This is a genomic window from Burkholderia sp. Bp9143 (genome assembly GCF_003853645.1).
Taxonomy (GTDB): domain Bacteria; phylum Pseudomonadota; class Gammaproteobacteria; order Burkholderiales; family Burkholderiaceae; genus Burkholderia.
On record NZ_QTPO01000024.1, the window covers coordinates 1 to 56592 of the forward strand.

The window sequence follows — 56592 nt, forward strand, 5'->3', positions numbered from 1 at the left end:
GTCGTCAGCACGTTCAAGTCGAAACCCGATGGCCACTTCTTGTTCCACTTGAGCGCGTGCTTCTGCGTGTCATTGCAGAAGTTCCAGACGTAGTTCACCGCGCGGCTCTGCTTGTTAAGCAGTCCGTTGAGCGACTTAACCCGGTAGCGGTAGACAAGAATCATGCCGGTGATCCTAACCCGTGGAAGAAGCTGCCTGTCAACAGCGCTCCTTTCCTTCCCGCCATAAATGGCGGAGTTTCTCGGAGCAAATTCTGATGAAACACGACAGCAATGTGACCTCCACCGTCGGCCACCTGATCGACGGCAAGCGCGTCGACGGCGGCAGCCGCGTCCAGCCGGTGTTCGACCCGGCCACCGGCCAATCGGACAAGAGCGTCGCGCTCGCCGACAAGCTGACCGTCGAAGCCGCGATCGCGTCCGCGCAGGCCGCGTTCCCGGCGTGGCGCAACACGCCGCCGCTGAAGCGCGCCCGCGTGATGAGCCGGTTCAAGACGCTGCTCGAGGAGCACGCGGACGAACTGTGCGCGCTGATCACCGCCGAGCACGGCAAGGTGCTCGCCGACGCGATGGGCGAACTGCAGCGAGGGATCGAGAACGTCGAATACGCTTCCTATGTGCCCGAGCTGCTGAAGGGCGAGCACAGCAAGAACGTCGGCCCCGCGATCGATTCGTGGAGCGAGTTCCAGGCGCTTGGCGTCGCCGCCGGCATCACGCCGTTCAACTTCCCGGTGATGGTGCCGCTGTGGATGTGGCCGATGGCCGTCGCGTGCGGCAACACGTTCGTGCTGAAGCCGTCCGAGCGCACGCCGTCGTCGACGCTGCGCATGGCCGAGCTCGCGCTCGAGGCCGGCCTGCCGCCGGGCGTGCTGAACGTCGTGAACGGCGACAAGGAAGCCGTCGACACGATCCTGACCGACCCGCGCGTGAAGGCGGTGAGCTTCGTCGGCTCGACGCCGATCGCCGAATACATCTACTCGACCGGCTGCGCGCACGGCAAGCGCGTGCAAGCGCTCGGCGGCGCGAAGAACTTCGCGGTCGTGATGCCCGACGCCGACATCGGCAACGCGGTGAACGCGCTGATGGGCGCCGCGTACGGCTCGTGCGGCGAGCGCTGCATGGCGATTCCGCTGGTCGTCGCGATCGGCGATGAAACGGGCGACAAGGTGGTCGAAGGCCTGAAGGCCGAGATCGCGAAGATGAAGGTCGGCCCGGGCAACGGCGCCGGCGTCGACATGGGGCCGCTCGTTACGCAGCAGCATTTCGAGAAGGTGGCGAGCTTTGTCGAGGCGGGCGTGGAAGCGGGCGCGACGCTCGCCGTCGACGGCCGCGGCGTGAAGGTCGACGGCCACGATGGCGGCTACTACCTCGGCCCGTGCCTGTTCGACAACGTGAAGCCCGGCATGCCGATCTATCAGCACGAGATCTTCGGGCCGGTGCTCGGCGTGATTCGCCTGAAGTCGCTCGACGAGGCGATGGCGCTGATCGACGCGCACGAATACGGCAACGGCACGTGCCTGTTCACGCGCGACGGCGAAGCGGCGCGCTACTTCAGCGACAACATCCAGATCGGCATGGTCGGCATCAACGTGCCGCTGCCGGTGCCGGTCGCGTACCACTCGTTCGGCGGCTGGAAGCGCTCGCTGTTCGGCGACCTGCACGCGTACGGCCCGGATGCGGTGCGCTTCTACACGAAGCGCAAGACGATCACGCAGCGCTGGCCGTCGGCCGGCGTGCGCGAAGGGACGGTGTTCAGCTTCCCGTCGAACCGCTGACGCGTTTGCGTCGGCCGCACGCGACGCCTGCCGCGCGGCGGGTGTCGCCACGCAGCCGGTGTGGAGACGTACGGACCCGCCCCGATCGTGATCGGGGCGGGTTTTTTTACGCGTGCAACGGCCGTGCCGACCCGCAACGCGTGGAAGCAGCGCTTACGGTGCGACGACGTGCCATACGCTCTTGAAGTTGTCGCCGTTGCGGTCGCCCTGTTTCATGTCCTTCGAGAAGAAGTACAGCGGCTTGCCCTTGTACGCCCATTGCGGGCTGCCATCGTCGCGCTTGACGAGCGTATAGGGGCCGACCGGGACGTCGGTCGCGCTGGCCTTGTACGGTGGCCAGAGGGATTCGCATTGGCCCGTGCATGCGCTGCTGCCGGCGTTGGGCTTGTCCTTGTCGAATGTGTAGACGGTCATCCCGTTCGCGGCGACGAGCGCGCCGTTTTCGACTTTGGTGATCGAGCCTTGCGCCGAGGCTGAAACGGATGCCATGGCGAGCACGGCGGAACTGACGAGCAGCACGGCTTTCATGGTTACCTCCTTGTAGTCCGGTGGGCGGCGCGATCGCATGCACGGCCGGGCGTGCGCACGATCGCGGGGAATGGTGCCGGAACGCGGCGCCGTGGCCGCCGGTGCGAGCGACGGGGAGTCGAATGACGGCGGAACGGACGCGCTTCATTCACCATAGGCGGTTTTTGGCAGGGCTGCGAGAAGAATCGGGGGCGCATCGGCGGCGCGTAGGTTGCGCGCAACGAAGCGGCGGTTGCGCGCGTGCAGCGGGATTCGGCATCCGTCCCCGTACGGTGTGCGCCTTGCCGTTGCGTTCGGGTGCCGTTGCCGGGCCGTCAGCGCAACACCGGCGCCGACGCGAGCGCCGTCAGCACGGCCGGCATCGCGACCGCGGCGGCGATCGTCTGGAACGCGGTGATGCCGGCCATTAGCGGCGCGTCGCCGCCGAGCTGGCGCGCCATGATGTACGACGAGGACGACGTCGGCAGCGCCTGGAACAGCAGCGCGATGGTCAACGCGGCATCGCCCAGCCCGAGCAGGCGGCCGGCCGCAAGCGTGGCGAGCGGCATCGCCATGAACTTGAACGCCGACGCGATGCACATCGGCTGCATCCATCCGCGTGCCGCGTCGAACTGCAGGGCCGCGCCCACGCACAGCAAGCCGAGCGGCATCGATGCGGCGCCGAGCGCGCGCACGGCCGGTTCGACGGCGGCCGGAAACGCGATGCCGGCGGCCTGCATCGCGATCCCCAGCGCGCACCCGACGACGAGCGGATTCGACAGGATCTGGCGCATGAGCGCCCAGGCACCGAGCCGCGTGTCGCCGTAGCGCGCGAACACCAGCACGCACATCAGGTTCGCGGTCGGCACGATTGCCGCGACGCACACGGCCGCGAGCGCGACTCCGTGCGCGCCGAACAGTCCGGCGGCGAGGGCGGTGCCGACATAGTTGTTGAAGCGCACCGCGCCCTGGAACACCGACGTGAACCCGGCACCGTCGACCTGGACGAATCGGCGGACCAGCAGAAGAAGCGCCGCGACGAGCACGGTCGAACCGACCAGCGCCGCCGCGAGCGGCAGAACAGGCAGTGCCTGCAGCCGTGCATTCGCGAGACCGTCCGCGAACAGCGCGGGCAGCAGCACGTAGTAGCAAAGCCGCTCGGCCTGCGGCCAGAACGCATCGCCGATGAAGCCCGTGCGCCGGAGGCCGTGGCCGAACGCGACCAGCAGCGCGACCGGCGCGAGCGCGAGCAGGATCGGGCCGATCATCGGCGCGCCTTCAGGCGAGGCGAGCGGGGCGGCCGGCAGGCGGAGCAGCGGAACGAAGCGGGAATCCATCCGGCGGGCAACATGGCGGCACGCAATCGAAAGAGTGACGATGCCGCCAAGTTAACACGCGGATGCAGCAGGAATAATGGTTAATTATCGGGTGTTCAATGAGAAATTCTCATTGATGACGCGCTGACTTCGGCGGCCAGCGCACGTGCGAAACGCTCGGCCGGACGCGACTGGTGTTCGAGCAGCACGACCGCGCGGCCCATCTGCGGCTGGCCGAACGGCAAGCGCGTGACGGGCGGCAGACGCGCGAGCGTCGAGTCGGGGAGCGCGACGATCGCCGCGCCGAGCCCACGCGCGACCATGCGTGCGATCGTCTCCGCGCTGTCGAGCACCATCTCCTCGCGCACGCGCACGCCGATGCGGCGCAGTTCGGCGGCGATCATCCGGCCGGCCCACGCCTGCGCGTCGAAACGGATGAACGGCAGCGCCTCGAGCAGCGTGCCCGCGTCGCGCTCCGCATAGTCCGGCGGCGCGAGCAGCCAGAAGCGGTCTTCGTACAGCGTGGTCCACGTCAGCTCTGCCGGATGCGGGCGCACCGGGCGCGTCGTGATGGCCGCGTCGAGTTCGCCGGCCGCGACGCGGTTCGCCAGTTCGGCCGACATGCCGGCCGATACGTGCACGCGCAACGAGGGATGCGCAGCGCGCAGCGCGAGCAGCGCATCGGGCAGCGGGCCGGACAGCGCGGTCTGGATCGCGCCGATCCGCAGGCGGCCGACGAGCTTCTTCTCGTCGCTGAGCGCGTCGGGGATCCGGTCGACCATCGCGAGCACCTGCTCGGCCTGCGCGACGAGGATGTTGCCGGCTTCGGTGAGTACCGGCTGGCGGCGCGAACGGTCGAACAGCCGGACGTTGTATTCGCTCTCGAGCGTCTTGATCTGCAGGCTCACGGCGGACTGCGTGAGCCCGATCGCTTCGCCGGCACGCGCGAAGGTCCGGTATCGGGCGATCGCGACCAGCGTTCTGAATGCGCGTAGTGACATGGGCTCGGTGGGGTGGGCGGCCGGGGCCGGCACGCGGATTGCTCGATGATGCCGTGGGCGGTGCATGAACGGCATGCCGATTGCGGCACCGATGACCGCCGAAGCCGACGGACGCGGCCGGCACGCTGGCGGACATCATGCCCGTGCGTGCGGAATCGGGCAACCGCGGCATCGGTGCCCGCGGCGGAACGCGTCGTGTGGCGCATGCGGGGCGGCCGGTGCGGGTTTTCGTGAATGGCATCGAGGCGCGCGTGCGCGCAGTTCTGCCTGCGCGGAGCGGTTGCGTGTCCGCGACCGTCGTCTCGTCGAGGCCGAGGTGTATTTCGGCCGGTACGTGCCGCCCCCGGCGCCCGATGGCGGGTTTGGCGAATCGGCGGGTTGATGCGTGACTGAAGCGTGACGGGCAGCCGCCCGTCACACCCAGAGCCGGTACATCCAGAACGATTCGTCCTCGTCGAAGCGTCGCACGAACTCGGTCGGCGAGAAGCCCGTGATGCGCCGCGTCGCGCGGCTCAGGTGCGCCTGGTCGGCGAACCCCTCGTCCAGCGCGAGCGCGGCCCAGTCGAGCGGCTGCCCGGCGTCCTGCCGGTCCCGCGCGGCGAAGAACACGCCTTCGGTGCGCACCAGCGTCTGCCAGTCACGCAACGAGCGCCCGCTGTACGACTTGATGCGCCGTTCGACCTGACGCGGGCTGTGGGTGTACCGCCATTCGCGCGCTTTCGACGCGAGACGCCCGACCCAGCTGCGCCCGGCATCGCGCAGCGACGACAGCGGCGACACGCTGCCGCGCAGCGCGCGCCAGCGCGGCGCGAGGTATCGGTCGAGCGCGGCCAGCGCGGCCGCGTCGTGCTCGGCATCGGCCAGCGCGTCGAGCAGCGGTCGCCAGCTGTCGTCGAGGCACGCACGCGCATCGACGAAGGTGTCGTGGAGCGCCGGCAGCGCAATGCCGAACAGCGCGCGTGCCGCGTCGGCATGCAGGCAGACGATGCCGCCTTGTCCGCTCGTTGGCGCCCAGCTCGCGACCGGCATCGACTGGCTGCCCGACAGCGTCGCCGATGCACCGAACGGTTGCCACACAGGGCCGTCGCCGGTGCGCCGGATGAGCCCGACGTCGAAGCCGCGATACCACGACAGGCAGACGATTGGCGACGCGGGAAAATGCGTGAGCCGCTGCGCATCGCTTAGCGTGAAGCCGCGCGTGTCGCGGCTGATGATCGCGACGACCGCGCCTTGCAGCGCGGCCGGCGGCGGATACAGCCGCGTGGGCGGCGATCGGCCGTCGCACAGCACGCGCGGCGCACGCGCGAGCGGATCGGGACACGGCGGCAATGTCGGGGACGGACCGAAGGGCATGACGCCGGAGTATAGGGACCGGCGCCGCAGGTGTCGATGTCGTTTGCGTTCAAGACCGGCGGCGTGTCGATCCGGACAATTCGCCGCATGAACACACGATCCTCTTCCCGATGCCCATTCCATGCGGACGCCGCCGGCGCGTCGCCCGCACTTCACCCGCCCGGCGTATGGCCGCCGGGGCCGCCTGCCGGCCTGACGGGGTGGCGGCTGCTGCGCGCGATGTCGCGCGACCTGACCGGCGCGCTCGCGGGCTGGCAGCGCGCGCATGGCGACGTCGTGCATCTGCGCATGTGGCCCGAACATGCGGTGGTCGTCACCGATCCGGCGCTCGTGCGCGAGCTGCTGGTCACGCATCACGATGCGTTCGTGCGCTGGGAGCGCGGCATCCGCGTGTTCTCGCAGGTTCACGGGCACAGCGTGCTGGTCGCCGAGGGCGACGCATGGCGCGACAAGCGGCATGCGCTGCAGCCGAGCTTCATGCCAAAACCGGTGCAGGCATTCGTGCCGTCGATTGCGGCGACCGCCGGCCATGCGCTCGCGCAGTGGCCCGCGCACGATGCGCACTGGCCGATCGAGCGCGCGCTGACGTCGCTGGCGATGGACGTGATCATGCGCACGCTGTTTTCACACGCGATCGGCGCGGACGCACGCGTGGCCGAGGAGGCCGTGCGCACGGTGAGCGCGGCGGCGAACGCCGAGTTCTACCAGCCGGCCAGCGCGCCGGACTGGATGCCGTGGAAGCGCGGCAAGGCGAGGGCGCTGGCGGCGCTGAACGGATTGATCGACCGGCAACTGCATGCACGTCTCGACATGCCGGAGCACGGCTGGCCGGACGACCTGCTGTCGCGCCTGTTGCGGCTGCACCGTGCCGACGCGCGCGCATGGCCGCTGCGGGCCGTCCACGACGAATGCATGACGGCATTCCTGGCCGGTCACGAGACGGCCGCGGCCACGCTGACCTGGTGGGCCTGGAACATGGCCGCGCAGGCCGCGGCGCGCGACGAGGTCGTGCGCGTGCTGGGCGGCCGTGCGCCGAGCGCCGACACGCGCCCCGCATTGCGCTACTTGACGCAGACGCTCGAGGAAACGATGCGCCTGTATCCAGCGGCACCGATCCTGATCAGCCGTCGCGCGTTACGGCCGGTCGCGCTGGGCGCGTGGCAGTTTCCGGGGCGGACGCTGTTCATGCTGCCGATTCGGCTCATGCACCACGACGCGCGATGGTTTCCGAAACCGCAGGCCTTCCGGCCCGAGCGCTTCGCCGACGATGCGCCGGCGATTCCGCGCGGCGCGTACCTGCCGTTCGGCACGGGGCCGCGCGTGTGCCTCGGGCAGCATCTGGCGATGACGGAAATGACGGTGGTGGCGGCGATGATCCTGCAGCGGCACGTGCTGGCGGTGCCGCCGGGTACGACGCCGCCGCGACCGGTGCTGAACGTGACGCTGCGGCCGGAGCAGCCGTTGCATCTGGCGATCGCGCCGACGGAGCTGACGGCCGTTACGGTCTCCGCATGACGGGGCATGAGCGGTCGATTCGACCCGGCCTGCATCGCGCGAGCGACCGCTGTTCGCGCGATGCGGTGTCATCGAATCGTCGGAATGTGAATGCGTGCCGGCAACGGCTTTCGGCACCACTGGCGCGGCATTGCGCAGCACCTATGCTTGAAGGGCCCAGGCCGGGCGGAGCCCAAGGAGGATGATCATGCGCATGCTTCTCAACATACGAATCCCTCACGAGCCGTTCAACACGCTGGTGCGCGACGGCAGCGTCGGCGACGTGATCTCGCGAATACTCGAAGCGGTCAAGCCGGAGGCCGTGTATTTTACGGAGCAGAGCGGCGGGCGCGGCGCGGTCGTGATCGTCAATCTGGATGACCCGTCACAGATCCCGGCGCTCGCGGAGCCGTGGTTCCTGATGTTGAACGCAGACTGCGAGTTCCGTGTGGTGATGCTGCCGGACGATCTCCGGAACGCCGGGCTCGCGCAACTCGGCGCGAAGTGGAAGTAGCGGGAAGCTGTGCATGACCTTGCCCCGCTCGAGAACCGGGCGGGAGGCATGGCGCGGCGTTCGCGTGCCGACTATCGCGCAGACTGCGACGGCTCGACGTTTGCCGCGTGCCTGTCTTTCGGTCGCAACAGCAACAGCAGACCGCTCAGTGCCGCCGCGCCAAGGAAAACGAACAAGCACCGCTCGTTCCACGCGTTCAGGCTGTCGGATGCCGAGCCGCCGGCACTCCCGGCCGCGGCGCCGGCTTCCAGCAGGAGCGTGAAGACGGCTGGCACCGGCGCCTAGCCGAGGTACGCCAGGAATGCGAACTGCAGCCGGCCTCGGGTCAGGATGGACCAGACGTCCTTTCCCATCAGGCAGGCGACCAGCACCACGGGCGGCACGAGCACGATCGATGCGGCGCTGATGGCACACAGAAGCAACCAGCCAACTCCGATGAGCGGAGTGAGCGACATGAATCGGGATTCCTGTTACGGGGCAGTGTTGTTGTCGACGGAACATTCGTGACCGCTTCACCGGATGACCACGGCTCGCGGCGATTCACGCATAGTGCCCGATTCCGCGCCCGTTGCCATCCGTCCCGATCGATGCGCTCACCCCGCCGCATCCTCCCCCAGCGCCTGAATGAATCGCGAAAACAGCTCCGGCTGCGACGAGATCCCGAGCTTCGCGTAAAGATGCCGCCGATGCACCTTCACCGTCTCCGGTGAGATCGCCAACCGCTCCGCGATCGCCTTCGACGAATTGCCGCGCAGCACCATTCTCGCGATCGACATCTCGCGATCGGTCAGCACGCCCGCGCCGAAGCGCGCGAGCGCCTGCTCGACGCGGGCGCCGAGATCGTCGTCGGGCGTCGCGCGCGCGGCGTCGCCCACCAGCCGCCAGTGCTGCCGGATCGTCGCGAGCACCCACGGCATCGCGGCCGTCAGCTTGCCGAGCGGCTCGACGTCGAAGCGCGCGGCCGCGCCGAGCGACAACGACAGTAGCAGGTCGGGATTCGGCCGCAGCAGGATCTGGATTTCGTCGTCGCCGACCGCGTCGCGGAAGTAGCTCAGGAAATACTCGCTCTGCCGGAACAGGTCGGGCGCGACTTCCTCGAGCCGGTAGCAGCCGTCCGCGAGCCCGTCGTGCGCGGCCTGCAGGAACGGATCCAGCAGATATAACCCATTGAGGTAAAGCGGCACCGGCGACGCGCTGTCGGTGCCGCCCGTGTCGTATTCGTCGAGCACGAGCGGCACGCCGTCACGGCCGATCGCGGTTGCGAGCGCGTTGTCGAACGGCACCATTTCGTTGAGCAGCAGCACGAGGAAACGCCAGAAGCGCGGCTGGCCGAGATGATCGATTGCGCGGCCGAGCGCCTGGTGCATCGCGATTTCGGAGAAGAGTCGATCCATACCACCACCGGAGGGCGTAACACGAAGGGGGAATAGCGGTCCTGAATTTGGCTTCCTAGACTGCCACGCAATGAATCGGGCCCGAGTATGGGTGTTCAAAAAAAGGCAGCAAAGGGTCTGTCTACATATGGAACACGCATGCGAATGACCGAAATCGCTCGTAGGGCAAGAAGTGAGGAGCGCCGTTTGGCCGAGCCAAACAAGCGACGAACGACGCCGCCATATGGGCGATTTCGGGCATTCCCGTGGAATGGTTTTTTAGTTTGGGGTTGCCACGAGAACGGCCGCTCGCCGCGTTGCGCTCCTTGCGAATACGTCAGTATTCGCGGCGTCGCGCGCCTCGCGAGCGGCCGTTCTCGTGGCAACGCATGCGTGTTCCATATGTAGACAGACCCTAAGCAACAGGAGAACGAAATGGCGATGATGTCGGAATCGACGGGCACGCTGCAAGCGACGCCTGCCACGGAAGACACGCCGCGCGCGTTGTCGCAGACGCTCAGCGTGCGCGACGCGGTGATGATCACCGTGTCGGGCGTGACGCCCGCAAGCTCGATCTTCGTGATCGCGCCGTTCGCGATCCAGCAGGCCGGCAGCGGCGCGGTGCTGTCGTTCCTGCTCGGCGGCGTGCTCGCGCTTGCATTCGCACTCTGCTACGCGGAACTCAGCGCCGCGCACCGCAGCGCGGGCGGCGAATACGTGATGGCCAAGCGTGTGTTCGGCACGCTGCCGGGTTACCTGACCTTCATCACGGTGCTGTCCGTCAGCGTGTTCATTCCGGCGGTGCTCGCGAGCGGTGCCGCACCATACCTGAACAACGCACTCGGCACGCACTTCAGCAACCAGTCGGTCGCGCTCACGATCGTGCTGCTCAGCTATGTGCTCGGGATGCTGAACATCAAGACGAATGCGTGGATCACCGGCGCGTTTCTCGTCGTCGAGATCGGCGTGCTGATGCTGATCGCGGGGCTCGGCTTCGGCTCCCCGCATCGCGGCACCGACGTGCTGGTCGCGCCGGTCGTCGCGAGCGGCAATGCGCTGGTACCGGCCACGCTCGCGGCGATCGTGCCCGCGATCGGCACGGCGATCTTCTGCTACAACGGCTTCGGCTCCGCCGCGTATCTCGCGGAAGACCTGCGCGGCGGCAACCGCAACGTCGCGAAGGCGGTGATCTATTCGCTGCTGGTGATCCTCGTCGTCGAACTGATTCCGCTGACCGCGATCGTGCTCGGCGCGCCGTCGCTGACGGAGCTGACGAAGAGCGCGGACCCGATCGGCTATGTCGTGCGCTCGCTGAGCAACCCGGCGGTGTCGCGCGTGGTCAGCGGCGGAATCTTCCTGTCGGTGTTCAACGCGATCATCGCGATCGTGATCACGATGGGGCGCCTGCTGTACAGCAGCGGCCGGCATGCGCTCTGGTCGCGCACCTGCAACCGCGCGTTCTCGACGATCCATCCGCGCTTCGAGTCGCCGTGGCTCGCGACGCTCGCACTGGCGGTGCCGTCGTCTGGGCTCGTGTTCGTGTCGAGCCTCGACGAACTGACCGCGTTCACGGTCGACCTGCTGCTGCTGATCTACCTGGTCGTCGGGCTGGCCGCGCTGGCGAGCCGGCTCGTGCGCCGCGACGTCGAGCATCATTACCGGATGCCGCTGTGGCCCGTGACGCCGCTGGTCGCGGTCGCGGGCGCCGCGTACACGCTCTACACGACGCTGGCGACGGCGACGAAGCCGACCGACCTGATCATCATCGGCGGGCTGCTGGTGGCCGCGCTCGTGATGTACGCGACCTGGGCGCGCCACAGCGATGCGTTCCGCTCGCTCTGAACATACCGACACACCGAACCATTGAAAGACTGGAGGAATTGCATCATGCGCACGAGGGATCTCGGCATCCGCATCGGACTCGGCACGCCGGGCCGCTTCAACGCGATCACGGACGTACCGGGCGTGCGGGTCGGACACTGCACGCTGAGCGTCGAGAACGGCGACGCATCGATCCGCACCGGCGTCACGGTCATCGAGCCGCGCGCGGGCGCCGCGCACGATTCGCCGTGCTTCGCGGGCGTTCACGTGCTGAACGGCAACGGCGACGCGACCGGGCTCGAATGGATCCGCGAAGCCGGCCTGCTGACGACGCCGATCGCCTATACGAACACGCACAGCGTCGGCGCGGTGCGCGATGCGCTGGTCGCGAACGAACGCGAAGCGGCGGCCGGCCGCATGTACTGGTGCATGCCGGTCGTGATGGAAACCTACGACGGTCTGCTCAACGACATCTGGGGGCAGCACGTGAGCGCCGCGCACGTGCAGCGCGCGCTGGCCGTCGCGGAGTCGGGGCCGGTCGCCGAAGGCGGCGTGGGCGGCGGCACGGGGATGATCTGCCACGAGTTCAAGGGCGGCATCGGCACCGCGTCGCGGGTGGTCGCGGCCGATGCGGGCGGCTGGACCGTCGGCGCGCTCGTGCAGGCGAACTACGGCGTGCGCGAAATGCTGCGCGTGGCTGGCTACCCGGTCGGCGACGTGCTGCGGCACGTGCATTCGCCGTTTCGCGCGCCCGATGCGCAAGGCGAGGCCGGGATGGGCTCGATCGTCGTCACGATCGCGACCGACGCGCCGCTGCTGCCGCATCAGTGCACGCGCCTCGCGCAGCGTGCGAGCGTCGGGCTGGCCCGTGTCGGCGGTGGCACCGAGGATTCGAGCGGCGACATCTTCCTTGCGTTCGCGACGGGCAACGACGGGCTGCCGGCCGCGAACTACGGCACCAAGGGCGCGCCGACGACGGCCGTGAAGATGGTGAACAACGACCATATCTCCGCGCTGTTCGTCGCGGCGTCGGAAGCGGTGGAGGAAGCGATCGTGAATGCGCTGGTCGCGGGGAGCGACGTCGAGTCGCGCGGCGCGCGGGTCGAAGGGCTGGGGCAGGCGCGCTTGCTGGATGCGTTACGCGAAGTGGGGTGGCGGCCGGGGCGCGGCGCCTGAAACGGCATGCGCCGCTTCAATCGAAGCGGCGTGGCGGGCAGGGTCGGTGCGGCGATCGGCCGGCGCGTCGTGCGCGGGCGCATGCGATGCGTGCGATGCGCGCGCGGCGGGCCCGGCCGTGACGACGCGGCGTCATGCTCAGCTGCCGAAGTAGACGTTGCAGAAGCTGACGGGGCCGACGCATGCGTTCGGGTCTTCCTGCTTCGATTGCGCACGATCGACGCGGCCTGCGGCCTGGACGGTTTCGGCGCGGTTCGCCGGTTGCTGCGCGAGGTCGGCCGGCGCGGGCTGGGCATGCGCGACAGCGGCGGTGAGCGACAGGGCAACGAGGGCGAGGTGCAGCGGCTTCATTTGAGTTTCTCCTGGGTCAGTGCCAGTCTCGCTGGCAGTGAGGAAACTATAGGCTCGCACTGCTTGAAGATTAATCACCGCGGGTGCAGAGCTTATTTCCAATCGGAACAAGGGTGACGTTGCGCGCGCATCGATCGCCGCCGACCGCCATCGACCGTCAATGACGGTGGCGGTTGAACGGCGCGTCCTTGTCCAGCAGCGCGCTGCGGATGAAGTGCAGGCAGCCGACGATGCGCTGCATGCGGTGGCGCGCCTCGGGCACCGCGTACCACGCATGCAGCGCGTGCTGCGCGGCACGGATCGCCAGGTTCACCGATTTCAGCGTGCGCGCGTGGTGAACAGGCGTCGGGTCGTCGAAGAAGCGCGGCAGCTCGTGCAGCACCGCATCGATCGACGCGGTCCAGCGCAGGGTCTGCGGCGGTTTCGATTCGCAGAACCCGTGCAGCTCGTCGCGCAGGTCGATCACCGCATGGCCGACTTCGAGCGTCGACAGCATCCAGCGCAGCGCGTCGCGATGCTGCCGCGTGCGCTTGACGAGCAGCGTGCGCAACTGCGCCATCAGGTCGTGCGTGCTCGACTGGAAGCGCGCCGCGAGGCCGTCGCGCGCGCCTTCGCACGCGAGCGTGACCTGGCGGCGCAGATCGTGCGCGATGCGCGACGTGAGCCACGGCATGTGGGTCGGAAACACCACGGCGAACACGATCGAGCACGCCAGCATCGCGACGACGACGGCGAAACCGTTGTTGATCAGCACCTCGGGCGTATATGAAATCGCGTTGTCGGGGCCCGCGAGCAGGCAGAAGAACACCGCGAAGCCGATCCCGTAGCCGGACAGGCCCGGACGCATCGCGAGAAACGCGCCGAGGCCGAGCACCGGCGCGAGCGCCGCGCACAGCAGCGGAAAGCCGTCGATGTTCGGATAGACGTAGCAGAGGAACACGTAGCCGACGGCCGTCGCGAACGCCGCGCCGACGCCCATCTGCGCGACGAACTTCGGCGCGCGCGGGGACGTCGAGCTCAGCGCGCACGCGATCGCGGTGGCGATCACGGCGAGCGAGCCGCTCGGCCATTCGGACGCGAGCCAGAACGCGCTCATCGCACCGACGGCGACGAGCGTGCGCAGGAACGCGAAGCCGACGAAGAACGAATTGGTCTTCACCGCGTAGTGCGTGACCGAGCGTTCGAACGCGTGATCGTCGCGGTCGAGCGACGCGTTGGTGTCGGCGTAGCCGAGATATTCGCCGATGAAGCGATACATCAGCTCGATCGCGGTATCGAAGTCGAGCAGGCCGCCGGCCGCGTGATCCTCGATCTCGCGGCGCGATGCGCGCGCGGCCTTCGGCAATGCGCCGTGGAAGCGGCGCAGTTCGAGCAGCGCGCCGGTGGTCGACGCGATGCCGCGCTGCCGCTCGTCGCGCAACGCGGTAATCCGCTGCGCGAGCGCATCGATGTGCGGCGCGAGCGCGTCGAGCACGGCGTCCGACCGGTTCGCGCGCAAGCGTTTGACGAGCTGGTGCAGCGCATGCAGGCGGGTGCACGCATTCATGAACTCGCTGTTGAGCCGCGCGAGCCGGCGGCTGCGTGCACGAATGTGCGGATCCTCGAACGAAGCGAATGCGCGGTTGGCCTCGAAGCCGACGATCTCGTCAACGAAATCGGCGAAGCGCCGTTCGAAGTCGCCGCGTGCGAGATCGCCCGACAGCGCGCCGGCCGCGAATGCCGCGAACTTCACATGACGGGCGGTCAGCGAGCGCATCAGCGCTTTCGCGGAACTGAGCGGCAGGATCAGCGCGCTGACCGCGCCGGAGCATGCGATGCCGAGCGCGACTTCCGCGGCGCGCGTGAGCGCGGACTGGAACAGCGTCTGCGGCGTCATCACCGCGGGCAGGCCGATCAGCGCGGCGGTATAGCCGGCGAGCACGAACCCGTACCAGCGGAAGTGGCGGTTGCGCACCGCGAGCGCGATGCAGCCGCCGATCCACAGCGTGATGCCGGCCATGTACAGCTCCGGCTGCTGCGCGAACAGCCCACCGAGCGCGAGCGCGCCGACGAGGCCGGCCGCCGTGCCGAGCACGCGGTAGAAGCTCTTCGCGAACACCATCCCCGACAGCGGCTGCATCAGCACGAACACGGTCGTCATCGCCGTGCGCGGCTGCGACATCTCGAGCCGCATCGCGATGCCCATCGCGAGCAGCGCGGCGAGCACGGTTTTGGCGAGATGCAGCCAGATCAGCCCGTCGCTCGCGGCCCAGTCGCGCGCGGCGCCGCCGAGCGGATCGAGCCAGGTCCTCCATCGTCCGGGTTCGATGGAAGGTCGCTCGATCGCAGGTTGTGGCTTCATGAAGAAAAAGGGGGGGCCGGTGCGGGGCCGGGCAAGGGCCGCGGCGCGTCCGGACGGGTCCGTTCGACTGATGAGGCGCCGATTGTAGGAGTGCGGCGCTCGGGCATTAACGCAGCTACGGGGAAACGATAGTTGCAGGCCGCGTAACAATCTGTCGCGTCCGCTGGAGGAAAATAGCGGCTCCGCTACAGGTGACTCACAGGAATGGATACCCTACAAAACATGCGGGTGTTTACGCGCGTCGTCGAGACGGGCAGTTTCACCGCGGCCGCGCAATCGCTGAATTCGACGACGGGCGCGATGTCGCGCGCGGTGTCGGAGCTCGAGGCGCGCCTGCGCACCCGTCTGATGAATCGCTCGACGCGCCGTCTCGCGCTGACGTCGGCCGGCGAAAGCTATCTGCGGCGCTGCCGCCAGATCCTCGCCGACGTCGATCGCGCCGAGGAAGAGGCGAGCTGCGCGCACGAGCGGCCGGCCGGCGTGCTGCGCATGCACAGCTTCGCGAGCGTCGGCCATCACTACGTGATGCCCGCGCTGACGCGCTATCACACGCAGTATCCGGACGTATCGATCGAGCTGTCGCTGTCGCAGCGCATGCCCGACCTGTTCGACGGCACGAGCGACATGGCGGTCGTCACCGCGTCGTCGCTGCCCGATTCGGAGCTCGTGTCGCACCTGCTCGGCTCGACCTTCAGCATCCTGTGCGCGTCGCCCGAGTACGTGAAGCGCCACGGCGCGCCTTCCCGCCCGCAGGATCTCGGCGCGCACGCGTGCCTGACGCTCTGCACGCCGGCGTTCCCGACCCACGAATGGGTGCTCGAAGGTGCCGAGGGCGTCGAACAGATCCATGTCGCCGGGCCGGTGCAGACCAATACGGCCGAGTCGCTCGCGCTCGCGATTCGCGACGGCATCGGGATCGGCATGCTGCCGCTGTATTCGGCGATCGACGCGCTGCAGGACGGCACGCTCGTGCGCGTGCTGCCCGGGCACATCCTGCAGAAGATGAACGTGTATGCGCTGTATCCGTCGCGCCGCTTCGTCGACGCGAAGGTGCGCACCTGGGTCGAGATGCTGCGTGCGCAGGTGCCGGGGATGATCGCGCGCGACGTCGAGATGCTGAACGCGATCGACCGCGAACCGCAGGCCGCCTGAGGGCGAATACCGGAAGAGGATGGCCGCGTGCCGGACGGCACGCTGTCCGGCCGCATCGTCACGGGCCGGTTCGCGCGGGATTCGCCGCGCCCGCAGGACACGTGTCATGCGGGTGCGGCGTTGCTGCATGCATTCACAGCGCGGGCTTCACCGCGACGCCCGATTCGGTTGCGCCCGCACCGGCCGGGCCATAGGCGGCTTGCGCGGCCTTGTGCTCGGCGAGCCGTTTTGCTGCCAGGCGATCCTGCGCGGCCATGATGTCGTCCGGATAGTTGCCGGCGTCGCCGAGCGACGGGTTGTAGCCGACCGATTCGAGGTCGTAGAGCTCCTGCAGCACCTGCGCGCGCGTGACGGGCGACTTGGCGGACTGAGCGAACGACAGGGCCGGTGCGGCAAGCAGGACGGCAGCGGCGGCGGTAACGACGAGCGATTTCACGATGTTCTCCTGTAGGCGGGGTGTGAGGCCGGTCCGGCGATCGATGCGCGATCCGAACCGTCGATGCCAGTCTATGCAGCGCACGCGGGCACAAAAACCCCGATTCCAGGCAGGCAGCTTTCCAGATGGAACAACATTGCCGCGCGTCGCCCGCATCCTGCGAACCCGTCCATCAAGACAGGTTCACGGCTGTCGGACGACGTGCAGTCCGGTGGAGCGGAACTCAGAACCGCGTGCGCATGCCGATCGTGCCGACGATCTGGTTCGCGGTGCTCGACGCGCCGCCCGACGTGTTGATGAACGCCTGGTAGCCGCGGCCCGACGCGTGCTGATACATCGCTTCCGCATACAGGTCGGTGCGGCGCGACAGCTTGTACACGGCCTGCAGGTCGACCTGGTGCCACTTCGGATCGGTACCGTGCTTGCTGTCCGGGTTCGACACGCTGGCGTCCGTGTACACGTAGGCCGCGCCGAGGCTGACGGCCGGCGTCACCGCATAGCGCACGTTCACGTCGTAGTTGTTGAACGCGACCTGGCCGGTGGAGCCGAACGAGCCCGAGTTGTCGTACTGCGAGCGCGTGTAGACGAAGCCCACCGTCGCCGGACCGAACACGTAGCTGACACCGCCGCCATACGTGCGCATGCGGTCCGCGCCCACCGACCAGCCTCCCTGGCTCACGCTCTTCGCTTCGGCCACGTCGGTCGCGCCCGGGCTCGCGCTCGTCGAGCCCTTCGTGCCGTTCATCTGCAGGTACGCGCCGGCCAGCTTCAGCGGGCCGTTCGTGTAGCTCGCCGCCACGCTGTATGCGCGGTTGCCGGCGAAGTTCGTCGAGTTCGAGAAGCCGTACAGCGCGCCGACCTTGAAGCCCGCGATCGTGTCGCTGGTGTACTTCACCGCGTTGTTGATGCGCACCGAGTGGTTCAGGTTGTCGTTGTCGAACGGATGCGCGAAGCCCGTATCGCCGAAGTCGCCGGACGTCGCGGACAGCGGCGCGACGAAGTCGACCATCGTGTCGTACTGGCGGCCGAGCGTCAGCGTGCCGTAGCCGGCGCGGCTCAGGCCCACATACGCGTGGCGGCCGAACAGCTTGCCGTCCTGGCCGAGCGCGCCGTTGTTCGCGTTGAAGCCGTTCTCCAGGACGAACAGCGCCTTCACGCCGCCGCCGAGATCTTCCGTGCCGCGCAGGCCGAAGCGGCTGCCGTTGATGGTGCCGGTGGTCATGCGCCACAGCGATGCGCCACCCGCGTTGTTGGTGTAAGCGATGCCGGCATCGATCAGGCCGTACAGCGTGACCGAGCTCTGTGCGTGCGCGAGCGGGGCGAAGAGTGCGGCGGCGGATGCGGCGGCAATCAGGGTTTTGTTCGTTTTGTGCATGTAACAGCTCCTGCGTGTGGGACGAGTGACCAAAATTCGCCGCAAGTGTAGGGGCGGGGTCGCGCGATTCCGGCCGCCGGCGCGCGAGCACTCCGTTGCGCGCTGCGCAAGAGTGCGTCACACGGCGTTCACAAATCGGTGCGGAGGCCGGATGGCGGGCGTTTTCGCCGACGGCGCGACGCGAGATGCGAGGGTGTCGCGCATGCCGTGTCGCGCATTGACAACACGCGCGTCGCCGACGCGGGAGTTGATCGCGGCGCCGCGCGCGTGGAGAATGAGCAGACCTATGCCGAGATCCGGAGACACCCGATGACTACGCCTCGCCGTCCTTCCTTGAGTGCCGCGCTGTGCTACCGCGACCCGAAAGCCGCGCTCGCATGGCTCGAACGCGCATTCGGCTTCGAGCGCTCGCTTGTCGTCACCACGCCGGAAGGCGACATCGCGCATGCCGAAATGACATTCGGCGACGGCCTCGTCATGATCGGCGGCGCGTGGGCCGACTTCATCGCGTCGCCGGAAGACACGGGCGACCGGAACACGCAGCACATCCACGTGCATCTTCCCGACGACACAGACATCGACGCGCACTGCGAGCGCGCGCGTGCCGCGGGCGCGGAGATCCTGCAGTCGCCGGCCGACCAGTTCTACGGCGATCGCATGTATCGCGCGCGCGATCCCGGCCGGCATGTGTGGACATTCGGCAAGCACGTGCGCGACGTGACGAACGACGAGATGAGCGCGGCGACCGGCCTGACGATCGAGGCATTCAAATAAGCGCGGCACGCATCGCCGGAGCCGGTTTTCCCCACCACGCGGCGCGCTGGCGCCGCATCACGCCTGGACGCACATGAACCTCTTCAATGCACGCCTGCGCGGCCACGACGGGCTGTTCACGATCGGCATCGACGGCGACAGGATCGCGCGGATCGACGCGCAAACCGCGCCGGTCACCTCGGTTGGCGCTGGCGATGTCGATGCGGGCGGCCGTCTCGCGATTCCGCCGCTCGTCGAACCGCATATCCATCTCGATGCCGTGCTCACGGCCGGCGAGCCGGCCTGGAACATGAGCGGCACGCTGTTCGAGGGCATCGAGCGCTGGTCCGAGCGCAAGGCGACGATCACGCACGCGGACACGAAGGCGCGCGCGCATGCGGCGATCGGCATGCTGCGCGATCACGGCATCCAGCACGTGCGCACCCATGTCGACGTCACCGATCCGACGTTGGCCGCGCTGAAGGCGATGCTCGAAGTGAAGGACGAGGCGCGCGGGCTGATCGACCTGCAGATCGTCGCGTTTCCGCAGGAAGGCATCGAGTCGTTCGACGGTGGCCGCGCGCTGATGGAGCAGGCGATCGAACTCGGCGCGGACGTCGTCGGCGGGATCCCGCATTTCGAGAACACGCGCGAGCAGGGCGTCAGCTCGATTCGCTTCCTGATGGAACTGGCCGAGCGTACCGGCTGCCTCGTGGACGTGCACTGCGACGAGACCGACGATCCGCATTCGCGCTTCCTGGAGGTACTCGCGGAAGAAGCGCGCGTGCGCGGCATGGGCGCGCGCGTGACGGCGAGCCACACGACCGCGATGGGTTCCTACGACAACGCATACTGCTCGAAGCTGTTCCGGCTGCTGAAGCGCGCGGGCCTGAACTTCGTCTCGTGCCCGACCGAGAGCATCCATCTGCAGGGGCGCTTCGACACGTTTCCGAAGCGGCGCGGCGTCACGCGCGTCGCGGAACTCGATCGCGCGGGGCTGAACGTGTGCTTCGGACAGGATTCGATCAAGGATCCGTGGTATCCGCTCGGCAACGGCAACATCCTGCGCGTGCTCGACGCCGGGCTGCACATCTGCCACATGATGGGCTACCAGGACCTGCAGCGCTGCCTCGACTTCGTGACCGATCACAGCGCGACGACGATGCACCTCGGCGACGGCTACGGTATCGCGGTCGGGCGGCCGGCGAACCTGGTCGTGCTCGACGCGGACAGCGACTACGAAGCGGTGCGCCGACAGGTGAAGGCCGTGCTGTCGGTTCGCCACGGGAAGGTGATCATGCGGCGGGAGCCGGAGCGCATCACGTATCCGGAGTGAGAGAGGCGGGTCGGGAGGCGGCATGCATCGTCGAGGGACGGTCATGTGCGGGCTGCCGCCCGACGTGAGATTGATCACCGCGTCCGTCTGCGCCTTGATACGTGGCAAGAATTCGGCGAACACTGCCGGATCCTGCGTCGGCTTGCCGTCCGACGGGTTGCGCGCGAGCAGGTGCAGGATCGCGGCACCGGCCTGAGCAGCCGCGACGGCGGCTGTCTCGATCTGATGCGGCGTCACGGGCAGGTACGGCGACATCGACGTCTCAGCGAATCTACGATCCGGCCAATTCCGGCGAGCGTGTTGCGAAAGTGATAGGTGGATACGTTGAGAAAAACATCAACAATCCGAGCCCGACAGAGCGATGGAGCAATACGTGCGCGGTGAGGATGAGCTACATCCTCGGCGAGGCCGGCATGGTGATTCCCCGTATTCCTGGACAAACGGTATCGGGCGGAGACAATCGGCAATACTTTTTTCGTGTCAGGGACTTGATCCGCTTTCTCGAGCAACGGTGGGGGAAGGCCGAGGGTGTCAAGTATCCGCCTTCGAACGGCGGACCACTCGCGGCCCAACAGGGCGTCATACTGTTCGAGGTGTCGGGGTGGAGCGATGCACAGGGCCACGCCACGCTGTTTAACGGACGTACGTGTTACGACCACTGCTATTTCAACGAACCGGGCGCACGGTATCGTACGGATCGCGCGAATTTTTGGAGCTTGTCATGAAGAGAACCCGGCTCGCAATCATGCTGGCGTGCGTTGCGATTCAACCGGCGATGGTTTCAGGGAGGGAGGCTCACGCCTCGCCGGAGGCTGGCTCACGGACCTATCTCCAGAACTTCAAGGACATGGTGCTCGCGGAGTGCCTGGCTACTGCTTACAAGCAGGCGCCGGGTGTCGGCAAGGATGTCGGTAGCAGCGTCAATGCGTTGCGCGACTGGACCTACTACGACATGGAGCGTGCGCCAGATGTCGTTCATGCGCTGGTGGCGAAGTACCTTGCACGCGATTACCGGAATCCGGTTGTCGAATCGGAAATCAAGGACGTCAAATTCGACTACCTGAAGTGCATGGATCTGTATCACGGCAAGGAACTGGACGCCGCCGCGAAGAAACTCGTCCTGCGCCCGAAGAGCACGTATCGGGCCGAGAACCCGCGCTAGTCCGCACGCGCTGCGGCACCGGCCGGCCGAACATCGCCATCCGCCCCCCGATCGTGCAGAATCGAACTCCCGATTCCCGCCGCTGGATACCGCATGACCGATCCGAACGAACCGTCCGCCTGCAGCATGTATGCGACCTTCGCGCAACGCTACGCGGACATCGCGCCGACCAAGGCGCACAACGCGCTCTACGAACGGCCGGCGACGCTGGCACTGCTCGGCGACGTCGCCGGCCTGACGGTGCTCGATGCCGGCTGCGGGCCCGGCATCTGCAGCGCGCACCTCGCGCGCCACGGCGCGATCGTCCACGCGTTCGACATCACGCCCGAGATGGTCGCGCTCGCCAGAACGCGCTGCGCGGGGCTCTCGGTGGACGTCGCGGAGGGCGATCTCGCGGCGCCGCTCGACTGGCTGCCGGACCACACATTCGACAAGATCCTGTGTTCGCTCGCGTTCGACTACGTGCGCGATCTCGCGCCGACTTTGCGCGAATTCAGGCGCGTCGCACGGCCGGGCGCGACGCTGGTGTTCTCGATGGCGCATCCGATGCGCGACTGGGTGGACGAGCGTACGCGCGGGGAGGGTACGTACTTCGAGACGAGCCGTTTCGGTTTCCACTGGTCGGGTTTCGGCGAACCGAAGCCCTACGTCGAAGCATGGCGCCGGCCGCTTGCCGACATCCTCAACGCGCTCGCCGACACCGGCTGGCTGCTGGACCGGTTCGTCGAACCCACGCCGCTGCCCGAGATGAAGGCCGTGTCGGAACGGCTCCATGCGGAGCTGTCGCTGGCGCCGGCCTTCCTCTGCATCCGCGCGCGCCGCTGACGACGCGCGGCGGACAGTCGGTGCTCAGCGCACCGGCTCGTCGGTGAGCGTGCCGAGAAACGCTTCGATATCCTTGATGTCCTGCGCGGTCATCGCGGGCTTGTCGCCGGGCTTGCGGTCGAACGGCGCATCGGTCACGTCGACGTTCGCGCGGTATTTCGCCGGAATATCGTCGTATTCGCGAACCTTGCCGTCCGTGCCGCGCGAATAGAACTTCTGCGGCGCGATGCTGCGCTCGTTGTAGAACGCCATCACCTGATCGAGCGTATGGAACACGCCGTTGTGGAAGAACACATGGCGCGTCGCCGCGTTGCGCAGCGTCGGCGTGAGGAACATCCCGCAATACTGCGTCTGGTCCTTCAGATCCTCGCGGAACGGCCCGCACACGCCGAGATCGTAGAACGCCGGGTTGCGGTTCTGCGCGAGCGCCATATTGCGCGGCACGCCGAGCGCCTCGTACTGGTAGTCGGTCAACATCGGCGGCAAGCCGTCCTTGCCGGGCTTCGACAGGTGGCAGCCCGCGCAATTCGCCTTGTCCGGATCGTTGAAGAGCCGCAGCCCGCGCAACTCGGCCTGCGTCAAGCGCGCACGGCCTTCGAGCCAGCGGTCGTACTTGCTGTTGTACGGATGGAACGACGGATCCTCGACCTGGTAGCGCGCGATCGCGAACATCGCCTCCGACACCAGAAGCTGCGGGCTGGAGAACACGCGCGCGCCGAACAGCTGCTCGAACTGCGCGCGATGCGACGACTGCGCAAGCTTGCGCGCGACGTCGTCGACGTTCGCATTGGCCATTTCGACCGGATTCAGCAGCGGTCCGAACGCCTGCTGCTGCAACGTATCGGCGCGGCCGTCCCAGAACATCCCGCCCTGCGGCACGAGCTGCGGCGCGGCCGACGTGCCGGCTACCTTCTGCGCCTTGACGACGCCGGCCGCGGAGGCAGCCTGCTGCGCGACGCTCGGTGCGGCGTCGTTTTCGCCCGCATCGGGGCCGATGCTGAAGTTCGGCTGGCGATACAGGTACATCAGCGAGGGCGGCGGGCGGTAGCCCTGCTGGGTCATTGCCAGACCGCCCGGCTGCACGTCGAGTCCGTTCGGCGGCCCATATGCATGATCGGGACTGTGGCACGACGCGCACGACTGCTTGCCGGATGCCGACAGCGACGGATCGGCGAACAGCGCACGCCCGAGTTGCGCGACCGCGGACAGCGGCTGCGCGGCCGGGCGCTGCAGCACGACCGGATGCGGATTCGCGCCCGTCCAGTCGGCGACGACGTCGCCGATCGCCGCCGGCGTATGGCCCGGAAACGCGATCGCGAACGCGCCGTAGCCGAGCACGGCCGCGCCCAGCACGAACGCCGCGCGGCGCAGCACGCGGGCAGGGGAACGCGGCGCGGCGGCGCCGGATGCGTCGGGGGACGGGAACGCGGGACGAGCTGTCATGCTGTCGGTCGAAAGTCGGGCGCCGCGTAAATGGCGGCGCGTTAAATGGAAACGGCCGGCGCACGATGCGCCGGCCTGCTGCTGCTTGCTGCCGGTGATGCGATGCCGGTCAGATCGACGGCGCCGCGCTCAGCACGGTGCCTTGCGTCGGATCGAGATACAGCGGCGCCGTATTCGGCTTCGACGAGAAGTCGAACAGCGCGCGCAGGTCGCCTGCCGTCGCATCGAACGAACCGCCGCCGATGCGCTGGCCGCCGAGCCAGTTGTCCTCGATGAAGCGCACGACGGACGCCTGGTCGATCATCGTGTGGTCGACGTAGTTCTGCTTCGCGTACGGCGAGATCACGACGAACGGGATGCGCACGCCGGGACCGCAGCGGCCGTTCACGGTGCCGCCGTTCACGCCGGTGGTGCCACCGGTGCCGCACTTGCCGTTGCCGTTGACCTGGTCGACCGCGTCGGACGACGCATGGGTCGGCGCCGTGTACGCATGGTCGTACCAGCCGTCCGAGTCGTCATAGGTGACGATCACGGCCGTGTTCTGCCAGTCGGGCTGCTGCTGCAGGAAGTTGACGACCTTCGTCACGAACGCCTGCTCGTCGAGCGGATCCGAGTAGCCCGCGTGCGCGTCCTGCGCGGCCGGCGCCTTGAGGAAGCTGACCGACGGGAAGTTGCCGGCCTTCACGGCCGCGAAGAAGTCGTCGCTGTCGTACTGGTGGTTCGCCGGTTCGGCAGTCTTGCCGTCGGCTTCGAGGCTCGAACCGATCGCCGCAACCGCACTCGGGCGCGTGTGCTGCGGGTTCGCGGTCGACGCGTAGTACTGGAACCAGTTGTGGTGCGGGATGTAGTCGGCCGTCGCGGCGTTCACGGCGGTGGCAACCGTGCTGCGCGCGCAGCCCGTCGTGCCGTTGCCGTTGGTCGTCGACAGGTTGAAGCCGCCCATGAAGCCGCCCCACGTGATCTTCGCGGCGTTCAGCAGGTCGCCGATGTTCTTGCCACTCATCATCGCCTGGTCGGTCGTGCTCGAGCACACGTCGAAGCCCGGGTCGACGTCGTTGATCATCGTGAAGCCGCCCTGGCCGTCGTTGATGTAGTACGAGGTGGCGGCGAGCGTCGACGGCTGCTTCGACGTCTTGACGATCTGCATCCCGTTGGTCTGGCCCGACACGACGTTCAGCGCGCCCGGCGTCGACGGGCCGTAGACCGTCGTATACGCGTTGTCGCTCATCGCGAAGCGCTGCGCGTAGTTCCACAGCGCGGTCACGGTGTTGCCGTCGAAGTAGCCCATCACCTGGCCCTTCGTGCCGAATGCGCCGGCACCGCCGGACGAGCCCTTGCCGGTGTATTTCGGGAACAGGTCGGCGAGGCCGTTGTCCTCGGCCTGCTGCTCGGCCGTGTACGCGTGGTTCTGGTCGGCGGTCGCGGCTTGCGTGCGGTCGAGGCGGAACGGGTTCGCGGCGTCGGTGCCGTTGGCCGTGTTCGTGAAGTTCGGGTTCGCGGTGAGCAGCGTGCCCGTCAGTCCGTTGATCGTCGGCGTGCCGGACTTGGCGGTGAAGGCCGGTTCGCCGGTCGGGTTCGACGCGTTCGGGTAGGTGCCGAAGTAGTGGTCGAACGATACGTTTTCGCCGTAGATCACGACGACGTGCTTGATCGGCGTGGCGGTCTGCAGCGCATCCTGCGACGACACGGCGGGCGTCGACGTCGGATCGTCGCTGCCGCCGCAGGCGAACAGCGCAAGCGCCGCGCCGGCGCAGGCGGTGACGAGCAAGGCTTGACGAAACATCGGGAAACTCCAGGTAGGTTTTCGATGGTGGAGAGCGGCTCCGTCGCCGTGTCGGTTCGGTTCGGCGCGGAGCTCGTGACAGTGCACCGGCATTGAAACAGCCCGGTATGAAGATATGGGGGCGGAGCGGTTTCGCGACGGTTGCGGCGCGGTATCGATTTCATTACGGCGCGAAGCGGCGCGAAAGAATACGGAAAGGGACGGAGCGGATGCCACCTGAGCGACACATTCGGCGGTGGCGCGCGGTCACGGCCGCGAATGCCGCGCGGGACGGGCGGCAGCGCACGGCCGGCCGGCGCGCGCGGGATGCCGGGCCGCACTGCTTTTTGACAATCAGGTGACACATTCATACGATGGTTGGCCCGCGGCGACGATTTCGCGTTGCCGGCCGTCAGCGAGTATTCAACGTGCCGATTCCCGTTCTGTTTGCCGTCCTGTGCGCCGCCTTCCTGCATGCGTCATGGAATGCGCTCGTGCGCAGCAGCGGCGACCGGCTGCGCTCGGCCACGGTGCTGCAGATCGCGATCGGGTTGTTTGCGCTGCTGTTCCTGCCGGCCGCTGCGCCGATTGCGCCCGCGAGCTGGGCTTGCGTCGTCGCATCGGCGGTGATCCATGTCGTCTATACGCTGCTGCTGGTGCGCGCCTACGAGCACGGCGACCTGACCGTCGCGTATCCGGTTGCACGCGGCACCGCGCCGCTGCTCGTCACACTGGGCGCGGCGGCGTTCGCGGGCGAGCGCCTGAACGCGGGCGCGCAATGCGGGCTCGTGCTGATCTGCGCCGGCATCATGGCGATCGGGCTGGAACGAGGCCGCGGTGCGCGGCACCGGATGACGCAGGTGCTGCCGACCGCGTTCGCGACCGGTGTATCGATCGCCGCGTACAGCGTGGTCGACGGGATCGGCGTGCGGGAAAGCGGCAGCACGATCGGCTATACCGCGTGGATGTTCGTGCTGACCGGGTTGCTGATGGCCGCGTACTACCGGCTGCGCGCGGGGCCGCTGCGGCTGGCGCAGGCGGTCGGCGAGACGGCGAAGGCCGCGTGCGGCGGCGTGTTCGCGGCGCTTGCGTACGGGATCGTGATCTGGGCGATGGATCGTGCGCCGATGGGCCCGGTGTCGGCGCTGCGCGAAACGAGCGTGGTGTTCGCGGCGTTGATCGCGCGCGTGTATCTCGGCGAGCGGCTGACGCCGCGTCGCGCGGGCGGGTGCCTGGTGATTGCTTCCGGTGCGCTGCTGATCAGTGCGTTCGAGGCAGTGCGCTGAGCACGGCTGCGGAAAGATGGGCTGCCCGGCTGGTCGCGCGGTGCCGCGTCAGCCTTCCACCGGCATCGCGCTCGTGCACTTGATCTCGTCGAGGCACACGCTCGAATGCACGCCGCTCACGCCGGGAATCCGCATCAGCGTTTCGAGCAGGAACGTCGACAGCCCCTTCAGGTCGCGCGCGACGACCTTCAGCACGTAATCGATATCGCCCGTCACCGAGAAACATTCCTGGATCTGCGCGAGATCCGACACGAGTTTCTGGAACTTCGACAGGTCGCGGATATGCCCGCGCTCCATCGTCACGTGCACGAATGCGGTGACGCCAAACCCGAGCGTATCGGGGCACAGACGGGTTTCGTAACGGCGGATCGCGCCGATCTCCTCCAGCCGGCGGTGGCGTCGCAGCGTCTGCGCGGGCGACAGGCCGACGGCCTTCGCCAGGTCGAGGTTCGACGCGCGGCCGTTCTCCTGCAGCACCGACAGCAAGTGGCGATCGATGCGATCGAGAACCGGTTCAGGCATTTTTGTTTCCTCATCTGTCTCCTGGGCGCAATCTTATCTCATAATGTAGGGTTTGCATGAGCGGGTTACGCAACCCGATTTCGCCGTCGCGACGCTAAACTGACGCCGGATTTTCGTGTGCGCCCGCAGCAAGGTGGACGACGGCGACGGTCGGTGGCCGGTCTGGCGGGCCTGCCGGCAGGAATCGGGCGTCGCCACGCGAAGATTGCAATCCCCAACCCGGCGGCTCCACGAACGGTCGCCGGCACAGCAAAACAGCGCCCGGCACACCGAGGCGCGCCGCACCGCTTCCGGCGGGGGCGGGCAGAATGGAGAAGACATGGTTTCTGGAAACGAGAAGGATGGCCTGAAGCGGGGGCTGAAGAACCGGCACATCCAGTTGATCGCGCTCGGCGGCGCGCTCGGCACGGGGCTGTTCCTCGGCATCGCGCAGACGATCAAGATGGCCGGCCCGTCCGTGCTGCTCGGCTATGCGGTGGCCGGCGTCGTCGCGTTCTTCATCATGCGCCAGCTCGGCGAGATGGTCGTCGACGAGCCGGTCGCCGGCTCGTTCAGCTACTTCGCCGACAAGTACGTCGGCCACTTCACCGGCTTCCTGTCCGGCTGGAACTACTGGGTGCTGTACATCCTCGTCAGCATGGCCGAACTGTCGGCCGTCGGGATCTACGTGCAGTACTGGTGGCCCGGCGTGCCGACCTGGGTGTCGGCGCTCGTGTTCTTCGTCGCGATCAACCTCCTCAACCTGGCGAGCGTGAAGTCGTACGGCGAGACGGAATTCTGGTTCTCGATCATCAAGGTGGTCGCGATCGTCGGGATGATCGGCTTCGGCGGCTGGCTGCTCGCGAGCGGCCATGCGGGGCCGGAGGCCAGCATCGCGAACCTGTGGCAGCACGGCGGCTTTTTCCCGAACGGCGTGTCGGGGCTCGTGATGTCGATGGCGGCGATCATGTTCTCGTTCGGCGGACTGGAGCTGATCGGCATCACCGCGGCCGAGGCCGACGATCCGAAGCACAGCATTCCGCGTGCCACCAACCAGGTGATCTACCGGATCCTGATTTTCTACATCGGCGCGCTGGCGGTGCTGCTGTCGCTGTATCCGTGGGAAAAGGTCGTCTCCGGCGGCAGCCCGTTCGTGCTGATCTTCCACGCGCTGAGCAGCAACGTGGTCGCGAACGTGCTGAACGTGGTCGTGCTGACGGCCGCGCTGTCGGTCTACAACAGCGGCGTGTACAGCAACAGCCGGATGCTGTTCGGCCTCGCGAAGCAGGGCAACGCGCCGAAGGTGCTGTGCTCGGTGAACAAGCGCGGCATTCCGCTCGCCGCGCTCGGCGCGTCGGCGCTCGCGACCGGCGCATGCGTGCTGGTCAACTATTTCATGCCGGGCAAGGCGTTCGAGGTGCTGATGGGCCTCGTCGTGTCGGCGCTGATCATCAACTGGGCGATGATCACGCTGATCCACCTGAAGTTCCGCCAGGCCAAGCGCATCGCCGGAGAGCAGACTTCCTTCCGCAGTCTGGGCTATCCTTTCACGAATTACCTGTGCCTGGCGTTCATGGCCGGCATTCTCGTCGTGATGTACCTGACGCCGGATCTCCGCCTGTCGGTGTACCTGATCCCCGTCTGGCTCGCGGTGCTCGCGATCGGGTATCGCTTCCGTCAGAAGAATGCAGGCTACGGGATTCGCGAAGGCGCGTCCGCGCGCTGACACCGGCACCACGATCCTTCTTCCAAACGAGACCGACATAGCCATGTTCGAACACATCGACGCGTACCCGGGCGATCCGATCCTGACGCTCAACGAGAACTTCCAGAAAGATCCGCGCGATCAGAAGGTCAACCTGAGCATCGGCATCTATTTCGATGCCGAAGGCCGGATTCCCGTGATGGGTGCCGTGCGCGAAGCCGAAACCGTGCTGCAGCGCGACCTCGGCCCGAAGCCGTACCTGCCGATGGTTGGCCTCGCAGCGTATCGCGACGCCGTGCAGGCGCTGGTGTTCGGCGCCGATCACCCGGCGCGTGCGGCCGGCCGCATCGCGACCGTGCAGACGCTCGGCGGTTCCGGCGCGCTGAAAGTGGGCGCCGATTTCCTGAAGCGCTACTTCCCGGACGCGCAGGTGTGGCTCAGCGACCCGAGCTGGGAAAACCACCGCTTCATCTTCGAGCGCGCGGGCTTCACGGTGAACACGTACCCGTACTACGACGAAGCGACGGGCGGCCTGAAGTTCGACGCGATGCTCGCGGCGATCGACGCGCTGCCGGCGCGCAGCATCGTGCTGCTGCACGCGTGCTGCCATAACCCGACCGGCGTCGATCTCGACGAAGGCCAGTGGGAGAAGCTGATCGACGTGATTGAGGCGCGCGGGCTGCTGCCGTTCGTCGACATGGCGTACCAGGGCTTCGGCGCGGGCCTCGACGCGGACGCGTTCGCGGTGCGCGAACTGGCCCGCCGCGGCGTGCCGGCGCTCGTCGCGAACTCGTTCTCGAAGAATTTCTCGCTGTACGGCGAGCGCGTCGGCGGCCTGAGCGTCGTATGCGAGGATGCGGCCGCGGCCGAGCGCGTGCTGGGCCAGCTGGCCGGCGCGGTGCGCTCGAACTACAGCAACCCGCAGACCTACGGCGCGAAGGTCGTGGCGACCGTGCTCAACACGCCCGAGCTGCGCAAGCAGTGGGAAGAAGAGCTTGCCGCGATGTGCCGCCGCATCGCGCGGATGCGCCAGTCGATCCACGACGGCCTGCGCGACCACGTCAGCGGCGAGGCGCTCACGCGCTACGTGAAGCAGCGCGGGATGTTCACGTATACGGGCCTGACCGAATCGCAGGTCGAGGCGCTGCGCGAAGTGCACGGCGTGTACATCCTGCGTTCGGGCCGCATGTGCGTCGCGGGCCTGAACGATTCGAACGTCGGCATCGTCGCGGATGCGATCGGCAAGGTGCTGAAGAGCGGCGTCTGACCGGCGCGCCCCCGGGCGCCCGATCGCATCGCCGAAACCGGCTGTCTCCCCCGTGGAGGCAGCCGGTTTTTTCTTGCACGGTGGCGGCGCGGCGGTACGATGGCGGATCGAACGCAAGACGAAGGAGCGGCATGGCTATTCGAATCGTACGGCTCGGCACGCCGCGCACGGCCGGCGAGGGCCTGAGGATCGGCACGGTGCGGCGGCCGCCGCGCGGCGTACCCAAGGCGGAATTCGCATCGCGCAACTACTATGATGTATGGCTGCCGACGCTGTCGCCGAGCCCCGAGCTCGTCGCGCAGGCACAGGCCGCCGAAACCGACGCCGAATGGCGCGCGTTCACGCGGCACTTCCGCGCGGAAATGGCGCACGGCGACGCGCCGAAGGTGCTGGACCTGCTCGCCGCGCTGTCGGCGACGAGCGCGTTCTCGATCGGCTGCTACTGCGAGGACGAGCGCCGTTGTCATCGCAGCGTGCTGCGCGAACTGCTGGCGGAGCGCGGCGCGGCGATCGACGCGGATGCGGGCTGAGCGCCCGCCGGGCGTCGCTTCGTGCGGTGCAGCGAACCGGTTGACGTGGGTCAAGCGTGCGGCGCCGCAGGCCGCTATGCTCATGTCATGAATTGTCCCGACGATGACAGGCGGACAGATGCAGATAGCCTTTCCACCCGAACCGCCCGAATATTGCGCGCGCGATCTGGTCGTCGCGTTTTCGGCGCTGGTCGACGGCCGCTGCGTGCAGTGCGCGATCACGGCCGAGGCACTGGAAGACCATTTCGGTGCGCCGTCGCTGCTCGAACGGGATCTGCTGCATGCGTTCGACGCGCACCGGTCGGCGATCGAGGCGAAGGCACGACGGATGCTCGAGGAAATCGGCGGCCGGCCGGTGTTGCTGCACAGCGGTCACTTCCGGATGGATGACTGATACCGCAGGAGGATGCATGACACTGCAAGGCACGATTCATGAACGCGACTGGTCGGTCGAGATCGAGACGCGACGGTGCGAATCCGGCGAGTTCCGTTGCCGCGTGACGGTCGAGCACGGTACCGGTCAAACGCGTTTTCATCATACGTTCGAGCACAGTCATGCGTATCCGACCGAGCACGAGGCCGCGATCGAAGGGTTGCGGGCCGGGATGACGTGGATCGAAATGAAGGCGTCGCAGACATTCAGCGTGTAAACCGCCTCGCGCCGACGGGTGCGCGGAGGCATTGCTGCCAGGGCAGCGATCGCCGCGGACGTCATTGCGCCGCACGACACGCGTGCAGGCGGATTCCACTGCAGGCGGGACAGAGAAACACGGAACAGGCAACGCGGTCGACGAACGTGCGACAGCGTCAGGAGGAACGACATGGGCGTGGGCATGCAGATCGTCTGCGTCGGATTCGCGGGTTCCGCCGCGCTCGAAGCAGAAGCTGGGGTGCAACTGGTGCGGCTCGAACGATTCCGCGCACGGCTCGACGATTGCCGGCTGGCGATCGAGGCGCGCGCGACCGTCGACGGCGGCCGGACCTACGACGTGTGCCTCGAGCTGATCATGCACGATCGTGCGCCGGCGACGCTGCCGTGCAGCACCGGCGACGACCTGAACGAGACGATGCGGCGCGCGTTCACGCAAGCCGAACAGGCGCTGTCCGCCGGGCACGCCGGCGAACCTGAAGCGGTCGCGCTGCATGCGAGCGCGACGCGCGCCGGCGCGCAATGACGCTTGCCGCGCCCCGTGCGTCAGACCAGGGCGAGTGCCTGCGCGTCGAGGATCCGCACGCGCTTGCCGCGCGTTTCGACGAGCGAATCCCGATGGAACCGCGAGAACATCCGGCTGACGGTCTCGAGCTTCATGCCGAGATAGCAGCCGATCTCCTCGCGCGTCATGCGCAGGTTGAATTCCGATGCCGAATAGCCGCGCGCCTCGAAGCGCGACGACAGGTTCAGCAGGAAATGCGCGACGCGCTGTTCGGCCGACATCGTGCCGAGCAGCAGCATCTGGCTCGATTCACGGACGATCTCGCTGCTCAGCATCTGGTAGAGGAAATGCTGCATCGGTTTCAGTTCGCGGCACGCCGCCTCGAGCGCGCCGAACGGGATGACGCACACGACGCTGTCCTCGAGTGCGATCGCGTCGCAACAGTGCTGGCCGCTCCCGATGCCGTCCATTCCGAGCGTTTCACCGGCGATCTGGAAGCCGGTCACGTGCTCGCGGCCGTCGCGATGCATCATCACCGTCTTGAACGAGCCCGCACGTACGGCATAGATGCTGTGGAACAGGTCGTCGATGCGGAACAGCGCGTCGCCCTGGCGAACCTGTCGGGTCGAGCAGATGATCGCGTCGAGGCGGCCGTACTCGTCCGCGGTCAGGTCGGGCGGCAGGCACATCGAGCGCATCGCGCAGATCGAGCAGCGCCCGGTCGGGGTTTTGGCGGCGTCCGTGCGCGCGACCGCACGCAGCGGAGTCGTTGGCCGACGCGCGACGGGCGGGGCGGTGGCGCAGGCGGTGGCGGTGGCGGTAGACATGAGTCACTCCGGCTCGATCAGGGGTGGTGCACGCGAGCGTGCACCAGGGATTCGATGACGCGGCATGCGGCGTCGAATTCGGCGGTCTTGTCGAAGAAATAATCGGCTCCGGCCGCTGCGCATGCCTCTCTGAATGCCGCCGCCGAGTGGTTCGTCAGCACGATGGTGACGACGCGCGGCGTGGTCTTCGACAGCATCCCGATCAGGTCGAGACCGCTGCCGTCTGCAAGCCGCAGGTCGACGATGACGACGTCCGCGTGGCTGCTGCGGATATGCACCCATGCGTCCTGGCCGTCTTCCGCTTCGCCGACGACCATGACGCCGCGGATCGCGCCGACGAGCAGCGCGATCCGTTGCCGGACGGCGATGGCGTGATCGACGAGGAACACCCTGAGCGCGACGGCGGGTGACAGGCTGGCATTCATGCCGGCAGTATCCTGTTGCGCCGCCGAAAATGAAATCGGCCGAATTGGAAGTTTGTGTAGGCCGCTTCGACGTGTTGTAGGGCGTTTCCTACAACGCGTACGGGAAGGCGGCGGCGACGCCCGTGCCGCTAGGCCGGGCATGCGGGGTGCAGATGGTGCCGCCGGTCGCCGCGGCCGTCGAATCAGCCGTGCCGGCGCGCGGCCAGCGCATCGCGTGCCGTGCGGCACGCGGCCAGATCCCATGCGGCGCAGCCGACGCTCTTGAACAGCAGCGGCCCGCTGCGCGCGAAGGCCCCGCGCAGCACGTCGGCGAGCGACGCGACCTGCTGCCAGTCGACCTGCGCGACGATCAAGTCGCCGGCCTCGTGGCGCGCGCCGGCCGGATCGTCGACGACGAGCCGGCTGTGGCGCACGGTATCGGCGTCGATCTCGGCGGCATCCGCGGTGAACGCGCCCACCCCGACCACAAGGCGGCCTTCACGCGCCGCTTCGCGATAGACGGGGGTGCGGCTCGTCGTCAGCGTGACGACGACATCGATCGCATCGGGAATCGCATCGCCGTCGAGCGGCGCGAGTTGCGGCGCCTGCGCGCGGTGCGCGGCACAGAACGCAGCCGCGCTGTCGGCGCGCGAGCCGCGCACGTGCAGGCGCGCGTCCGGAAAGATCGCCGCGAGCGCTTCCGCGTGATTGGCTGCCTGCTTGCCGGTGCCGATCAGCAGGATGTCGCGCGGCGCGGCGCCGTGCAGCGCCTGGATACCCAGCGCGGTAATGGCCGCCGTGCGGCGTCCGGTGACCGTCGGGCCGTCGAGCACGAAGCGTATCTCGCCGGTCGTCGCGTCATACGCGGTCACCTGCCCGAGGATCGTCGGCAATCCGCGCGCGCCGTTGCCGGGGCACACGTTCACGAGCTTGTGGCTCGCGAGGTCGCGCGCGCTCGACGGCATCGACAGCATGACGCCGCCCGCTTGCAGCGGCACGACCAGGCGTTCGGGGCTGACGATCTCGCCCGCCGCGTATTCGGCGACGGTGTGCCTGAGCGTGGCCAGCAGCGCGGGATAGTCGAGCAGCGCGGCCGTTTCGGCGGCATCGAAAGCGGGAATCCGGGAGAGGGCGGTCATCGTGTCGGTCGGTTGTGTGGGTGGGCGTGGACGGCGGGCGCATCGCGCGCGCCACGGAGGCTGCCGGCTGTCGCGACGGCAGGTGGTCTGGATCGAATCTATACCAATTTGCCGCGATCCGGCAACCCGGAAAAGCAAGCGGGTCGCCAATTTTGGTTCTAATATCCGTCCAGATGGGCGTCGCGCGCACCGGCGCCGGTATCGCTTCGGTATAGTGCGACCCTATTCCCGATCCACGCCCCCGACCGGGCAGGAGCCCCAGATGATGTCCGCACGTCCCGAATCGCTCGAAGCCGGTTTCCGGCCGCTGCAGATCTACGAGCAGGTCGCCGAGAAGATCCGCGACGAGATCCGCGCGGGGCGCTACGCGGCCGATTCGAGGCTGCCGTCGGAGCGCGAACTCGCGGCGCTGTTCCAGGTCGGCCGGCCGGCCGTGCGCGAGGCGCTCGGCGCATTGCAGAACGAAGGGCTCGTGTTCACGAAGCGCAATTCGGGCACCTACGTCGTGCCTGCGCCGCTCGACGTGCTCGCGCAGCGCGGCGACATGCGAAGTGCGCCCGATGCCGACTTCAGCCCGACGTCGACGCTCGACGTGCGCCTCATCCTCGAGCCCGCGATCGCGCGCCTCGCGGCCGCGCACGGCCGCGCCGATCCGGTCGCCGAAGGCTATCTCGCGCAGATGGAAACCGTCTCCGATATCGACGATCCGCAGCAGCGCGCGCTGTGGAACGAGAGCGACCGGCTGTTCCACCGGCAGCTCGCGCTGATGACCGGCGACGCGCTGATCGTGAAGATCGCGGACGAAGTCGCTAAGACGATGGACCAGCCACTGTGGAAGCGGTTGAAGGACGACGGCATCTACGACGCGGGCCGGATCCGGCTCTACGTGTCCGAGCACCGGCTGATCTACGAGGCGATCGTGTCCGGCGACGCCGATGCCGCCGCGTTCTACGTCGAGCAGCACATTCTTCGCGTACGTCGCGATATCACGCCGAAGTAATACGCGCCACATCATTCTGGTCCGAAAGTCGACCAGAATCGGAGAAAAGTTTTTGAAATTGCTTGCATGGTGACCAAGCGTGTCCTACATTGGTTCCACACAAAACCAATCAGGAGACACCATGCGACACTTCGTTACCGTGCTTTCGGTGGCCGTTGCCGCCGGCGCGCTGACTTCCGCGCACGCGCAGGAAGTTGTGATGATCGGCCATTCGGCGCCGCTCACCGGCCCGCAGGCCGCGAACGGCAAGGACAATGAAAACGGCGCGCGTCTCGCCGTCGACGAGCTCAACAAGGCGGGCGTGAAGGTGGCCGGCAAGACGGTCACGTTCAAGCTGGTGTCGGACGACGACCAGGCCGATCCGAAAGCGGGCGTGCAGGTCGCGCAGAACCTGGTCGACAAGGGCGTCGTCGCGGTGCTCGGGCCGTACAACTCGGGCGTCGCCATCCCCGCATCGCGGGTGTACAGCAACGCAGGCGTACCGATGCTGCCGGTCGCGTCGAACCCGGCGCTCACGCGCCAGGGTTTCAAGAACATCTTCCGGATCGGCGCGAGCGACGAACAGCTCGGCGGCACGATGGCGACCTTCGCGGCGAAAACGCTGCACGCGAAAACCGCCGCGGTCATCGACGATCGCACCGCGTACGGGCAAGGCGTCGCCGAGCAGTTCACGAACGTCGCGAAGGCGAACGGGATCAAGATCGTCGACCAGGAGTACACGAACTCGTCGGCCACCGATTTCCTCGGCATTCTCACCAAGATCAAGGCCAGCAATCCCGACGTGATCTTCCTCGGCGGCTATGCGGCGCAGGGCGCGCCGATGGCGAAGCAGATGAAGCAGCGCGGCTTGCGCGCGAAGCTGCTCGGCGGCGACGGCATCTGCTCGGCCGACATGGGCAAGGTCGCGGGCGAGGCCGCGTCGATCGTCTATTGCGCACAGGGCGGCGTCGCGCTCGAGAAGACGCCGGCCGGCCGCGAGTTCCTGAAGAAGTACCACGACACCTATCACACGGATACGCAGGTCTACGGCGTCAACTACTACGACGGCATGAAGCTGCTCGCCGACGCGATGGTCAAGGCCGGCACGACCACCGACAAGGCGAAGCTGATCGCGCAGTTGGCGAAGTCGAACTATGCGGGCGTCGCCGGCACCTATTCGTTCGACGAACACGGCGACCTGAAGGGCGCGCCGACCTCCGTCTACGTGATCCGCAACGGCCTGCCCGAGCCGTACGCGAAGTGACCGTTCCCGGACGGCGCCGGGGCGCCGTCCTTCGTCTTCACGCTTTCGATCCTCATGAAAATTTCCCGATCCCTTTCCACCGTCGAGGTCCATACCGGCGGCGAAGCGTTCCGCATCGTCACGAGCGGGCTGCCGCGCCTGCCCGGCGACACGATCGTCCAGCGCCGCGCGTGGCTCAAGGAGCACGCCGACGAGATCCGCCGCGCGCTGATGTTCGAACCGCGCGGCCACGCCGACATGTACGGCGGCTACCTGACCGAGCCGGTGTCGCCGAACGCGGATTTCGGCGTGATCTTCCTGCACAACGAAGGCTACAGCGACCATTGCGGGCACGGCGTGATCGCGCTGTCGACCGCCGCGGTCGAGCTCGGCTGGGTACAGCGCACGGTGCCGGAGACGCGCGTCGGCATCGACGCGCCGTGCGGCTTCATCGAGGCGTTCGTGAAATGGGACGGCGAGCACGCGGGGCCGGTGCGCTTCGTCAACGTGCCGTCGTTCATCTGGCGGCGCGACGTGTCGGTCGACACGCCGTCGTTCGGCACCGTGACCGGCGACATCGCGTACGGCGGCGCGTTCTACTTCTACGTCGACGGCGCGCCGTTCGACCTGCCGGTGCGCGAAGCGGCCGTGGAGAAGCTGATCCGCTTCGGCGCGGAAGTGAAGGCCGCCGCGAACGCGAAATATCCGGTCGTGCATCCGGAGATTCCGGAAATCAACCATATCTACGGCACGATCATCGCGAACGCGCCGCGCCATCCGGGCTCGACGCAGGCGAACTGCTGCGTGTTCGCGGATCGCGAGGTCGACCGCTCGCCGACCGGCTCCGGCACCGGCGGCCGCGTCGCGCAGCTGTACCAGCGCGGCCTGCTCGCGGCCGGCGACACGCTCGTCAACGAATCGATCGTCGGCACGGTGTTCAAGGGACGCGTGCTGCGCGAGACGACGGTCGGCGACATGCCGGCGGTGATCCCGGAAGTGGAGGGCAGCGCGCACATCTGCGGGTTCGCGAACTGGATCGTCGACGAACGCGATCCGCTGACCTACGGTTTTCTCGTGCGCTGAACGTCGGCGCACGGCTCCCGGTTGTACCAGGCTTGGCGCGCGGTCCTGTTACGGGGCGCGCGCCTTTTTTGTTGTAAAAATGCGCACTCGGACGCCGTTCCCGCGGGCCTGGGACGGCAACCGGCCGGTGTGCCGCGCGAGTTTTGGTACGATGCAGCCTTTCCAGCAGATCCCCCACCCGCGTGAATCGCCGAAACGTGTCGTCAGTGCGTGATTTCTGTGCCAAATGGGTCGCGCGCGCCCAACCCGTCGCGGCCGCTGCCGCCGTGTCTGTCAAGCGTGTCCTGGCCATCGCCTGGCACCCTCTCCGTCATCCGACCCGTCGCGGCGTGCTGCGCGCGGCCGCCGCCGTGCCCGTGCTGTTCCTGCTGTACGTGCTGGTGCTGATTCCGTTCACGCCGAGCATCGGCGACATCCGCAAGGCCCGCGTCGACCAGCCCGCGCAGGTGTTGTCCGCCGACGGCAAGGTATTGGCGGAATTCAAGCCGTCGAACCGCGAATGGGTGTCGCTCAAGCAGATTTCGCCGCACATGGTCGACGCGCTGATCGCGACCGAGGACCATCGTTTCTACGCGCACCACGGCCTCGACTGGAAGCGCACGGCGTCGGCCGCGCTCCATACGTTCTCGGGCAGCCGCCAGGGCGGCTCGACGATCACGCAGCAGCTCGCGCGGAACCTGTATCCGGACGAGATCGGCCGCGCGCCGACGCTCACGCGCAAGGTGAAGGAGGCAATCACCGCGCTGAAGATCGAGGCCGTGTACAGCAAGGACCAGATCCTCGAGACGTACCTGAACACGGTGCCGTTCCTGTACAACGCGTACGGCGTCGAGATGGCCGCGCGCACCTATTTCGACAAGTCGGCCGACGAACTCGACGTGCTCGACAGCGCGACGCTCGTCGGGATGCTGAAGGGCAACAGCTACTACAACCCGGTGCTGAACCCCGAGCGCGCGCTGCAGCGGCGCAACACGGTGCTCGGCCAGATGGTGAAGTACGGCAAGCTGTCGCCGGCGCAGTTCGCGCAGTTGCAGCGCCGGCCGCTGCGCATCGACTTCGAGCGCCAGAAGGAACCGCCGGGGCCCGCGCCGCACTTCGCGCAGCAACTGCGCAAATGGCTGATCGGCTGGGCCGACCGCAACGACTACAACATCTATTCGGACGGGCTGATCGTGCGCACCACGATCGATTCGCGGCTGCAGCAGATGGCGACCCAGGCGCTGACGCAGCAGGCGAACCAGCTGCAGGGCATCGCGAACAACGCATGGAGCGGCCGCGACGGCTGCGGCACCGACAACGAGGTGTTCCGCACCTTCATGCGCGAGTCGCCCGAGTACAAGGCGGCACAGGACGCCGGCAAGAACGATGCGGCCGCGATGAAGCAGCTCGCCGCCGACCGCGGTTTCATGCGCGCGCTGTGCAAGGCGAAGACCGACGTGCAGGCCGGCTTCGTCGCGATCGATCCGCGCGACGGGCAGATCCGCGCGTGGGTCGGCAGCCGCGACTTCACGAACGAGCCGTTCGATCACGTCGCGCAGGCACGACGTCAGCCGGGGTCGACCTTCAAGCCGTTCGTCTATGGCGTCGCGTTCGCGAACGGGATGAAGCCGGACGATACGTTCATCGACCAGGCGGTCGAGATTCCGCTGAAGGGCGGCGAGATCTGGCGGCCGAACGACGACGTGCCGCCGTCGGGCAGGCCGATGACGCTGCGCGACGCGGTCGCGCTGTCGCGCAACCGGATCACCGCGCAGGTGATGGAGAAGGTCGGTCCGGCGGCCGTGGCGCGGTTCGCGCGTGACATGGGCGTGCGCGAAAGCCCGCTCGAACGCGTGCCGTCGCTCGCGCTCGGCACGAGCCCCGTGACGCTGAAGGAGATGGTCGCGTCGTATGCGACGATCGCGAACGGCGGGCTGTACGTCGAGCCGCAAATGGTGACGCGCATCGAGAACCGCCAGGGCGACGTGCTCGCCGAATACGCGCCGGTGCCGCCCGAGCGCGCGCTCGACGCCGAAACCGACAAGACGCTGCTCGACGTGATGCGCGACGTCGTGACGCGCGGCACCGGCAGCAGCATCCGCACGCGCTTCGGCATTCGCGGCGACCTGGCCGGCAAGACCGGGACCACGCAGGACAACGCGGATGGCTGGTTCATCCTGATGCAGCCCGGGCTGGTGGCTGGCGCGTGGGTCGGCTTCGACGACGGCCGCGTGACGCTGCGCAGCGACTACTGGGGGCAAGGTGCGCACAGCGCGCTGCCGATCGTCGGCGATTTCTTCCAGCGCGCGCAACGCGCCCGGATCGTCGACACGAAGCTGAAATTCGATACCGAGCCGTCGCCCGGCTGGTTCGCGTCGGTGCGCGAACGGGTGACGGACCTGTTCGACGGGTGGTTCGGGCCCGAGCCGAAGCAGGCGCCGGCGCCCGTCAGGACGCAGCGTATCGAGCGTCAGCCGGAGGCGGAAGCAACCGCGGCATCGGCCGCGTCCGCCGCGTCGGCGCCCGAGGCGGCATCCGGCGGGATCGTCGAGGAATGGGTTCCGGCGTCCGAGGTGGCGGCATCGGCCGCTGCGTTGTCGGCGGGCGCGTCGCAACCTCAGGTCGCGCAGCCGGCGGCGGCGGGAGGCAGCGCGACGAGCCCGGGCAACACGGGTGGGGGGCTCGGCTCCGCCCCGGCCACCGCGCCTTCGGCTGCGCCGGCCCCGGCCCCGGCCCCGGCCCCGGCCCCGGCGCCGGTTTCACCTGACGCGACCAGCGGTTCGGAGTAACGAGCCGTTCAGATTTCGCGCGATGCTGCCGTAATAACGTTGTCACGACAGCTCGCGCGGTCGCTCCGCGCCTTTCCGATGCGGCTCATCACCGATCACGTCGCGCTTGTGCGCGATGACGTCTCCGCCGGCGTCCCGCTCGACTTCGATCTCTACGATGCGGGCGGCGCCGCGCTGCTGCCCGCCGGCACGACACTGCACGATCCCGCGCAGCACGACTTCCTGTTCGATCACTTCCGGCCCGTGCGCAGGCGCGATGACGCCGAGCCCGCCGCGCCGCCGCGCGACACCGCGCCGGCGGCCACGCGCATGGGGCTGTCGGCCGGCGCCGCGATCGGCATCCGGCGGCGGGTCGGCGCGACCCGCGTGCTGCAGCGTTGCCGGTTGATCGGGGTCGGTGCGTCGGGCGCGCTGTTCGTCGAGCCGCAGCCGGCGGTCGTGCTCGACTTTGCTCGCGGCGACGACGTCGAGGCTGTCGCGATCGGCCGGTCGGCGGTGTCGCGCTTCGGTGCGACGGTCGAAGCGGTGCAGGCAGCGGGCGCCACGCCGTTCATGGTGCTTTCGCCGCCCGGCTTCGTCGACCGGTTGCGCACACGTGCGGAGCCGCGCGTTCCGGTACGGCTCGCGGCCCGCTGCACGGGCGGGACGGCGCAGGCGGAAGGCATCGGGATCGTGCGCGATCTCAGCCTGCACGGATTGTCGATCGCGGTCGACCGGCCGCTCGCGGCGGCCGGCGAGCCGTTGCGCGTGCAGTTGCCGTATACGGATGGGGATCGCGTCGCGTTGCTGACGCTCGACGGTACGGTGCGCGCGGTGCATGCCGATCACGCAGCGCCGGACTGGACGCTTCACCACGCTGCTTTCGACGAAATTGCCGCCGCCGACCGGTTTTGTCTCAAGGCGTTGCTGTTCGACCTGTCGATCGGGGCCATGGAGACCGATCCGGTCCGTTGATATTTCAACGGGGGCAAACGCGGCAGCCGCAGGGCGGTTGTCCGCGGCCCGGTGGATCGATCCGCCCAGGCGAGGCATGCGAAAACGCGCCGCAGACTATTGTGTGCGGATGCTGCCGTAATCATCTGATGATTAGACGGAATGCCCAACAATTGTACGGATTCGGTCAACAGTGAATTTGCGATTTAAGTATTTACCCTGATAGCCGAGCCGCCTAGACTTTCACTCATGCGCAACGACTACCGAGTCCGAAGCGCCTGACAAAACAATCTGGAGGTAACGCATCATGAAATCGCTGATCAAGGCAGTTGCACTGGCCGCCCTGGTGGCCGCACCGGTCGTCTCGTTCGCCCAATCGAACCAGCAGCCGCTGACGCGCGCGCAAGTGCGTGCCGAGCTGGTCCAGCTCGAAAAGGCCGGCTACAACCCGAACGACTGGATGAACTATCCGGAAAACATCCAGGCCGCACAGGCAAAGATCGCCGCGGCACAGAACACCGGTGCGCAGGCTGACGCAACGGGCTACGGCTCGAACCCGGTCGCGACGTCGCAGTCGGGCCAGCGCGTGACCGCGCCGGCCGCCGCCGATCGTTCGTCAGTGTACGTCGGTCACTAAGCCGTTCGCCGCGCGGCCTCCGGGCCGCCGGCAAAGCCATATCGAAAGGCCCGCACTCATGTGAGTGCGGGCTTTTTTGCGTGCGCCGCACGCGTGACGCCGGCTGACAATCCGCCGCGCGTGCGCTAGCATCGCGGTCGGCATCGCCACGCTAGCGCGGCCGCGGCGAATGGGGTAGCGCCACGGCTTGCGACGCCGCGCGCCGAGGCGCGGCGGCAAGCCCGGCACCACGTTCCACGACTTCAACGAAAACAAACAGGAGCATCCATGCGTGTCTTGACCGGTCTGCTGTGCGCGCTGGCGCTGACCGCGAACGTTGCCCATGCGCAGGCGAATTGTGCGGACGCGGCGGATCAGGCGGCGATGACGGCATGTGCCGATCGCGCATACAAGAAATCCGACGCGGAGTTGAACCGCACTTACCAGGCCGTCACCGCGCGGCTACGCGATGCGAAGCCGCTCGCGGAGAAACTCGTGAGCGCGCAGCGCGCGTGGATCGCCTACCGCGATGCCGAATGCAACTTCTCCAGCGCGAACGCCGAAGGCGGCAGCGCGTATCCGATGGTCGTGTCGACCTGCCTCGACGATCTGACCAAGACGCGCACCGAGACACTGAAGGGATATCTGTCCTGCGAGGAAGGCGATCTCGCGTGCCCGGTGGCGGCGAAGTAACGGCTGCGTAGCGTCCGGCCGGGCCGGTCATATCGCACGTCGCGCGGCCGGCACGGATCGCCGGTCCGTTCGCCTAGACGTCGTCCGTTTCGTCGAGCAGCTTGTGCCGCATCGCGTAGCGGACCAGCGCCGCTTCGTGCGGCATCTGCATCTTTTCCAGGATCCGGGTCTTGTAGGTGCTGACCGTCTTCGCGCTGACGCACAGCGCCTGCGCGATCTCGGTCAGCGTCTGTCCGGCGGCGATCCGGCGGAACACGTCGAACTCGCGATCGGACAGCCGCTGGTGCGGCAGCGTCTCGGCCGGCTCGTTCAGGCTCTGCGCGAACTGCTCGGCCATCGCGAGGCTCACGTAGACGCCGCCCGACGCGACCTTGGTCACCGCGCCGACCAGTTCGGCGCTCGCGCTTTCCTTGGTCAGATAGCCCGACGCACCGGCGCGGAACGCGCGCACCGCGTATTGCTGTTCCGCGTGCATGGTCAGCACGAGCACGCGCAGCGCGGGCTTCTCGTCCTTGATCTGCTTGATCAGTTCGACGCCGTTGCGGCCCGGCATCGACAGGTCGAGCACCAGCACCTGCGCGGGCGTCGACCGAACGAGCGCGATCGTCGACGGTCCGTCGCATGCTTCGCCGGCCACTTCGAATCCGGTGGCGTTCTGGAGAATGTGCCGCAGACCGTCGCGCACGAGCGTATGGTCGTCGGCGATGAGCACCTTGATCATGTGAGGGTGGTTTCCTGTTGAACGGTGCCGAGCGGGAATGCGACGGTGATCGAGAAGCCGCGCGCGAGCGCGGTATCGATCGTCACGCTGCCGCCCAGCATGTGTGCGCGTTCGCGAATGCCGATCAGGCCGAACGATTTGTCCTCGTGGGCGCCGCCGCCGGGTGCCGCGCCGCGGCCGTTGTCCGCGACGCGCAGCACGCAGAAGCCTTCCTCGATGTCGAGCCGCAGCGCGACGCGCGTCGCGTCCGCATGGCGTGCGACGTTCGTCAGCGCTTCCTGGACGATCCGGAACAGCGTGGTCGCCCCGGCGCTGGTGAACGTGAGGCCGCCTGTTTCGATGTGGCGTTCGACGTCGATGCCGTAGCGGTTCGTGAAGTCGTTCGCCAGCCACTCGATCGCGGGCACGAGGCCGAGATCGTCGAGCATCACGGGGCGCAGGTCGGCCGCGATGCGCCGCACCGACGCGACGGTCGCGTCGATCAGCCGGCGCATGCCCTGCAGGTGCGACAGCACGCCGACTTCGGGTTGCCCATGGCCCGGTGCGCGCAGTTGCTGCTCGACGACCGACAGGTCCATCTTCAGCGCGGTGAGTTGCTGGCCGAGGTCGTCGTGCAGTTCGCGCGCGATGCGAGTCTTTTCCTCTTCGCGCACGTTCTGCAGGTTCGCCGACAGTTCGCGCAGCTCCTCGCGCGACTGCTTCAGCGCATTCTCGGCGCGCTGCCGCTCGGTGATGTCGCGCAGCATCACCGTATAGAGCTTGCCCGACGCATCGCGGATCTGCGAGATCGACGCCTCGATCGGGAACTCCTCGCCGTTGCCGCGCAGCCCGAACAGCACGCGCTGGCGGCCCATCTGCCGCTCGGACACGCCCGTCACGCCGAACTGGTCGACGTGCTTCGCATGCGCGGCACGAAACCGCTCGGGGATGAAGCGCGACAGCGGCGCGCCGATCGCCTCCATCGCCGACACGCCGAATACCTGTTCGGCCATCGGGTTGAAGATCACGACCGTCTGCTTCTCGTCGATCGTGATGATCGCTTCCATCGACGAACGGATGATGCCCATCATCCGCGCCTCGTTCAGGATGCCGCGGCTGCTGGCGCCGGTATCGGCGGCGCCGGCGCGGCCGCGCAGCAGCGCATGAACGAGCGCCGCGAACACGAACGACGCGATCAGCCCCGCGGCGAGCACCGTGCCGGCCGCGCGCTGCGCGCCGGTCGCGCTCGGGCGGCCGTCCGCGGAATAGGCGAGCGTCAGCACGGTCCCGCCGAAATACAGTTGGTCGGTGCGCCGCATCAGGTCGGGCGAGGCGGACGCCTCGTCGGTCGTCGTCTCGGCGCTCGCGATCGGGTGCGGATCGTCGCCCGCGCTCATCCGCAGGTCGAGCCCGCGTTCCGCGTCGAGCGCGCGCTCGACCAGGCGATTCGGACTCACTTCCGCGAACAGCACGCCGTCCGCGCCGGAGTCATGGGCGCCGGCCGGCGTGACGGCCGTGCGCGATGAAGCCGTCGCGGGTACGAACAGTGTGAGGGTGCGTGCATCGCGGGACGCATCGTCGTCGGCCGGATGGATCCCGAGTGCGACATCGCCGGTCCGCAGCGCACGCGTCAGCGGCGCCTGGTCCCGCGCGCCGAAGCGCACGCCGGCCGAGTTCGACGTCGGCGCAATGAGCGCGCCCGCCGCGAGCAGGCCGGCCGGCATCGGCGCGTGGCCGGCGAGGGCGCTGCGTGTCGCGGGTGACAGCGGCGCATAGCCGAGCTGGCGGATCGGCGAACGTCCGCGGTCGAGATCGAGCGTGTCGGCATACCGGCGCCATTGCTCGGGCGTCATCTGCGGCGCAAGCGCGAATGCGCCGCGCGCGCTTTCGAGCACGGCGACGCTGCCTTGCAGCTCGTGGCGCAGCATCGCCGTCACGTGCGTCGTGCGGCGCTCGAAACGCGTATGGACGGCGCCTTGCCACTGCTCGCGAACGAGCAGCGCGACGCCGAGCGACAGCGCCGCGCCGGCGAACAGCGTAACGACGCCGGCCGCGAGCGGCTGGCGTAACATGGTCTGGAAACGCGTGGGCCCTCGGGCGTCACGCGACGGGGTTCCACTGGCGGTCATTCGATGGCCATTCTGGTGTCGGGGCCGCCCGTGGCACGCGGGCAGCGCGGCAAAACCGGGAAAAACTCGCACCGGCCGCGTGCGACGTCTATTTTCAAGATGAAATTGTGCGCGTTTTACGCGTTTTTTGTAATAGGGTCAGCTGAAAATGAGATGGCCGGGCGGGGCAGCGGGCGTCCCGGCCACATTTGACGCGCGTCAACGGGCGCGTCGGCACGTGGGGCAGACTGTTCGGCAGGCGAGCCGGCATGGGGCCGGCTTGCGGTGGCGGGCACGTCGTTTGCGCGATGCGCGACGGGTGCCAGGTCGGAGGGCGGACCATGTACAAGCGGATTTTCGTCGGGCTCGATGGCAGCCCGAGTGCGCGTCTCGCGCTGAACGAGGCAATCCGGATCGCGGCGGCATCCGGTGGCGAGGTCACGTGCGCGTATGTCGTCGAGCACCGGCCGCAGCTCGTCGACGTCGATGCGGGCTTCGCGGCCGAGCGCGACGGCGACGCGGCGGCAGCCGATGCGGCGACGCCCGTGCTCGACGACGCGAAAGCGGCGCTCGCGCAGCGGCACGTGGCGGGCACCGTGCGCGCGCTCGACGCGTACGGCGAGGATATCGCCGTGGTGCTGATGCGCACGGCGGCCGAGGCCGGCGCCGATCTGATCGTGATGGGGACGAGCGGGCGGCACGGCCTGCGCCGGCTGCTGCTCGGCAGTGTCGCGGAATCGCTGCTGCGCGCGGCCGACCGGCCGGTGCTGCTGGTGCGGCACGACGAGCCGGCCGCGGCGGCAACCGCGTGACGGGACGGTGCGGCGCCGAGGTCTGAGCGGCGGCGGGCAGGGGGCAGCCGCGCGGACGCCGGCGTGATGGCGTGACGGCGAGCGCAGCGGCGCGTCAGTTGCATCGCTCGACGTGCCCCGCATACGCTTCGCCGCGACGGCGTTGTCGCGTAGCGCCGGTTGCATCGTGGCCCGCACTTCTGGCAGCATCGGCCGGTGTTCGCTTCATCGTCGCGCGCTGCGTTCCGCGCGCGATCCAGTCGCCGCGTGCATGGCCGCGGCGATCGACGCAGCGGCACGCGACGTCGGCCGATCGCATCGTCGATCGGCCGGGCCGTGCGTCGCGTGTCCGGTTCACTCCTTCATCGACGTCATCCGCCATGCCGATCTCCGCTGCCGACCTGATTCACCAGTTCGATCTGCAACCGCACCCTGAGGGCGGCTATTTCCGGGAAACCTACCGCGCGGCCGATACGGTCGTGCGTCCGGCCGACGGCGCGCCGCGCACGGCGTCGACCGCGATCTATTACCTGTTGTGCGACGGCGCGTATTCGTCGTGGCACCGGATCCGTTCCGACGAGGTCTGGCATTTCTACACAGGCGATCCCCTCGAAGTCTGGGTGCTCGACGAGCGCGACGGCCTGACGATCCACCGGCTCGGCAACCCGCTCACGCATCCGGGCACCGTGTTCCAGGCGGTCGTGCCGGCCGGGCGCTGGTTCGGCGCGCGCTGCGCGTCGCCGGAGCACGTCGCGCTCGTCGGCTGCACGGTTGCGCCGGGGTTCGAGTTTGCGGAGTTCGAACTCGCGGACGCGACGGCGCTGGCCGCCGCGTTCCCGGCGTACGCGGAATACGTCGCGGGGCTCGCGCAGCGCTCCGACGCGTGAGTGCGTCGGCGGCCATGCCGGCCGGCCCGCGCCGCCTCCGACGGCGGCCGTTCCGCGCGGTCTCGGCCAAACCCGTTTAGAATGCACCGTTGTGCAGGATCAGCTGCGGACGTGCCGCCGCGATCGCTGCCAGCCGTATCGGCGGCCGCCTCCGTCGCACGGTCCGCATGTCTTCCAGGAGCGCCGCCGTGTGGCACTTTCCCATTGCGATTCCCTCGTCGCTCGGCCCGTGGGCCGTGTTCGCGAGCGTACTGATCACGCAGCTCGGCGTGCCGGTGCCGGCCGTGCCGATGCTGATCCTCGGCGGTACGATGGCGGCGATGGGGCAGGCGTCCTGGGCGAGCATGTTCGCGGCCGCGATCGGCGCGACGATGCTCGCCGATTCGATGTGGTTCTTCATGGGCCGCACGCGCGGCCGGCGCTTGCTGAACGGGCTCGTGCGATTCTCGCTGTCGCTCGACACGACGCTGCGCTTCGCGCGTAACGTGTTCGAAAGATACGGCGCTCCGCTGCTCGTCCTCTCCAAATTCCTGCCGGGCCTCGGCCTCGTGTCGGCGCCGCTGCTCGGCACGACCGCGATCGGCATCGGCGTGTTCCTGTTCTGGGATCTGGCGGGCGCGTCGCTGTGGGCCGCGTTCTGGCTCGTCGGCGGCGCGGCCGTGCATGACCAGATCGTCCAGTTCGTGCTGTGGGTGCGCGCAAGCGGCGGCACGATCCTCGACGCGTTCCTCGCGATCTTCATCACGTTCCTGCTGTACCGCTGGGTGCGCCGCGTGCAGTTCCGCCGCTACCTCGCGCAGGTGCGCATCTCCCCGCCGCAGCTCGTCGAAATGATGACGTCGAACGAGCCGCCGCTGATCTTCGATGCGCGTCCGCGCGCGATTCGCGAACGCGAGCCGTTCCGGATTGCCGGTGCGGTGCCGGTCGATCTCGATTCGCCGGACCTGCTGGATCCGGAACTGCTGAAGCGGCCGATCGTCGTGTATTGCGTGTGCCCGAACGAGGCGACCGCGAAGCGCCTGATCGCCAAGATGCAGCGCAAGAAGATGCTCCACAACATCAAGGCGCTGAAGGGCGGCCTCGATGCGTGGGAGAAGCACGGCTATCCGGTCGAGCCGTTGCCGGCCGATCTCGATGCGTCGCGGTATTTCGTGCGGCCGGATCACGGCACCGCGCTCGAAGGCGAATATACGGTGCGCGCGACGCTGTCGAAATAAATCGTGCGCGGGATTCCGCGCACGTCGCGATTCCGCCGCCGATTTCACGCCTGTCATTCCGGCGAAAATCGGCTGGCGCGAATCCTCTGATTCTGGACGTGGTGCGTGATCCTGATCGCGCAGATGCGCTTTCACCGCACGCTGTCGGCCGACAGGATCGCGGGACTGCCGATCCGCGTGCCGTTCTATCCGCTCGGCTCGTTCGTCGCGCTTGGGTTTCTCGCGCTGGTCGTCGTGCTGATGGCGTTCACGCCGGACACGCGCATCGCGCTCGTGATCGGCCCGGTGTGGATCGTGCTGCTCGGCGTCGCCTACGCGATGTTCCATGCGAACCGCGCGGGTGCGCCCGCGTCGACGAAGTCGTAAGCAAACCGGCCGAACGCCGCGGCACCGCGCGCGGCGCATGCGTGCGCGGCGCATCGCGGCCCGCACGGGTATTGATCGCGATCATGCACGTGCGGGCCGGACGACATATGCTTCCTGAATCACTTGTCCGCGCTTCGCGTGGCCGTCCGCCGATTCCCGCGACCGCGTCGGCGGTCCGTCCGCCGCGCGCCGCTGCCCGCGCGAAGCTCCGGTCGTCGTCCGCGACGACGCGTCCGCAAGGAGGCCTTCGCCATGCAAACCACCCCGACCATCCCGCCGCTCGCGCGGATCTCGCTGGCCGTCGATCTGACGCCGGAGTCGCTGTCCGCCGCGCGCTACACGCGCACGCTGCTGCGGCCAGGCATGCAGGTTCGCATCGTCTGCGCGATCGACAATCCGCGTCTCGTGCTGCCCGACATCCCGCGCGTCGACGCGCTGCTGACCTCCGCGCGCGAGGACATGACGCGCGAAGCACAGGCGACGCTCGAGCGCATCGCCGCACTGTTCGCCGGCTGCGGCGTGGCGATCGAGCAGGTGATCATCGATACGTCGGTCACGGGCGGCACGGTGGCCGATGCGCTCGCGAACGACACGTCGGCATGGGGTGCCGACGTGCTCGTGGTCGGCGCCAATCCGCATCATGGGCTGCTGCGGCTCATCGAGGGCGCGGTGTCCGACACGCTCGCCGCGCGCGCCCGCTGCGCGCTGCTGATCGTGCCAGCTGACTATGCGCGACCGGCGGACGGGCCGCTGCAGCGCCTGATGTTCGCGGTCGACGGCAGCGAGCCGTCGCTGCACGCGGTGCGCGTCGGGCTCGGCTTCGCGGTGCCGACGACGCTGCTGTACGCGGCCTATGTCGTCGATCGTGCGGTTCGTCTGACGGATCTGGTACCGGTGCGCGCGCTCGAGGATGCGTATCGCGCGGAGGGCGAGGATGCGCTGGCGCGGATCGGCCCGCTGTTCCATGCAACGGGGAACCCGACCAAGCGCGGCGTCGTCGAAACCCGTCCGACCAGCGATGACGTCGCCCATGCGCTGATGCGCGACGCGGTGCACTGGCATGCGGAACTGCTGGTGGTCGGCACGCACGGCCGGCGCGGCATCGCGGCCTGGCTGATCGGCAGCGTCGCGCGTCGGGTCGCGCATCTCGCACAGGTGCCGGTGCTGCTCGTGCGCGGCGCGGCGTGAAGATCGCGCCGTGACGGATGCGAAGCGGCGTTTCGTTGACCTGCATCAGAAACGCCGTGCGCGTCGCATGAGACAGTCACACGACGTCCGTGTGCGGCGGATGGCCTGTCGTCCATGCGCGCTGCCGCGATTCGACACGTCGGGTCTGGAACCGCACGTTCCGGCGCGTGTCCGATGCCGCTGCGATTCAACCGATTTCCGGAGCCTTGCCGCGCAGCGCGTGGCGCATCGGCCGATCAAGAACTCTCTGGCACGAGGGTAGGCAGCCTGCGGCTGCCTTGGACAACGGACGGGGTGCATCGCACCCCGTCCGCTTTCCTGGCCCCGTCAGACACTTTTCCTCGCAGGTATTTTCTTTGTCGATGTCGCCGTGTGGAACGGCGCGTGACGCCACGCGATCGCGCAATCGCGGAATCGGTGTGGATCGCGGCAGGCGCTGCGCGCCCGGCGCCGGATCGGTGACACAGCCGTCGTAGCCATTACGTGGCCGCGTGCGGCGTCGGCTGCGTTCAGGCCTTTACGCGGCGCGAGGCGCTCGCAGGTCGTGCCGGCGGTGCGCGCCGCGGCATGCGCGTGCTCGGCGACGCACGCCATGCAGACGGCCTCGTCCGCCCGGCGTGCGATTGCGCAGCCGCGGCCAGCCGGGGCGCGTCTTGCGTCGCAGCCTCACGGCGACCTGTGCGTCGGTACCGGTCCGCGCGCAGAGCGCAGCGGCGAACCGCTGCAGCGCGAGCACCGACCCCGCGACGCTCTGGTATTTCTCGCGGCCGATCTGCCCGTCGAGCGTGACGAGCAAGCCCGATTCGCGCGCGAGCGCGAGCAACGCGTCGAGATCCTCAGGCGGGCGGATTGCGGCCGGCACGGCGGGCACGGACAGCATGCGCGTGCGCCGCTGTCCGTCCCGCGCCGGGAAGTTGCGATGTGACATGGTTGGTCTCCCTGCGCCCGACCCCGCGCGCCGGCTCGATGGCCGGCTGAGCGATGACCGGGTATGAACGCATCGTTCATGACATCAGTATCCGCCGCGGAGACCGTGCTGCCAATCGGCGCGCGCTGAAGTCGCTGTCAGACATTGCGTATGAGGTATCGGAATCCGCTGACACACCGGACGACGATCGGCTGCCGCGGCGCGTGGCGGGCCCGCGCGCGATGCCCAGCACCCCCATTCAGATGCATTCGAACAGACGAATCGCGGCCGGCGCGCGTCACTTGACGCAGGATTTCGGCCGGTCTAAGTTCCCCATAGCATCGGCGTCGCGCGACGGTTCATCGTCCGCGCGATCGGCGGTGCCGCGCCTCGGGGGGCGTGGCAATCCTTCCAGTCGTTCGCGGGCCATGGGCGCCGCGAATCCTGCGCGTGGGCCGATTCTGCAAAGGATCGGCGCGGCGGCACGCAATGTGCCGATGATCTTGCGCAAACACGCTTCGGCGCATCGCACGCCGGGCGGTCATCCAGTCTCTAATCTTCAGGTAGCGTCATTTTTTCCTTTCGTTCCTCGACCGTCAGGAGCCGTCGATGTCACCGGACAATTTGCTTGATGCTTTGAAGGCCGTCGCCGAACAACGCTCGATCGGCGCCGACCAGTTGCGCACGATGCTCGACGACGAAGTGCGTGCTTTGTCGTCCGATGCCCGCGTGCACGACTACATCCACGTGTTCGCGATTCGGCACCTGCGCGAACGGATGCGCAGACAGGACGAACTCGAGCGCGACACGCAGGCCAGTACGCCGCACAAGGAGCCGGATGCGAGTACCAGTCGCCGTCTGTGACGGCCGCCCGCCGCGGCCGGCGCCACCGGTGCTCCCGGATCGCGGCGGACCTTCGACCGATGCGCGTGCACTCGGCGCGGGCCACCGCCGCACGCGCCGAAACGCGCTCGCGCGCCGGCAGCGTCTTTCGTCATACGTTTCGTTGAAGTGACACGACGGCCTCAAGAAAGCGGCGCGGATGCCGTTTACCCGGTGAATTCGTCCACCGGGCGTTCGCGCTCCCTTACCGAGTCGTTTCCATGCTTTCGTCCATTCGCACCCGCATTCTTGCCGCGTGCGTCGCCATCGTCGTATTCGCGCTCGTCGCCACCACGCTGATCAACTATTTCATCGCGCACGCATACAACGACGACGCGATCGACCGCAACCTGACATCCGTCGCCAGCGGCCACGTGGTCGGCATCGGCGACTGGGTCGCGACCCGGAGCCGCATGATCGCGTCGCTGCAGGATGCCGCGCTGTCGCCCGATCCGCTGCCGGTGTTCAAGCAGATGGCTGCGGCCGGCGGCTTCACGAACGTCTACGCGGGCTATGCGGACAAGGTGTTCCGTTTCTCCGACCCGACCGGCATCCCGCCCGACTACGACCCGACCGGCCGTCCGTGGTACAAGCAGGCCGCCCAGGCCGGCAAGCCGGTGGTCACGCCGCCGTACGTCGACGCGGGCACCGGCAACCTGGTCGTCACGTTCGCGGTGCCGATCCTGCGCGACGGTGCGCTGAAGGGCGTCGTCGCAGCCGACGTCACGATGGACAGCGTGATCGCGAACGTGAAGTCGATCCACCCGACGCCCGCGAGCTTCGGGATGTTGATCGACAGCAGCGGCCACGTCGTCGCGCATCCTGACGCGAAGCTCACGCTGAAGCCGGTCGCCGACGTGTCGCCCGACCTCGGCGGCATGAGCGCCGCGTCGCTGGCCGCGGCCGCCGTGCCGGTCGAAGTGCACGTCGGCGGCGACGCGAAGCTGGTGCGCGCGCGGGCCGTGCCGGGCACCGACTGGTACGCGCTGGTCCTGCTCGACAAATCGGAAGCGACGGCCGGGATGCGCTCGCTGCTGACCGCGTCGCTGATCACGCTGGTGGTGATCGTCGGCGTCGCGTCGCTGATCGTCGGCGCGATCACCACGACCGCGTTCCGCCGCCTGTCGCAGGTGCGCCAGGCTATGGCGTCGATCGGCTCGGGCACGGGCGACCTGACGCAGCGCCTGCCGGCCGACGGCCGCGACGAGGTGGCCGATATCGCGCGCTCGTTCAACAGCTTCGTCGACAAGCTGAACGACGTGATGCGGCAGATTCGCGACGCGAGCGAATCGGTGCGCACGGCCGCGAACGAAATCGCCGCGGGCAACCAGGACCTGTCGTCGCGCACCGAATCGGCGGCGGCGAGCCTCGAGGAAACGGCGGCATCGATGGAAGAAATCACCGCGACGGTCGGCCAGTCGGCAGCCGCTGCCGGCCAGGCCGACGAACGCGCGGCCGCGGCATCGCGGATCGCGTCGCACGGTGGCGTGGTCGTATCGGACGTCGTGTCGACGATGGGGAAGATCGAGGAAGCGTCGGGCCGGATCGGCGACATCATCGGCGTGATCGACGGGATCGCGTTCCAGACCAACATCCTCGCGCTGAACGCGGCCGTCGAAGCGGCGCGTGCCGGCGAGCAGGGCCGCGGCTTCGCGGTCGTCGCGCAGGAAGTGCGCAGTCTCGCGCAACGCAGCGCGCAGGCCGCACGCGAGGTGAAGGTGCTGGTCGAATCGACGGTGGCGAGCGTGTCGGCGGGGTCGGGGCAGGTGCGCCAGGCCGGCGATACGATGCGCGAGATCGTGTCGAACGTCGCCAACGTGACGACGATCATCTCCGAGATCACGCACGCGGCGAACGAGCAGACGCGCGGCATCCAGGAAGTGAACCGCGCGGTCACCCAGCTTGACGAAATGGTGCAGCAGAATGCGGCGCTCGTCGAACAGTCGACCGCGGCTGCGACCGCGCTGCAGACGCAGGCGAACGCGCTCGCGACGACGGTCGGGCAGTTCAAGGTTGCATGACCTGCATCGGTTGACGCAGGCCGGGCCGCTGCGCGCGGCGATGCTCAGGCGCGGTCGCCGTCGCGCATCAGCGCAAGCCGGTTGTAGAGCGTCTTCAGGCTGATGCCGAGCGCTTTCGCGGCCTCTGGCTTGTTGCCGTCGAAGTGCTGCAGCGTCGCCGCGATGAAGCGCTGCTGCGCATGGTGCAGCGTCGCACCGAGCGGCAGCGCCATCGCGTCGTCCGACGTGTGGTCGGGCGGCATCGCCGGCTTCGGCAGCGCGACGTCGATGCCGTCGTCCGCGAGGATGTACGCGCGCTCGATCGTGTTGTGCAGCTCGCGCACGTTGCCGGGCCACGAATACGCGCGCAGCGCGGCGATCGCCGCGTCGGTCAGCCGCTTGTGCGAACGGTGCCGCGCGTTGAGCGTATCGACGAACTCGTGCGCGATCGCCTCGACGTCGCCGTTGCGCTGGCGCAGCGGCGGCACATACAGCGCGAACGCGGCGAGACGGTAGAACAGATCCTCGCGCAGCCGCCCGTCGCGCACGGCTTCGGCCGGATTGTGGCGGGTCGCCGACACGATGCGCACATCGAGCGGAATCGACTCGGTGCCGCCGACCCGCACGATCGCGTTCGATTCGAGCGCGCGCAGCAGCTTCACCTGCAACGATGCGGGCATCTCCGCGATCTCGTCGAGCAGCAGCGTGCCGCCGCACGCGGCTTCGAAGAATCCCTCGCGTTGCGCGACCGCGCCGGTGAAGCTCCCTTTCTCGTGACCGAACAATTGCGCTTCGGCGATGTCCGCCGGAATCGCGCCGCAGTTGACCGGCACGAACGGCCCGTCGCATCGCGCGCTGAGGTCGTGCAGCCGGCGCGCGACGATATCCTTGCCGACCCCGCTTTCGCCGGCGATCATCACGCTGGCGCGGGTCGGAGCGATTTTCTCGATACGGCCGAGCAGCGTGCGCATCGCCGCGGAGCGGCCGGACAGCCGGCGCGCGTCGGCGCGCTGCTTCGGACGGTTTGCGGATTCAGCCATAGGCGTCAGCGGGCCGTTTTGAAAATCGGCATCGCGCATTCCCTTCATTGCAATATTTATATCGACAGAGAAACCGCACGGAAGGTGCCGGAATATAGAAATTTCCAATGTGCGATGCGATGCGCGAAGAAATAGGCGATCGCCGGGGTACGAAGCCGATATGCGGCAGCCGATGCCTTTTTACAGCCGACGTCTGAAAAATCGAAAGCCGGCTGCAACCGCGCTCCGCGCAAACGTGGCAGGGCGGCCGGGCGACGCGGCGCGGCGGCACGTGCCGCGGGCTGCGCCGCGACATCGCCGGACGCCATGCCGCGGGTACGCGCGTTGCGGATCCTCCCAGGCTCGCCCGGTCCGCTTGACGGCATGCCGTCAAGCGACGGTCGCCGCGGCGATGCAGGGAAACGATGAGGACCTTTACCCATGAGCTGTTCCGGCAGGGCGCATGGGTCGTGCTGGCCGTCGGGCTGGCGTCCGCGCTGCAGGCGTGGGCGATTCACGTCGTCGGCATGCATGCACCGTTTGCGCCGCTGCCTTTCTACGTCGGCGTCGCGGCTGCGGCCTGGCTGACGTCGTTCGGCGGCGGCCTGGCCGCGACCGCCGCGAGCGTGGCCGTGATCGGGGCGTTGTGGTGGCGCGATGTGCCGCTGCCCGCGTTGCTCGCCCAGGCCGGCGCCTTCGTCGCGATCAGTTTCGTCGAATGCGCGCTCGTGATGGCCGTCAAGCCGCTGCTCGCAAACGATCGGCTGCGCGGGGCCGAGGATGCCGAAGGAGGCGACGCACGCGCGCCGCGCCGCGAACCGGCGCCCGCGGCGCGCTCGCTCGACGACATCCTGCTGCGCCGCGTGGTCGATGCATCGCCCGACGCGATCGTCGGCGTCGATGCGGTACGGCGGATCACGAGCTGGAACCCGGCTGCGCGGCGCCTGTTCGGCGTCGACGTCGCGGCGGTGATCGGGCACGACGTCACGACGCTGATCGCGCCGCGCTGGCTGCGATTGCATCCGGTTCCCGCATCGTTCACGAACGCGCGCGCACTAGCCGGCCCGCTCGACATCCTGTGTCTGCGCCACGACGGCGGCCGCTTTCGCGCGACCTTCGCGGCGGCACCGATCGTCGACGCGCAAGGCACCTGCACTGGCCTGTCGCTGACGCTGCGCGAGGCGCACGAACGCCGCCGCGACGAGCGGCGCGACCTGCGTTCGTTGCGTGGTGCCCGTGACGCGCGCGTGCAGGCCGACGAGTCGAACCGGCTGAAGGACGAACTGCTGGCCACCGTATCGCATGAACTGCGCACGCCGCTGAACGTGATCTACGGCTGGGTCGAGGTGCTGCGCAGCGCCGACGGCCAGGGTTTCGCTCCCCAGGCGATCGATGCGATCGATCGCAGCGCGCGGTCGCTGTCGCGGATGGTCGGCGACCTGCTCGACGCCTCGTCGCTCGCGACGGGCCGGATGCGGCTCGAGCGCGCGCCCGTCGATCTCGTGCGCGTCGTGCGCGAAGCGGTGCGCGGCCTCGGTTCGACCGCGGAGGCGAACGGTCTCGAACTGTCGACCGAGTGCGCGATGTCCAACTGCGTGATCTCCGCGGACGGCGAGCGCGTGCGCCAGGTGCTGTCGAACCTGCTGTCGAACGCGATCAAGTTCACGCCGCCGGGCGGCCGCATCAAGGTGTCGCTGACCCGGGCCGGCGCGCGCGTGCGGCTGTCGGTCGCCGATACGGGCCAGGGCATTTCCGCGGAACGCCTGCCGCATCTGTTCGATACGTTCAACCGTCCGGAAGGCGCATCCGCGTCGCCGAAGCGTGGCCTGGGGCTCGGCCTGTCGATCGTGCGCAACATCGCACGGCTGCACGGCGGCGAGGTCACGGCGGCGAGCGCAGGCGCCGGGCGCGGCACGACCGTGACCGTGATGCTGCCGGTGGACTGGGGCGCCGACGATCTGAACGGCCAGCCGTTACGGCCGAGCGGTGCGTCGACGGCGGTCGCGCTCGATGGCCAGCGCGTGCTGGTGGTCGATGACGATGCGACGTCGCGCGCGAGCCTCGCGGCAGCGCTCGAAACGCTGGGCGCCCAGGTGTCGACCGCGCAATCGGGGCACGACGCGCTCGACGTGGT

At 68.2% G+C, this 56592-nt stretch carries 51 protein-coding genes and 4 pseudogenes (1 of these 55 only partly in view); 33 read left to right on the forward strand and 22 right to left on the reverse strand.

All coding sequences use genetic code 11. The features are described from left to right. A pseudogene (locus DIE23_RS19065) lies at nt 1-164 on the reverse strand (RNA-guided endonuclease TnpB family protein); the annotation flags it as partial. 92 nt (nt 165-256) lie between these two features. Between DIE23_RS19065 and DIE23_RS19070 the strand changes: the two are divergent. After that, nucleotides 257-1774, forward strand: a complete 1518-nt coding sequence (locus DIE23_RS19070; protein WP_124613555.1) for a CoA-acylating methylmalonate-semialdehyde dehydrogenase — start codon at nt 257-259, stop codon at nt 1772-1774. Nucleotides 1775-1927: 153 nt separating this feature from the next. Here DIE23_RS19070 and DIE23_RS19075 read toward each other — a convergent pair whose 3' ends face one another. The 4 genes from DIE23_RS19075 to DIE23_RS19095 all read right to left on the reverse strand — a co-directional run bounded on the left by DIE23_RS19075 (nt 1928) and on the right by DIE23_RS19095 (nt 5951). Beyond that, nucleotides 1928-2302 (reverse strand): hypothetical protein, encoded by a 375-nt coding sequence (locus DIE23_RS19075; protein ID WP_124613556.1) that lies wholly within the window; start codon nt 2300-2302, stop codon nt 1928-1930. 314 nt (nt 2303-2616) lie between these two features. After that, nucleotides 2617-3549 carry an AEC family transporter gene (locus DIE23_RS19080; RefSeq protein WP_124613557.1) on the reverse strand — a complete coding sequence of 311 codons (933 nt, stop codon included), beginning with the start codon at nt 3547-3549 and terminating at the stop codon, nt 2617-2619. A gap of 164 nt (nt 3550-3713) precedes the next feature. Then, the gene (locus tag DIE23_RS19085) at nt 3714-4598 is read right to left on the reverse strand and encodes a LysR family transcriptional regulator (protein ID WP_124613558.1); all 885 of its coding nucleotides are present in this window, start codon (nt 4596-4598) and stop codon (nt 3714-3716) included. A gap of 414 nt (nt 4599-5012) precedes the next feature. Beyond that, on the reverse strand, nt 5013-5951 hold the full coding sequence (locus DIE23_RS19095; protein ID WP_124613559.1) for a helix-turn-helix domain-containing protein: 939 nt from the start codon (nt 5949-5951) through the stop codon (nt 5013-5015). 87 nt (nt 5952-6038) lie between these two features. Between DIE23_RS19095 and DIE23_RS19100 the strand changes: the two genes are divergently transcribed. Further along, nucleotides 6039-7466 carry a cytochrome P450 gene (locus DIE23_RS19100; RefSeq protein WP_124613560.1) on the forward strand — a complete coding sequence of 476 codons (1428 nt, stop codon included), beginning with the start codon at nt 6039-6041 and terminating at the stop codon, nt 7464-7466. A 187-nt stretch (nt 7467-7653) separates the two neighbouring features. Then, a complete protein-coding gene (locus DIE23_RS19105) occupies nt 7654-7959 on the forward strand; it encodes a panthothenate synthetase (RefSeq protein WP_124613561.1) in 306 nt (101 codons plus the stop codon). A gap of 281 nt (nt 7960-8240) precedes the next feature. Here DIE23_RS19105 and DIE23_RS40220 read toward each other — a convergent pair whose 3' ends face one another. Continuing rightward, on the reverse strand, nt 8241-8414 hold the full coding sequence (locus tag DIE23_RS40220) for a hypothetical protein (protein WP_260436112.1): 174 nt from the start codon (nt 8412-8414) through the stop codon (nt 8241-8243). 138 nt (nt 8415-8552) lie between these two features. Further along, nucleotides 8553-9353, reverse strand: coding sequence for a helix-turn-helix transcriptional regulator (locus tag DIE23_RS19115; protein ID WP_124613562.1), 801 nt, complete (start codon nt 9351-9353; stop codon nt 8553-8555). Nucleotides 9354-9767: 414 nt separating this feature from the next. Between DIE23_RS19115 and DIE23_RS19120 the strand changes: the two genes are divergently transcribed. After that, nucleotides 9768-11174, forward strand: a complete 1407-nt coding sequence (locus DIE23_RS19120) for an APC family permease (RefSeq protein WP_124613563.1) — start codon at nt 9768-9770, stop codon at nt 11172-11174. A gap of 45 nt (nt 11175-11219) precedes the next feature. Then, the gene (locus DIE23_RS19125; RefSeq protein ID WP_124613564.1) at nt 11220-12329 is read left to right on the forward strand and encodes a P1 family peptidase; all 1110 of its coding nucleotides are present in this window, start codon (nt 11220-11222) and stop codon (nt 12327-12329) included. 138 nt (nt 12330-12467) lie between these two features. Here the strand turns inward: DIE23_RS19125 and DIE23_RS19130 are convergent, their stop codons facing one another. Then, a complete protein-coding gene (locus DIE23_RS19130; protein ID WP_124613565.1) occupies nt 12468-12680 on the reverse strand; it encodes a hypothetical protein in 213 nt (70 codons plus the stop codon). A 157-nt stretch (nt 12681-12837) separates the two neighbouring features. Then, nucleotides 12838-15021 carry an FUSC family protein gene (locus DIE23_RS19135; RefSeq protein ID WP_124613566.1) on the reverse strand — a complete coding sequence of 728 codons (2184 nt, stop codon included), beginning with the start codon at nt 15019-15021 and terminating at the stop codon, nt 12838-12840. Nucleotides 15022-15225: 204 nt separating this feature from the next. Here DIE23_RS19135 and DIE23_RS19140 point away from each other — a divergent pair, with 204 nt between their 5' ends. After that, the gene (locus DIE23_RS19140) at nt 15226-16173 is read left to right on the forward strand and encodes a LysR family transcriptional regulator (protein WP_124613567.1); all 948 of its coding nucleotides are present in this window, start codon (nt 15226-15228) and stop codon (nt 16171-16173) included. A 133-nt stretch (nt 16174-16306) separates the two neighbouring features. Here DIE23_RS19140 and DIE23_RS19145 read toward each other — a convergent pair whose 3' ends face one another. After that, nucleotides 16307-16609, reverse strand: a complete 303-nt coding sequence (locus DIE23_RS19145; RefSeq protein ID WP_124613568.1) for a DUF4148 domain-containing protein — start codon at nt 16607-16609, stop codon at nt 16307-16309. 223 nt (nt 16610-16832) lie between these two features. Then, nucleotides 16833-17984 (reverse strand): porin, encoded by a 1152-nt coding sequence (locus DIE23_RS19150; RefSeq protein WP_124613569.1) that lies wholly within the window; start codon nt 17982-17984, stop codon nt 16833-16835. A 309-nt stretch (nt 17985-18293) separates the two neighbouring features. Here DIE23_RS19150 and DIE23_RS19155 point away from each other — a divergent pair, with 309 nt between their 5' ends. Then, complete coding sequence (locus DIE23_RS19155) at nt 18294-18758, forward strand: VOC family protein (protein ID WP_124613570.1); 465 nt, start codon at nt 18294-18296, stop codon at nt 18756-18758. Between the two features lie 73 nt (nt 18759-18831). Continuing rightward, nucleotides 18832-20073: a cytosine deaminase gene (codA, locus tag DIE23_RS19160; protein ID WP_124613571.1), complete on the forward strand. Its 1242-nt coding sequence runs from the start codon at nt 18832-18834 to the stop codon at nt 20071-20073. A gap of 18 nt (nt 20074-20091) precedes the next feature. Here codA and DIE23_RS19165 read toward each other — a convergent pair. Continuing rightward, a pseudogene (locus DIE23_RS19165) lies at nt 20092-20331 on the reverse strand (3-keto-5-aminohexanoate cleavage protein); the annotation flags it as partial. 50 nt (nt 20332-20381) lie between these two features. On the opposite strand from DIE23_RS19165, the gene DIE23_RS19170 reads away from it, so the two are divergent. From DIE23_RS19170 to DIE23_RS19180, 3 genes are all read left to right on the forward strand, one after another. Beyond that, the gene (locus tag DIE23_RS19170; RefSeq protein WP_260436113.1) at nt 20382-20798 is read left to right on the forward strand and encodes a type VI secretion system amidase effector protein Tae4; all 417 of its coding nucleotides are present in this window, start codon (nt 20382-20384) and stop codon (nt 20796-20798) included. Continuing rightward, nucleotides 20795-21235: a type VI secretion system amidase immunity protein Tai4 gene (locus DIE23_RS19175; protein ID WP_124613572.1), complete on the forward strand. Its 441-nt coding sequence runs from the start codon at nt 20795-20797 to the stop codon at nt 21233-21235. The genes DIE23_RS19170 and DIE23_RS19175 overlap by 4 nt, the downstream gene beginning before the upstream one ends. Before the next feature lie 93 nt (nt 21236-21328). Then, nucleotides 21329-22060, forward strand: a complete 732-nt coding sequence (locus DIE23_RS19180; RefSeq protein ID WP_124613573.1) for a class I SAM-dependent methyltransferase — start codon at nt 21329-21331, stop codon at nt 22058-22060. A gap of 24 nt (nt 22061-22084) precedes the next feature. On the opposite strand, the gene DIE23_RS19185 is transcribed toward DIE23_RS19180, so the two are convergent. Continuing rightward, entirely contained in the window at nt 22085-23503 is a 1419-nt protein-coding gene (locus DIE23_RS19185; RefSeq protein WP_124613574.1) for a cytochrome-c peroxidase, read from the reverse strand. Between the two features lie 109 nt (nt 23504-23612). Beyond that, on the reverse strand, nt 23613-25286 hold the full coding sequence (locus DIE23_RS19190; protein ID WP_124613575.1) for a phospholipase C: 1674 nt from the start codon (nt 25284-25286) through the stop codon (nt 23613-23615). A 353-nt stretch (nt 25287-25639) separates the two neighbouring features. On the opposite strand from DIE23_RS19190, the gene DIE23_RS19200 reads away from it, so the two are divergent. Then, entirely contained in the window at nt 25640-26551 is a 912-nt protein-coding gene (locus DIE23_RS19200) for an EamA family transporter (protein WP_124613576.1), read from the forward strand. A gap of 48 nt (nt 26552-26599) precedes the next feature. Here DIE23_RS19200 and DIE23_RS19205 read toward each other — a convergent pair whose 3' ends face one another. Continuing rightward, nucleotides 26600-27073: an Lrp/AsnC family transcriptional regulator gene (locus DIE23_RS19205; protein WP_044843065.1), complete on the reverse strand. Its 474-nt coding sequence runs from the start codon at nt 27071-27073 to the stop codon at nt 26600-26602. Between the two features lie 319 nt (nt 27074-27392). Here DIE23_RS19205 and DIE23_RS19210 point away from each other — a divergent pair, with 319 nt between their 5' ends. The 6 genes from DIE23_RS19210 (at nt 27393) to DIE23_RS19235 (ending at nt 31729) form a co-directional block, all read left to right on the forward strand. Continuing rightward, nucleotides 27393-28778, forward strand: coding sequence for an amino acid permease (locus DIE23_RS19210; RefSeq protein WP_124613577.1), 1386 nt, complete (start codon nt 27393-27395; stop codon nt 28776-28778). A gap of 43 nt (nt 28779-28821) precedes the next feature. Then, the gene (locus DIE23_RS19215) at nt 28822-30024 is read left to right on the forward strand and encodes an amino acid aminotransferase (RefSeq protein WP_124613578.1); all 1203 of its coding nucleotides are present in this window, start codon (nt 28822-28824) and stop codon (nt 30022-30024) included. Nucleotides 30025-30155: 131 nt separating this feature from the next. Further along, nucleotides 30156-30554 (forward strand): DUF488 domain-containing protein, encoded by a 399-nt coding sequence (locus tag DIE23_RS19220; RefSeq protein WP_124613579.1) that lies wholly within the window; start codon nt 30156-30158, stop codon nt 30552-30554. A gap of 103 nt (nt 30555-30657) precedes the next feature. Beyond that, the gene (locus tag DIE23_RS19225) at nt 30658-30948 is read left to right on the forward strand and encodes a DUF1488 domain-containing protein (protein WP_124613580.1); all 291 of its coding nucleotides are present in this window, start codon (nt 30658-30660) and stop codon (nt 30946-30948) included. A 16-nt stretch (nt 30949-30964) separates the two neighbouring features. Beyond that, nucleotides 30965-31204, forward strand: a complete 240-nt coding sequence (locus DIE23_RS19230) for a UDP-glucose 4-epimerase (RefSeq protein WP_124613581.1) — start codon at nt 30965-30967, stop codon at nt 31202-31204. Between the two features lie 171 nt (nt 31205-31375). Beyond that, on the forward strand, nt 31376-31729 hold the full coding sequence (locus tag DIE23_RS19235) for a metal ABC transporter ATPase (RefSeq protein WP_124613582.1): 354 nt from the start codon (nt 31376-31378) through the stop codon (nt 31727-31729). Nucleotides 31730-31749: 20 nt separating this feature from the next. Here DIE23_RS19235 and DIE23_RS19240 read toward each other — a convergent pair whose 3' ends face one another. From DIE23_RS19240 to lhpI, 3 genes are all read right to left on the reverse strand, one after another. Then, entirely contained in the window at nt 31750-32535 is a 786-nt protein-coding gene (locus DIE23_RS19240; protein ID WP_124613583.1) for a helix-turn-helix domain-containing protein, read from the reverse strand. 17 nt (nt 32536-32552) lie between these two features. After that, on the reverse strand, nt 32553-32960 hold the full coding sequence (locus tag DIE23_RS19245) for a response regulator transcription factor (RefSeq protein ID WP_124613584.1): 408 nt from the start codon (nt 32958-32960) through the stop codon (nt 32553-32555). A gap of 182 nt (nt 32961-33142) precedes the next feature. Further along, complete coding sequence (gene lhpI / locus DIE23_RS19250) at nt 33143-34078, reverse strand: bifunctional Delta(1)-pyrroline-2-carboxylate/Delta(1)-piperideine-2-carboxylate reductase (protein ID WP_124613585.1); 936 nt, start codon at nt 34076-34078, stop codon at nt 33143-33145. A 262-nt stretch (nt 34079-34340) separates the two neighbouring features. Between lhpI and DIE23_RS19255 the strand changes: the two genes are divergently transcribed. The 7 genes from DIE23_RS19255 to DIE23_RS19285 all read left to right on the forward strand — a co-directional run bounded on the left by DIE23_RS19255 (nt 34341) and on the right by DIE23_RS19285 (nt 42393). Next, nucleotides 34341-35078: a FadR/GntR family transcriptional regulator gene (locus DIE23_RS19255; RefSeq protein WP_124613586.1), complete on the forward strand. Its 738-nt coding sequence runs from the start codon at nt 34341-34343 to the stop codon at nt 35076-35078. Between the two features lie 121 nt (nt 35079-35199). Beyond that, a complete protein-coding gene (locus DIE23_RS19260) occupies nt 35200-36321 on the forward strand; it encodes a branched-chain amino acid ABC transporter substrate-binding protein (RefSeq protein WP_124613587.1) in 1122 nt (373 codons plus the stop codon). A gap of 54 nt (nt 36322-36375) precedes the next feature. Next, nucleotides 36376-37383, forward strand: a complete 1008-nt coding sequence (lhpH, locus tag DIE23_RS19265) for a trans-3-hydroxy-L-proline dehydratase (protein ID WP_124613588.1) — start codon at nt 36376-36378, stop codon at nt 37381-37383. Between the two features lie 197 nt (nt 37384-37580). Next, the gene (locus tag DIE23_RS19270) at nt 37581-40151 is read left to right on the forward strand and encodes a transglycosylase domain-containing protein (RefSeq protein WP_185646493.1); all 2571 of its coding nucleotides are present in this window, start codon (nt 37581-37583) and stop codon (nt 40149-40151) included. 78 nt (nt 40152-40229) lie between these two features. After that, nucleotides 40230-41105: a PilZ domain-containing protein gene (locus DIE23_RS19275; protein ID WP_124613590.1), complete on the forward strand. Its 876-nt coding sequence runs from the start codon at nt 40230-40232 to the stop codon at nt 41103-41105. Between the two features lie 286 nt (nt 41106-41391). Beyond that, nucleotides 41392-41721, forward strand: coding sequence for a DUF4148 domain-containing protein (locus tag DIE23_RS19280; RefSeq protein WP_124613591.1), 330 nt, complete (start codon nt 41392-41394; stop codon nt 41719-41721). Between the two features lie 267 nt (nt 41722-41988). After that, nucleotides 41989-42393 carry a lysozyme inhibitor LprI family protein gene (locus tag DIE23_RS19285; RefSeq protein ID WP_124613592.1) on the forward strand — a complete coding sequence of 135 codons (405 nt, stop codon included), beginning with the start codon at nt 41989-41991 and terminating at the stop codon, nt 42391-42393. A gap of 73 nt (nt 42394-42466) precedes the next feature. Here the strand turns inward: DIE23_RS19285 and DIE23_RS19290 are convergent, their stop codons facing one another. Next, nucleotides 42467-43114 (reverse strand): response regulator transcription factor, encoded by a 648-nt coding sequence (locus tag DIE23_RS19290; protein ID WP_006755659.1) that lies wholly within the window; start codon nt 43112-43114, stop codon nt 42467-42469. Beyond that, complete coding sequence (locus DIE23_RS19295) at nt 43111-45222, reverse strand: PAS domain S-box protein (protein WP_124613593.1); 2112 nt, start codon at nt 45220-45222, stop codon at nt 43111-43113. The genes DIE23_RS19290 and DIE23_RS19295 overlap by 4 nt, the downstream gene beginning before the upstream one ends. A 320-nt stretch (nt 45223-45542) precedes the next feature. Between DIE23_RS19295 and DIE23_RS19300 the strand changes: the two genes are divergently transcribed. The 5 genes and pseudogenes from DIE23_RS19300 (at nt 45543) to DIE23_RS19320 (ending at nt 49650) form a co-directional block, all read left to right on the forward strand. Further along, nucleotides 45543-46013, forward strand: a complete 471-nt coding sequence (locus DIE23_RS19300; RefSeq protein WP_124613594.1) for a universal stress protein — start codon at nt 45543-45545, stop codon at nt 46011-46013. Between the two features lie 359 nt (nt 46014-46372). Beyond that, on the forward strand, nt 46373-46879 hold the full coding sequence (locus tag DIE23_RS19305; protein WP_124613595.1) for a cupin domain-containing protein: 507 nt from the start codon (nt 46373-46375) through the stop codon (nt 46877-46879). Between the two features lie 188 nt (nt 46880-47067). After that, complete coding sequence (locus DIE23_RS19310; RefSeq protein ID WP_124613596.1) at nt 47068-48096, forward strand: DedA family protein/thiosulfate sulfurtransferase GlpE; 1029 nt, start codon at nt 47068-47070, stop codon at nt 48094-48096. A gap of 93 nt (nt 48097-48189) precedes the next feature. Further along, nucleotides 48190-48462 (forward strand): annotated as a pseudogene (locus DIE23_RS19315) (amino acid permease); the annotation flags it as partial. 252 nt (nt 48463-48714) lie between these two features. Then, nucleotides 48715-49650: a universal stress protein gene (locus DIE23_RS19320; RefSeq protein WP_124613597.1), complete on the forward strand. Its 936-nt coding sequence runs from the start codon at nt 48715-48717 to the stop codon at nt 49648-49650. 517 nt (nt 49651-50167) lie between these two features. Here the strand turns inward: DIE23_RS19320 and DIE23_RS19325 are convergent. Continuing rightward, the gene (locus DIE23_RS19325; RefSeq protein ID WP_124613598.1) at nt 50168-50578 is read right to left on the reverse strand and encodes a hypothetical protein; all 411 of its coding nucleotides are present in this window, start codon (nt 50576-50578) and stop codon (nt 50168-50170) included. A gap of 588 nt (nt 50579-51166) precedes the next feature. On the opposite strand from DIE23_RS19325, the gene DIE23_RS19330 reads away from it, so the two are divergent. Further along, nucleotides 51167-51421, forward strand: a complete 255-nt coding sequence (locus tag DIE23_RS19330; protein WP_124613599.1) for a DUF3562 domain-containing protein — start codon at nt 51167-51169, stop codon at nt 51419-51421. Between the two features lie 239 nt (nt 51422-51660). Next, a complete protein-coding gene (locus tag DIE23_RS19335) occupies nt 51661-53460 on the forward strand; it encodes a methyl-accepting chemotaxis protein (RefSeq protein WP_124613600.1) in 1800 nt (599 codons plus the stop codon). Between the two features lie 44 nt (nt 53461-53504). Here the strand turns inward: DIE23_RS19335 and DIE23_RS19340 are convergent. Further along, nucleotides 53505-54595: pseudogene (locus DIE23_RS19340) on the reverse strand (sigma-54 interaction domain-containing protein). Between the two features lie 288 nt (nt 54596-54883). Between DIE23_RS19340 and DIE23_RS19345 the strand changes: the two are divergent. Beyond that, nucleotides 54884-56592: the 5' portion of an ATP-binding protein gene (locus DIE23_RS19345; protein ID WP_124613601.1), read on the forward strand. 259 nt of this gene lie beyond the right edge of the window; only the first 1709 of its 1968 coding nucleotides appear in the window; it begins with the start codon at nt 54884-54886; the stop codon falls past the right edge of the window.

Coding starts and splice junctions, on each gene's coding strand:
- DIE23_RS19070 (WP_124613555.1), top strand. CDS start 257: ATGAAACACGACAGCAATGTGACCTCCACCGTCGGCCACCTGATCGAC.
- DIE23_RS19075 (WP_124613556.1), bottom strand. CDS start 2,302: ATGAAAGCCGTGCTGCTCGTCAGTTCCGCCGTGCTCGCCATGGCATCC.
- DIE23_RS19080 (WP_124613557.1), bottom strand. CDS start 3,549: ATGATCGGCCCGATCCTGCTCGCGCTCGCGCCGGTCGCGCTGCTGGTC.
- DIE23_RS19085 (WP_124613558.1), bottom strand. CDS start 4,598: ATGTCACTACGCGCATTCAGAACGCTGGTCGCGATCGCCCGATACCGG.
- DIE23_RS19095 (WP_124613559.1), bottom strand. CDS start 5,951: ATGCCCTTCGGTCCGTCCCCGACATTGCCGCCGTGTCCCGATCCGCTC.
- DIE23_RS19100 (WP_124613560.1), top strand. CDS start 6,039: ATGAACACACGATCCTCTTCCCGATGCCCATTCCATGCGGACGCCGCC.
- DIE23_RS19105 (WP_124613561.1), top strand. CDS start 7,654: ATGCGCATGCTTCTCAACATACGAATCCCTCACGAGCCGTTCAACACG.
- DIE23_RS40220 (WP_260436112.1), bottom strand. CDS start 8,414: ATGTCGCTCACTCCGCTCATCGGAGTTGGCTGGTTGCTTCTGTGTGCC.
- DIE23_RS19115 (WP_124613562.1), bottom strand. CDS start 9,353: ATGGATCGACTCTTCTCCGAAATCGCGATGCACCAGGCGCTCGGCCGC.
- DIE23_RS19120 (WP_124613563.1), top strand. CDS start 9,768: ATGGCGATGATGTCGGAATCGACGGGCACGCTGCAAGCGACGCCTGCC.
- DIE23_RS19125 (WP_124613564.1), top strand. CDS start 11,220: ATGCGCACGAGGGATCTCGGCATCCGCATCGGACTCGGCACGCCGGGC.
- DIE23_RS19130 (WP_124613565.1), bottom strand. CDS start 12,680: ATGAAGCCGCTGCACCTCGCCCTCGTTGCCCTGTCGCTCACCGCCGCT.
- DIE23_RS19135 (WP_124613566.1), bottom strand. CDS start 15,021: ATGAAGCCACAACCTGCGATCGAGCGACCTTCCATCGAACCCGGACGA.
- DIE23_RS19140 (WP_124613567.1), top strand. CDS start 15,226: ATGGATACCCTACAAAACATGCGGGTGTTTACGCGCGTCGTCGAGACG.
- DIE23_RS19150 (WP_124613569.1), bottom strand. CDS start 17,984: ATGCACAAAACGAACAAAACCCTGATTGCCGCCGCATCCGCCGCCGCA.
- DIE23_RS19155 (WP_124613570.1), top strand. CDS start 18,294: ATGACTACGCCTCGCCGTCCTTCCTTGAGTGCCGCGCTGTGCTACCGC.
- codA (WP_124613571.1), top strand. CDS start 18,832: ATGAACCTCTTCAATGCACGCCTGCGCGGCCACGACGGGCTGTTCACG.
- DIE23_RS19175 (WP_124613572.1), top strand. CDS start 20,795: ATGAAGAGAACCCGGCTCGCAATCATGCTGGCGTGCGTTGCGATTCAA.
- DIE23_RS19180 (WP_124613573.1), top strand. CDS start 21,329: ATGACCGATCCGAACGAACCGTCCGCCTGCAGCATGTATGCGACCTTC.
- DIE23_RS19185 (WP_124613574.1), bottom strand. CDS start 23,503: ATGACAGCTCGTCCCGCGTTCCCGTCCCCCGACGCATCCGGCGCCGCC.
- DIE23_RS19190 (WP_124613575.1), bottom strand. CDS start 25,286: ATGTTTCGTCAAGCCTTGCTCGTCACCGCCTGCGCCGGCGCGGCGCTT.
- DIE23_RS19200 (WP_124613576.1), top strand. CDS start 25,640: ATGGTTGGCCCGCGGCGACGATTTCGCGTTGCCGGCCGTCAGCGAGTA.
- DIE23_RS19205 (WP_044843065.1), bottom strand. CDS start 27,073: ATGCCTGAACCGGTTCTCGATCGCATCGATCGCCACTTGCTGTCGGTG.
- DIE23_RS19210 (WP_124613577.1), top strand. CDS start 27,393: ATGGTTTCTGGAAACGAGAAGGATGGCCTGAAGCGGGGGCTGAAGAAC.
- DIE23_RS19215 (WP_124613578.1), top strand. CDS start 28,822: ATGTTCGAACACATCGACGCGTACCCGGGCGATCCGATCCTGACGCTC.
- DIE23_RS19220 (WP_124613579.1), top strand. CDS start 30,156: ATGGCTATTCGAATCGTACGGCTCGGCACGCCGCGCACGGCCGGCGAG.
- DIE23_RS19225 (WP_124613580.1), top strand. CDS start 30,658: ATGACAGGCGGACAGATGCAGATAGCCTTTCCACCCGAACCGCCCGAA.
- DIE23_RS19230 (WP_124613581.1), top strand. CDS start 30,965: ATGACACTGCAAGGCACGATTCATGAACGCGACTGGTCGGTCGAGATC.
- DIE23_RS19235 (WP_124613582.1), top strand. CDS start 31,376: ATGGGCGTGGGCATGCAGATCGTCTGCGTCGGATTCGCGGGTTCCGCC.
- DIE23_RS19240 (WP_124613583.1), bottom strand. CDS start 32,535: ATGTCTACCGCCACCGCCACCGCCTGCGCCACCGCCCCGCCCGTCGCG.
- DIE23_RS19245 (WP_124613584.1), bottom strand. CDS start 32,960: ATGAATGCCAGCCTGTCACCCGCCGTCGCGCTCAGGGTGTTCCTCGTC.
- lhpI (WP_124613585.1), bottom strand. CDS start 34,078: ATGACCGCCCTCTCCCGGATTCCCGCTTTCGATGCCGCCGAAACGGCC.
- DIE23_RS19255 (WP_124613586.1), top strand. CDS start 34,341: ATGATGTCCGCACGTCCCGAATCGCTCGAAGCCGGTTTCCGGCCGCTG.
- DIE23_RS19260 (WP_124613587.1), top strand. CDS start 35,200: ATGCGACACTTCGTTACCGTGCTTTCGGTGGCCGTTGCCGCCGGCGCG.
- lhpH (WP_124613588.1), top strand. CDS start 36,376: ATGAAAATTTCCCGATCCCTTTCCACCGTCGAGGTCCATACCGGCGGC.
- DIE23_RS19275 (WP_124613590.1), top strand. CDS start 40,230: ATGCGGCTCATCACCGATCACGTCGCGCTTGTGCGCGATGACGTCTCC.
- DIE23_RS19280 (WP_124613591.1), top strand. CDS start 41,392: ATGAAATCGCTGATCAAGGCAGTTGCACTGGCCGCCCTGGTGGCCGCA.
- DIE23_RS19285 (WP_124613592.1), top strand. CDS start 41,989: ATGCGTGTCTTGACCGGTCTGCTGTGCGCGCTGGCGCTGACCGCGAAC.
- DIE23_RS19290 (WP_006755659.1), bottom strand. CDS start 43,114: ATGATCAAGGTGCTCATCGCCGACGACCATACGCTCGTGCGCGACGGT.
- DIE23_RS19295 (WP_124613593.1), bottom strand. CDS start 45,222: ATGACCGCCAGTGGAACCCCGTCGCGTGACGCCCGAGGGCCCACGCGT.
- DIE23_RS19300 (WP_124613594.1), top strand. CDS start 45,543: ATGTACAAGCGGATTTTCGTCGGGCTCGATGGCAGCCCGAGTGCGCGT.
- DIE23_RS19305 (WP_124613595.1), top strand. CDS start 46,373: ATGCCGATCTCCGCTGCCGACCTGATTCACCAGTTCGATCTGCAACCG.
- DIE23_RS19320 (WP_124613597.1), top strand. CDS start 48,715: ATGCAAACCACCCCGACCATCCCGCCGCTCGCGCGGATCTCGCTGGCC.
- DIE23_RS19325 (WP_124613598.1), bottom strand. CDS start 50,578: ATGTCACATCGCAACTTCCCGGCGCGGGACGGACAGCGGCGCACGCGC.
- DIE23_RS19330 (WP_124613599.1), top strand. CDS start 51,167: ATGTCACCGGACAATTTGCTTGATGCTTTGAAGGCCGTCGCCGAACAA.
- DIE23_RS19335 (WP_124613600.1), top strand. CDS start 51,661: ATGCTTTCGTCCATTCGCACCCGCATTCTTGCCGCGTGCGTCGCCATC.